General features: G+C 42.2%; 49 protein-coding genes, 1 rRNA gene and 2 pseudogenes (2 of these 52 cut by a window edge). 29 read left to right on the forward strand and 23 right to left on the reverse strand.

Translation table 11 applies throughout. The annotated features are described in order from the left end of the window. A 16S ribosomal RNA gene (locus FO447_RS12050) occupies positions 1–1,151 on the reverse strand (it extends 381 nt beyond the left edge of the window). Between the two features lie 464 nt (positions 1,152–1,615). Next, positions 1,616–3,811: an alpha-galactosidase gene (locus FO447_RS12055; protein WP_200756514.1), complete on the reverse strand. Its 2,196-nt coding sequence runs from the start codon at positions 3,809–3,811 to the stop codon at positions 1,616–1,618. A 327-nt stretch (positions 3,812–4,138) separates the two neighbouring features. Between FO447_RS12055 and trhA the strand changes: the two genes are divergently transcribed. The 8 genes from trhA (at position 4,139) to FO447_RS12095 (ending at position 11,814) form a co-directional block, all read left to right on the forward strand. After that, positions 4,139–4,795, forward strand: coding sequence for a PAQR family membrane homeostasis protein TrhA (trhA, locus tag FO447_RS12060; RefSeq protein WP_117695654.1), 657 nt, complete (start codon positions 4,139–4,141; stop codon positions 4,793–4,795). A 242-nt stretch (positions 4,796–5,037) separates the two neighbouring features. Next, positions 5,038–5,862, forward strand: coding sequence for an ABC transporter ATP-binding protein (locus FO447_RS12065; RefSeq protein ID WP_200756515.1), 825 nt, complete (start codon positions 5,038–5,040; stop codon positions 5,860–5,862). A 14-nt stretch (positions 5,863–5,876) separates the two neighbouring features. After that, positions 5,877–6,722, forward strand: a complete 846-nt coding sequence (locus FO447_RS12070) for a hypothetical protein (RefSeq protein WP_200756516.1) — start codon at positions 5,877–5,879, stop codon at positions 6,720–6,722. Between the two features lie 19 nt (positions 6,723–6,741). After that, entirely contained in the window at positions 6,742–7,113 is a 372-nt protein-coding gene (locus FO447_RS12075) for a GntR family transcriptional regulator (RefSeq protein ID WP_200756517.1), read from the forward strand. Positions 7,114–7,274: 161 nt separating this feature from the next. Next, positions 7,275–7,991: an ABC transporter ATP-binding protein gene (locus FO447_RS12080; protein WP_006848206.1), complete on the forward strand. Its 717-nt coding sequence runs from the start codon at positions 7,275–7,277 to the stop codon at positions 7,989–7,991. A gap of 96 nt (positions 7,992–8,087) precedes the next feature. Then, the gene (locus FO447_RS12085; RefSeq protein WP_200756518.1) at positions 8,088–9,347 is read left to right on the forward strand and encodes an ABC transporter permease; all 1,260 of its coding nucleotides are present in this window, start codon (positions 8,088–8,090) and stop codon (positions 9,345–9,347) included. Between the two features lie 76 nt (positions 9,348–9,423). Continuing rightward, on the forward strand, positions 9,424–10,671 hold the full coding sequence (locus FO447_RS12090) for an ABC transporter permease (RefSeq protein WP_118065455.1): 1,248 nt from the start codon (positions 9,424–9,426) through the stop codon (positions 10,669–10,671). Positions 10,672–10,695: 24 nt separating this feature from the next. Next, positions 10,696–11,814: an efflux RND transporter periplasmic adaptor subunit gene (locus FO447_RS12095; protein WP_006848209.1), complete on the forward strand. Its 1,119-nt coding sequence runs from the start codon at positions 10,696–10,698 to the stop codon at positions 11,812–11,814. Between the two features lie 37 nt (positions 11,815–11,851). Here FO447_RS12095 and nagB read toward each other — a convergent pair whose 3' ends face one another. The 3 genes from nagB to FO447_RS12110 form a co-directional block, all read right to left on the reverse strand. Further along, positions 11,852–12,643, reverse strand: a complete 792-nt coding sequence (gene nagB, locus FO447_RS12100; RefSeq protein ID WP_200756520.1) for a glucosamine-6-phosphate deaminase — start codon at positions 12,641–12,643, stop codon at positions 11,852–11,854. 85 nt (positions 12,644–12,728) lie between these two features. Next, positions 12,729–13,181, reverse strand: coding sequence for a DUF6078 family protein (locus FO447_RS12105; RefSeq protein WP_200756522.1), 453 nt, complete (start codon positions 13,179–13,181; stop codon positions 12,729–12,731). Positions 13,182–13,491: 310 nt separating this feature from the next. Then, a complete protein-coding gene (locus FO447_RS12110) occupies positions 13,492–14,757 on the reverse strand; it encodes a VapE domain-containing protein (protein WP_200756524.1) in 1,266 nt (421 codons plus the stop codon). Between the two features lie 406 nt (positions 14,758–15,163). On the opposite strand from FO447_RS12110, the gene FO447_RS12115 reads away from it, so the two are divergent. Together FO447_RS12115 and FO447_RS12120 are read left to right on the forward strand one after the other, a co-directional pair. Then, positions 15,164–16,546 (forward strand): hypothetical protein, encoded by a 1,383-nt coding sequence (locus tag FO447_RS12115; RefSeq protein ID WP_200756526.1) that lies wholly within the window; start codon positions 15,164–15,166, stop codon positions 16,544–16,546. Between the two features lie 143 nt (positions 16,547–16,689). Continuing rightward, positions 16,690–16,851 carry a hypothetical protein gene (locus FO447_RS12120; protein WP_181993618.1) on the forward strand — a complete coding sequence of 54 codons (162 nt, stop codon included), beginning with the start codon at positions 16,690–16,692 and terminating at the stop codon, positions 16,849–16,851. 33 nt (positions 16,852–16,884) lie between these two features. Here the strand turns inward: FO447_RS12120 and FO447_RS16285 are convergent. From FO447_RS16285 to FO447_RS16290, 4 genes and pseudogenes are all read right to left on the reverse strand, one after another. Continuing rightward, positions 16,885–17,262: pseudogene (locus FO447_RS16285) on the reverse strand (leucine-rich repeat domain-containing protein); the annotation flags it as partial. Between the two features lie 27 nt (positions 17,263–17,289). Next, complete coding sequence (locus FO447_RS12130; protein WP_200756527.1) at positions 17,290–18,084, reverse strand: class I SAM-dependent methyltransferase; 795 nt, start codon at positions 18,082–18,084, stop codon at positions 17,290–17,292. Positions 18,085–18,159: 75 nt separating this feature from the next. Beyond that, complete coding sequence (locus FO447_RS12135) at positions 18,160–19,851, reverse strand: sigma-70 family RNA polymerase sigma factor (RefSeq protein WP_200756529.1); 1,692 nt, start codon at positions 19,849–19,851, stop codon at positions 18,160–18,162. Positions 19,852–19,946: 95 nt separating this feature from the next. After that, positions 19,947–20,075, reverse strand: a complete 129-nt coding sequence (locus FO447_RS16290) for a winged helix-turn-helix transcriptional regulator (protein WP_118065469.1) — start codon at positions 20,073–20,075, stop codon at positions 19,947–19,949. A gap of 212 nt (positions 20,076–20,287) precedes the next feature. On the opposite strand from FO447_RS16290, the pseudogene FO447_RS12145 reads away from it, so the two are divergent. The 3 genes and pseudogenes from FO447_RS12145 to FO447_RS12155 form a co-directional block, all read left to right on the forward strand. Beyond that, positions 20,288–20,608, forward strand: a pseudogene (locus FO447_RS12145) (ORF6N domain-containing protein); the annotation flags it as partial. 137 nt (positions 20,609–20,745) lie between these two features. Continuing rightward, on the forward strand, positions 20,746–21,228 hold the full coding sequence (locus tag FO447_RS12150; RefSeq protein ID WP_117586055.1) for an energy transducer TonB: 483 nt from the start codon (positions 20,746–20,748) through the stop codon (positions 21,226–21,228). Between the two features lie 344 nt (positions 21,229–21,572). Next, positions 21,573–23,021 carry an AAA family ATPase gene (locus FO447_RS12155; protein WP_200756531.1) on the forward strand — a complete coding sequence of 483 codons (1,449 nt, stop codon included), beginning with the start codon at positions 21,573–21,575 and terminating at the stop codon, positions 23,019–23,021. A 110-nt stretch (positions 23,022–23,131) separates the two neighbouring features. Here the strand turns inward: FO447_RS12155 and FO447_RS12160 are convergent, their stop codons facing one another. The 3 genes from FO447_RS12160 to FO447_RS12170 form a co-directional block, all read right to left on the reverse strand. After that, complete coding sequence (locus FO447_RS12160) at positions 23,132–24,424, reverse strand: ATP-binding protein (protein WP_118065475.1); 1,293 nt, start codon at positions 24,422–24,424, stop codon at positions 23,132–23,134. Positions 24,425–24,864: 440 nt separating this feature from the next. Continuing rightward, entirely contained in the window at positions 24,865–25,767 is a 903-nt protein-coding gene (locus FO447_RS12165) for an IS3 family transposase (RefSeq protein ID WP_153083943.1), read from the reverse strand. A 2-nt stretch (positions 25,768–25,769) separates the two neighbouring features. Beyond that, entirely contained in the window at positions 25,770–26,207 is a 438-nt protein-coding gene (locus FO447_RS12170; RefSeq protein WP_089543290.1) for a transposase, read from the reverse strand. A gap of 171 nt (positions 26,208–26,378) precedes the next feature. Here FO447_RS12170 and FO447_RS16115 point away from each other — a divergent pair, with 171 nt between their 5' ends. From FO447_RS16115 to FO447_RS12210, 9 genes are all read left to right on the forward strand, one after another. Next, positions 26,379–26,519 (forward strand): hypothetical protein, encoded by a 141-nt coding sequence (locus tag FO447_RS16115; RefSeq protein ID WP_182429238.1) that lies wholly within the window; start codon positions 26,379–26,381, stop codon positions 26,517–26,519. Next, a complete protein-coding gene (locus FO447_RS12175; RefSeq protein WP_117695501.1) occupies positions 26,519–27,493 on the forward strand; it encodes an aldo/keto reductase in 975 nt (324 codons plus the stop codon). Before FO447_RS16115 ends, FO447_RS12175 begins: the two co-directional genes overlap by 1 nt. Before the next feature lie 110 nt (positions 27,494–27,603). Further along, the gene (gene leuS, locus FO447_RS12180; RefSeq protein WP_200756533.1) at positions 27,604–30,465 is read left to right on the forward strand and encodes a leucine--tRNA ligase; all 2,862 of its coding nucleotides are present in this window, start codon (positions 27,604–27,606) and stop codon (positions 30,463–30,465) included. Between the two features lie 78 nt (positions 30,466–30,543). Beyond that, on the forward strand, positions 30,544–31,500 hold the full coding sequence (locus FO447_RS12185; protein ID WP_117695498.1) for a YitT family protein: 957 nt from the start codon (positions 30,544–30,546) through the stop codon (positions 31,498–31,500). 82 nt (positions 31,501–31,582) lie between these two features. Continuing rightward, complete coding sequence (locus FO447_RS12190) at positions 31,583–32,197, forward strand: non-canonical purine NTP diphosphatase (protein WP_234699002.1); 615 nt, start codon at positions 31,583–31,585, stop codon at positions 32,195–32,197. A gap of 55 nt (positions 32,198–32,252) precedes the next feature. Further along, entirely contained in the window at positions 32,253–33,317 is a 1,065-nt protein-coding gene (locus tag FO447_RS12195; RefSeq protein ID WP_200756537.1) for an acyltransferase family protein, read from the forward strand. 109 nt (positions 33,318–33,426) lie between these two features. Further along, positions 33,427–35,514 carry a Por secretion system protein gene (locus FO447_RS12200; RefSeq protein ID WP_200756539.1) on the forward strand — a complete coding sequence of 696 codons (2,088 nt, stop codon included), beginning with the start codon at positions 33,427–33,429 and terminating at the stop codon, positions 35,512–35,514. Further along, complete coding sequence (locus tag FO447_RS12205) at positions 35,511–36,236, forward strand: glycosyltransferase family 2 protein (RefSeq protein ID WP_200756541.1); 726 nt, start codon at positions 35,511–35,513, stop codon at positions 36,234–36,236. Before FO447_RS12200 ends, FO447_RS12205 begins: the two co-directional genes overlap by 4 nt. A 2-nt stretch (positions 36,237–36,238) precedes the next feature. Next, positions 36,239–37,321, forward strand: a complete 1,083-nt coding sequence (locus FO447_RS12210; RefSeq protein ID WP_200756543.1) for a glycosyltransferase family 4 protein — start codon at positions 36,239–36,241, stop codon at positions 37,319–37,321. Here the strand turns inward: FO447_RS12210 and FO447_RS12215 are convergent. The 4 genes from FO447_RS12215 to FO447_RS12230 are packed head-to-tail and all read right to left on the reverse strand — an operon-like array spanning position 37,318 to position 42,478. Then, positions 37,318–39,075 carry a phosphoethanolamine transferase gene (locus tag FO447_RS12215; protein WP_200756545.1) on the reverse strand — a complete coding sequence of 586 codons (1,758 nt, stop codon included), beginning with the start codon at positions 39,073–39,075 and terminating at the stop codon, positions 37,318–37,320. The genes FO447_RS12210 and FO447_RS12215 overlap by 4 nt on opposite strands. Positions 39,076–39,100: 25 nt before the next feature. After that, positions 39,101–40,318 carry a hypothetical protein gene (locus FO447_RS12220; RefSeq protein WP_200756547.1) on the reverse strand — a complete coding sequence of 406 codons (1,218 nt, stop codon included), beginning with the start codon at positions 40,316–40,318 and terminating at the stop codon, positions 39,101–39,103. A gap of 39 nt (positions 40,319–40,357) precedes the next feature. Then, positions 40,358–41,473 (reverse strand): glycosyltransferase, encoded by a 1,116-nt coding sequence (locus tag FO447_RS12225; protein WP_200756549.1) that lies wholly within the window; start codon positions 41,471–41,473, stop codon positions 40,358–40,360. A gap of 45 nt (positions 41,474–41,518) precedes the next feature. Then, positions 41,519–42,478 carry a glycosyltransferase family 8 protein gene (locus FO447_RS12230; protein WP_182384244.1) on the reverse strand — a complete coding sequence of 320 codons (960 nt, stop codon included), beginning with the start codon at positions 42,476–42,478 and terminating at the stop codon, positions 41,519–41,521. A gap of 78 nt (positions 42,479–42,556) precedes the next feature. Here FO447_RS12230 and FO447_RS12235 point away from each other — a divergent pair, with 78 nt between their 5' ends. Further along, positions 42,557–43,528, forward strand: coding sequence for a glycosyltransferase family 2 protein (locus FO447_RS12235; RefSeq protein WP_118065495.1), 972 nt, complete (start codon positions 42,557–42,559; stop codon positions 43,526–43,528). A gap of 321 nt (positions 43,529–43,849) precedes the next feature. Here FO447_RS12235 and nadA read toward each other — a convergent pair whose 3' ends face one another. The 3 genes from nadA to FO447_RS12250 form a co-directional block, all read right to left on the reverse strand. Continuing rightward, the gene (gene nadA, locus FO447_RS12240; RefSeq protein WP_200756551.1) at positions 43,850–44,842 is read right to left on the reverse strand and encodes a quinolinate synthase NadA; all 993 of its coding nucleotides are present in this window, start codon (positions 44,840–44,842) and stop codon (positions 43,850–43,852) included. A gap of 550 nt (positions 44,843–45,392) precedes the next feature. Next, the gene (locus FO447_RS12245; RefSeq protein ID WP_118254459.1) at positions 45,393–46,478 is read right to left on the reverse strand and encodes a glycosyltransferase family 9 protein; all 1,086 of its coding nucleotides are present in this window, start codon (positions 46,476–46,478) and stop codon (positions 45,393–45,395) included. A gap of 93 nt (positions 46,479–46,571) precedes the next feature. Further along, on the reverse strand, positions 46,572–47,174 hold the full coding sequence (locus tag FO447_RS12250; protein ID WP_006848239.1) for a DUF4254 domain-containing protein: 603 nt from the start codon (positions 47,172–47,174) through the stop codon (positions 46,572–46,574). 225 nt (positions 47,175–47,399) lie between these two features. Between FO447_RS12250 and FO447_RS12255 the strand changes: the two genes are divergently transcribed. From FO447_RS12255 to FO447_RS12280, 6 genes are all read left to right on the forward strand, one after another. Then, complete coding sequence (locus FO447_RS12255; RefSeq protein WP_006848240.1) at positions 47,400–47,636, forward strand: acyl carrier protein; 237 nt, start codon at positions 47,400–47,402, stop codon at positions 47,634–47,636. Between the two features lie 22 nt (positions 47,637–47,658). Further along, positions 47,659–48,921, forward strand: a complete 1,263-nt coding sequence (fabF, locus tag FO447_RS12260; protein WP_006848241.1) for a beta-ketoacyl-ACP synthase II — start codon at positions 47,659–47,661, stop codon at positions 48,919–48,921. Further along, the gene (rnc, locus tag FO447_RS12265) at positions 48,911–49,993 is read left to right on the forward strand and encodes a ribonuclease III (protein WP_118065500.1); all 1,083 of its coding nucleotides are present in this window, start codon (positions 48,911–48,913) and stop codon (positions 49,991–49,993) included. The genes fabF and rnc overlap by 11 nt, the downstream gene beginning before the upstream one ends. A gap of 207 nt (positions 49,994–50,200) precedes the next feature. Next, positions 50,201–51,709 (forward strand): GH3 auxin-responsive promoter family protein, encoded by a 1,509-nt coding sequence (locus FO447_RS12270; protein WP_117695485.1) that lies wholly within the window; start codon positions 50,201–50,203, stop codon positions 51,707–51,709. A 65-nt stretch (positions 51,710–51,774) separates the two neighbouring features. Beyond that, positions 51,775–53,742, forward strand: a complete 1,968-nt coding sequence (locus FO447_RS12275) for an Ig-like domain-containing domain (RefSeq protein ID WP_118416261.1) — start codon at positions 51,775–51,777, stop codon at positions 53,740–53,742. A 6-nt stretch (positions 53,743–53,748) separates the two neighbouring features. Continuing rightward, the gene (locus FO447_RS12280) at positions 53,749–54,561 is read left to right on the forward strand and encodes a DUF3108 domain-containing protein (RefSeq protein ID WP_117728219.1); all 813 of its coding nucleotides are present in this window, start codon (positions 53,749–53,751) and stop codon (positions 54,559–54,561) included. Positions 54,562–54,628: 67 nt separating this feature from the next. On the opposite strand, the gene FO447_RS12285 is transcribed toward FO447_RS12280, so the two are convergent. From FO447_RS12285 to FO447_RS12300, 4 genes are all read right to left on the reverse strand, one after another. Further along, positions 54,629–55,585, reverse strand: coding sequence for a sensor histidine kinase (locus FO447_RS12285; protein ID WP_200756553.1), 957 nt, complete (start codon positions 55,583–55,585; stop codon positions 54,629–54,631). A gap of 12 nt (positions 55,586–55,597) precedes the next feature. Then, entirely contained in the window at positions 55,598–56,410 is an 813-nt protein-coding gene (locus FO447_RS12290) for a hypothetical protein (protein ID WP_200756555.1), read from the reverse strand. Positions 56,411–56,499: 89 nt separating this feature from the next. Further along, positions 56,500–57,207, reverse strand: a complete 708-nt coding sequence (locus tag FO447_RS12295; RefSeq protein ID WP_022120513.1) for a response regulator transcription factor — start codon at positions 57,205–57,207, stop codon at positions 56,500–56,502. Between the two features lie 267 nt (positions 57,208–57,474). Then, on the reverse strand, positions 57,475–57,671 hold the 3' portion of the coding sequence (locus FO447_RS12300) for a 4-hydroxy-3-methylbut-2-en-1-yl diphosphate synthase (protein WP_200756557.1). The gene runs 1,672 nt beyond the window's last position; only the last 197 of its 1,869 coding nucleotides appear in the window; its start codon lies beyond the right edge, outside the window; the stop codon is at positions 57,475–57,477.

The raw sequence follows: 57,671 nt of genomic DNA on the forward strand, positions 1-57,671 counted from the left end.
CCAGAGTGCCCAGCTTAACCTGATGGCAACTAAGGAGAGGGGTTGCGCTCGTTATGGCACTTAAGCCGACACCTCACGGCACGAGCTGACGACAACCATGCAGCACCTTCACAGAGACCCCGAAGGGCGTCATTGTCTCCAAATCCTTCCTCTGCAATTCAAGCCCGGGTAAGGTTCCTCGCGTATCATCGAATTAAACCACATGCTCCTCCGCTTGTGCGGGCCCCCGTCAATTCCTTTGAGTTTCACCGTTGCCGGCGTACTCCCCAGGTGGGATGCTTAATGCTTTCGCTTGGCCGCTGACCTATTCAGACCAACAGCGGGCATCCATCGTTTACCGTGCGGACTACCAGGGTATCTAATCCTGTTCGATACCCGCACTTTCGAGCTTCAGCGTCAGTTGCGCTCCAGTGAGCTGCCTTCGCAATCGGAGTTCTTCGTGATATCTAAGCATTTCACCGCTACACCACGAATTCCGCCCACTTTGTGCGTACTCAAGGAAACCAGTTCGCGCTGCAGTGCAGACGTTGAGCGTCTACATTTCACAACACGCTTAATCTCCGGCCTACGCTCCCTTTAAACCCAATAAATCCGGATAACGCCCGGACCTTCCGTATTACCGCGGCTGCTGGCACGGAATTAGCCGGTCCTTATTCATAAGGTACATGCAAAAAGAGTCACGACTCTCACTTTATTCCCTTATAAAAGCAGTTTACAACCCATAGGGCCGTCATCCTGCACGCTACTTGGCTGGTTCAGGCTCTCGCCCATTGACCAATATTCCTCACTGCTGCCTCCCGTAGGAGTTTGGACCGTGTCTCAGTTCCAATGTGGGGGACCTTCCTCTCAGAACCCCTACTGATCGTCGCCTTGGTGGGCCGTTACCCCGCCAACAAGCTAATCAGACGCATCCCCATCCATCACCGATAAATCTTTAATCTCCTTCAGATGTCTTCTAGAGACGTCATTGGGTATTAGTCTTACTTTCGCAAGGTTATCCCCAAGTGGTGGGCAGGTTGGATACGCGTTACTCACCCGTGCGCCGGTCGACGCCCATCAAAAGCAAGCTTTCGATGTCGTTTCCCCTCGACTTGCATGTGTTAAGCCTGTAGCTAGCGTTCATCCTGAGCCAGGATCAAACTCTCCATTGTAAAATATCATTTTTACTTCTTGCCTCATTGCTGAAGCAATCGGTGTTTGTTATCTGTACTTAGGACGAATATCCTTTTCGTTTATTGAAGCTTAGTAAACCTGACTTGTCAATTGCTTGACGGTTCGTTTCTTTTACCCAGTTTCTTTATACTCCCTATATAATATAAGGTGTAATCCAAAACCGCTTCTTGTACTACTTGTCTGTTTATGTAAAATCTTTCAAAGAACTCTTTCTTTAATCGCTAAGAGAAAGCGTATTTCTCAAAAGCGAGTGCAAAAGTACAAACATTTTCCGAAACCGCCAAACATTTTCCGGAAAAAGTTTAGAAATTAACAGTATTTTAACACTTTCATCTTATTTTGCACTAATTTTGATACCAATCACTTTATTATATACATACACGCGCTCATATCTGCGTGTGGGCACACAAGCATGCGCATATACATAAATGGTACCAGAAAACTATTCTGCCTCCAAATAGAGAACACGAGACGACCAGTCGTTCTTCTTTCCCCAGTCTACCTCATGAACATACGGCATTTCCAAGCCATGTTCCATAAGATACTTACCAGAGTAAGATTTTCCCTCGCAATCAAGAGGCTTGTTATCAATTACATCTAACTCTTTTACCTTATATATTTTATTCTCATCCAAACCAGCCATCTTAACTCTTGGCAAATGAACATTATAGAAGTTTGCCAATTTCCACCAATAGAAGACAGCCTTGTCTTTTGCTTCACTAACATACATAATAGAAGACAAGCCCTGATTATCGTACGGAGAAACCAAACGATAAAGGTCGCCAAGCTGAACAACAGGACGGATCTCTTTGTATTCAGAGATAGCCTTTCGGCAGAGAGCCTTTTCCTCATCCGTCATATTCTTTGGCTGGATTTCCATTCCAAGACGTCCGCTCATAGCTACATCAATACGATACTTCAAAGAAGTAGTGCGGAATACGGTATGGTTTGGCACTGCAGAGATATGACTTGCCATGGCGATGGCTGGGAAGAAATAGCTGGTTCCATACTGCATATAAATACGCTGCATGGCATCCGTATTATCACTTACCCAAAACTCATCAAAACCACGGAGCATGCCCCAATTGGCACGGCCACCGCCACTTGCGCAACATTGAATCACCACATCCTTATACTTAGCACGAATACGGTCGATAACCTTCGCAAATCCCTGATGATAAGCAATGTAGAGATGACTCTGATCGGCTGCAGACAAGTATTGGCTACCATGATTCATAATAGCCATATTGGCATCCCACTTGATGTAGGCTATATCTGGATATTTAGTAAGTAAATTGTCTACTACACCGAAAACAAAGTCCTGTACTTTTGGATTTGAGAGATCGAGCACCAACTGAGTACCGCCACGGCCCAGAACAGCATCTCGCTTAGGAGCCTTGATAACCCAATCAGGATGCTTCTCATAGAGCATACTGGTAGTATTGGTCATTTCCGGTTCGATCCAGATACCAAACTTTACCTGGTTTTTTCTGGCATCGCTCAGCAAGCCTTCAATGCCATTAGGAAGTTTCTTGGTATCAACCACCCAGTCGCCGAGTGCACAGTTATCAGTAACACGAGGATATTTGGTTCCGAACCATCCATCATCCATCACGAAGAGTTCACCACCCATACTATGGATATCAGCCATCATCTGGTCCATTCCCTTCTGGTTGATGTCGAAATAAACACCTTCCCAAGAGTTGAGCAAGATATCACGCTCCTTATCTCCATGTGCCAAGATATATTTGCGTCCCCATTTATGGAAGTTTCTACTTGCACCGCTCAAGCCCTGTGTTGAATAGGTCAAAGCGAGTGCAGGAGTTTTGAAAGTCTCACCTTTCTTAAGATGATATTCAGAGTTCTGTTCATTAATACCGGCAAAGAAATAATGATATTCGGTATCATCGGTAACCGTCTTCAGCTTATAGTTACCGCTATAAACCAAGGCTGCACCAATAACATTACCCGCATTTTCCTGTCCTTTACCATCGAGCGAGAACATGACTTCTGCATGATCGGTATGCGAATTGCGGGTACCATCATTGTTTCGGATTACAAATTCTCCTGGCTGCAGTTTTTCATGACTCAATTGTCCCTCTGCTGCCCAAGTACCGGAAAGATGACTCATCCAGACATCTCCACGACGGATAGGAAGCATAGCCGATGCGAAGGTAGTCAGGGTAACAGTACCCTTTTCACCATTCAGAATCTCGGTCCATGCCTCAATCATATCAACATCATTGTATGCACGATACTTCAAATCTACCTTTATATTATATACAGGATCTTTCAGATGAACGGTCGTAACAGAAGCATTTCCTTCGTTCTTCACATCACAGCCCGTAGCCACGAGTGCAGTTGAAAGATTGCCATCACTATGACGCATGGCAAGCGCCGCTTCAGCTGGAGTATTCAGTCCGTAAGCCGGATAAGCATCCATACGGCCATCAGTAGCGACCTTCAGATTCTGCAAATCGTTAGGATTCAACTTAGTACCGAAATAGAGATACTGGGCAGGTTTTCCATTCTCAACATCGAGAATGAGCGACATACCCTTTGTATTTACAGATACTTTTTCTGCCATCGCCGGAAGTGCGACAGTCATCAATATAAGTGCAATTGATTTTAACTTCATATTACCTTTCTAAGTTATTAGTTGCGTTTATAGTTTCAATTTTGTGAGAGATGATTTCTCATTTTCACATCGCAAAATTATAAAAAAATCCAATACATTCCAATACTTTTTTGATTTATTTTTCGAAGAAAGCAGAAAAGGACAAACAATCAGCAAATAAAGCAAAGAAAACACTTTAGAAATCGAAAGAATTCCTAAAAGATAGTCCACTTTAAGAAATTCTTAGTATCTTTGCAATGTTATAGCTGATAACGATTTAGGTATAGTGGCTTGAATGCCCTATTTCTCAAAATCAGCAGAATGTGTAACGAAAAGATATATAGAGATATGAAACTAAAGATACATTTCAGTCATAAAGAAGAACTTTGGAACTCATGGTCGCATGCAGGAGGTATCCTGATGGGCTTTGTCGTGGGAGCCATCTTCTTATATTGGTGTTTTACGATGCATAACGGATGGGCTACGGCGGGAGTTATCCTCTATCTGTTCGGTATGCTGATGTCTTACATCGCCTCAACGGTTTACCATGCCGTTTCTGCCTGGAGCAAATGGAAGGAGCGACTGCGCAAATGGGACCATGCCGCCATCTACTGGCATATTGCCGGTTCTTACTCGCCAATCACGCTCATTGCGATGCGAGACCAGGGATATTGGGGATGGAGCCTCTTTATCTTTATCTGGGCTTGCGCCATTGCCGGAACCATCATGAGTTTTGCCAGACTCAAGGATCACAGCAACCTGGAGACCATCTGCTTTGTAGGCATGGGATTGTCGGTACTGGTTGCCTTTAAACCTTTGATAGACTCCGTATCCACCGCCACAGTCTGGTGGATTATTGCCGAAGGCGTCTGCTACATTACGGGCGCCGTATTCTACAGTATCAACAAGAAGAAATACATGCATTCCGTGTTCCATTTCTTCGTTTTAGCTGGTAGTATCTGCCACATCATTGCAGTTTGGGACATTCTCATGAAATATATCTAAACGACTTAAGAATAAGGATCAAGGCATCGGGAAGTTTTTGCTTTCCGATGCCTTTGTTTTTTTATAAAGTTCTATATTACAAGACATTCATCCATATCATACTCTTCTTATAATATAATAAGGTGGAATTGTTAACAATACGTTAAAGTATGAAAATAATTGCCCAAAAGTTTGGAACTTATCGCAGAAAAGCATACCTTTGCAGTGTTCTATTGAAGTAGTACACTAAAACATCAAAGATTATGATACAGATTAAAGACATTGATTTCAGATACCCAGGTAGCAAGCACCTTGTATTTAGAGATTTCTCTTTGGAACTCAAGGAGAACAACATTTATGGCTTGCTCGGCAAGAACGGTACAGGCAAGAGCACCCTGCTCTACCTCATCAGCGGATTGCTCCGCCAGCAACAAGGTACCATTCTCGTGGATGGCATTTCGGCACAAGATCGCAAAGCCGAGATGCTGAAGGACATCTTCATGGTGCCCGAAGAGTTTGAACTGCCCAACGTTTCCCTCGCCACCTACGTGAAGATGAACCAGGGGTTCTATCCTAACTTCTCGCAGGAAGTGCTGGACCGTTGCCTCAAGGATTTTGATTTACCACTCTCTCTCAAGTTGAACGAACTCTCGATGGGACAGAAGAAGAAGGTATTCATGAGTTTCGCACTCGCCACGGGTACCCGCTTTCTTCTGATGGACGAGCCAACCAATGGTCTCGACATCCCATCGAAGAGCCAGTTCCGTAAGGTCATCGCCAATAACATGACGGAAGACCGCACCCTCATCATCTCTACTCATCAGGTGCACGATGTAGAGTCGTTGCTCGACCACATCATCATCATGAACCAGAGCCAGCTTCTGCTCGACGCTTCGGTTTCAGACATCTGCGAGAAATACACCTTCGAATACCGCAACCCACAGGAGATGGACGACACCGTGCTCTACGCCGAGCCAACCCTGCAGGGCAATGCCGCCATCTGCAAGCAACAGGAGGGTGAGCAGGAAACACAGATGAACCTGGAGTTGCTCTTCAATGCAGTAATTAATGGAAAATTAAACGATTAAATGATTAGACGATTATGAAAAAGAATTTCGATTTAAATAGATTAGGAATGGTTATCCGTTGGGATGTATTAAACAACTGGACCTATAATTTGGGAATCATTGCAGGACTCGCTATCTGTTTTTCAATTGCAAACATCATCCGGCTTTACAGAATTAGTGGCTTTATTGCAGCATCCCATGAACTAGATGCCATGACCGACAGTTATAAGGAATCCGCATATATGTTCTTTGGATTCATTTCTTTTATGGTCATTTACGTATTGGCATCTTGCATCTTCAGAAACATGAAGACCAAGTTACAGCGCGAAAGTTTCCTGATGCTTCCTGCCACTAACCTGGAAAAATATGTGGCTCGATTTCTGGTTGTTACCGTTGGTGGTCTTGTGACTTTGCTAGGAGCCTTGGTCATTTCAGATATTATCCAGCTCATCTTTAGCTTTTTCATCACTCCAGGCTTCCATATCAGCCTTACATGGCCAGTACTCAGCCACACCATTTTTGCCCTTTCACCAATAGACAATTCTTGGCAAACAATTCTGGCAGTCTACTCCTTCCTGATATTTGCCCATTCCTTCGCAACCCTGGGAGGAGCCTTCTACCGTAAGTTTCCTGTGCTTCTGACAGCATGTACGGGATTAGCACTTTGTCTGATTTTGGGTTATATTATCAACGAACTGGGTGAAGCCGGATGGCTTGATTTCATAGGAACCTTGCACATCGAAGAGTGTTCTTCTGCTCAATATTGTACTGTATTCACCTCGTCTGCAGTATTTCTTGCTTTGGCTGCCTTCAACTATTGGGCATCCTACAAGCTCTTCACCCGTATGCAGGTTATCTGCAACAAGTGGATCAACATCTAAGAATTAAAATTTGAAGATTATGAATTTCAGTAACGATAAAGCAATATACGTACAGATAGCCGAGCGATTGAGCGATGAGATTCTGGCGGGCAAGTACAAGGAAGACGAACGAATACCGAGCGTCAGGGAATACGCCGTGCTGCTGGAGGTAAATGCCAACACAACCGTGAAGGCATACGACCTGCTTGCCAACGATGAGATCATCTACAACAAGCGAGGCCTGGGCTACTTTGTTTCCGCTGGAGCCAAGAAGCAGATTAAGAAAACCCGCAAAAAGGAGTTTATGAAAGAAAGACTCCCGGAACTCGCTCGACAAATGCAGCTTCTCGACATCTCCATCGATGAAGTGAAGGAAGAGTTGGAGAAGAATCTCAAAAAGATAAAGATATGATGACACTATTCATCCTCAAATATATATTTATAGCTTCTGTCTTTGCCTTATATATAATAAGGTGTATGTAATAACGTTTTTAAAAAAGAGTTACGCTTGCAACTTTCAGAAAGTTGCAAGCGTCTAATGGTTTAAATTGATATCCATAAAACGAAAGTAATATGTCATTAATTCATCTAAAAGACGTCAACAAGACCTACCAGGGTGCTCAGCCACTCCATGTGCTGAAGGGCATCGACCTCGACATCGAACGTGGCGAGTTCGTCAGCATCATGGGTGCTTCCGGCTCGGGAAAATCCACCTTATTAAATATACTGGGTATTCTCGACAACTACGATACGGGCGAATACCGACTCAACGATGTGCTCATCAAAGACCTCTCGGAAACCCGTGCTGCCGAATACCGCAACAAGATGATCGGCTTCATCTTCCAGTCGTTCAACCTCATCTCGTTCAAGACGGCGGTGGAAAACGTAGAGCTTCCACTCTTCTACCAGGGCGTGAGCCGCAAGAAGCGCCACGAACTGGCGATGGAATATCTAGAAAAACTGGGCTTGAAGCAATGGGCCAACCATTATCCTAACGAGATGTCGGGAGGACAGAAGCAGCGTGTAGCCATCGCCCGTGCCCTCATCACCAAACCGGAAATCATCCTAGCCGATGAGCCTACCGGAGCCCTCGACTCCAAAACGAGCGTGGAAGTGATGGACCTGTTGAAGGAACTGCACCAGAAAGAGGGAATGACCATCGTGGTGGTAACCCACGAAAGCGGTGTTGCCAACGAGACCGATAAGGTTATCCATATCAAGGACGGACTCATCGGAAGCATCGAAGACAACAGAGACCATCATCTCGTATCGAAAGACTACGTGAAGTAAGAAGTTTATAGTTTAAAGTTTATAGTTAATAGGGCAGAACTGCTGATGGCGCCAGCCCTCTATAAACTATCAACTATTAATTATTAACTAAAAATAATGAGAGAATTAATCAAGGAAATATGGAGTACGTCGAAGCGCAACAAGCTCCGCACTTCGCTTACGGGATTTGCCGTTGCCTGGGGAATCTTCATGCTGATATTCCTACTGGGCGCCGGCAACGGACTGATTAATGCCCAGTTGCAGCAAAGCACCCGATTCCTTGCCAACTCCATGCGAGTATTCCCGGGCGAAACCTCCAAGGCTTACAAGGGACTGAAGGAAGGCAGAAGCATCACGCTCAACGACAAGGATATCCTCATCAGCAACAAGACCTACGGTCAATACATAGATGATGTGGGCGGAAGACTGGAACAGTATAACGTGAACATCAACTATGGCGATAATTATGTGGCAAGCCAGTCATTGGTGGGTGTGGCTCCTACGCATCCCAAAATCGACAAGACGGAGCTGATTGCCGGACGATTCATCAACGAAATCGATATGAAGGAGCAGCGCAAGAATGTGGTACTGAGCCGAAGCCAGGCCAAGGAACTCTGCAAAGACTATCGTTCGCTGGTGGGCAAGAACGTAAAGATCAGCAATCTCAACTTCCAGGTGGTGGGAATCTACAAGGATGATGAATCGCGCAACAATACCGAAGCCTTCATCGCCTACTCCACCATAAAGACCATCTACGCCAAGGGCGATGATGCGGGAAGTCTGGAGTTTACCATCAAGAACCTGAAGACCAGGGAGGACAATAAGCAGTTTGAAAAGAACTATCGTGCCAGCATCAACAACAACCATCAGGCAGCACCTGATGACGAGCGAACCATCTGGCTCTGGAACCGATACATGGACAATATCCAGATGAACCAGGGAATCGCCATCATGCAGACGGCACTCTGGATAGTAGGTCTGTTCACCCTGCTGAGCGGAATCGTGGGCGTAAGCAACATCATGCTCATCACCGTGAAGGAGCGAACCCGAGAGTTTGGCGTAAGAAAAGCCATCGGAGCCAAGCCTTGGTCGATACTGAAGCTCATCATCACCGAGAGCATCATCATCACCTCGTTCTTCGGCTACATCGGAATGGTATGTGGCGTGGCGGCAAACGAAATCATGGACGCAACCATCGGCCACACCACCGTAGATACCGGACTGTTTAAAGCCGCCATGTTTGTGAATCCTACGGTGGGCATCGGCACCTGCATCGGTGCCACCATCACCATCGTCATCGCAGGCACCATCGCCGGACTCATCCCAGCCATCAAGGCTGCAAGAATCCGACCGATAGAGGCGCTGAGAGCAGAGTAATGCAAAATGTTGAATGCTAAGTGTTGAATGTTGAATTCATTCTTGCTTACACCTTATTATATATATAGAATAGGCTATGCGATTAGATTTAGATACATATAAAGAGATTCTCGACACCATCACGAGGAACAAGAGCCGCAGTCTGCTTACGGGCTTCGGCGTGTTCTGGGGCGTGTTTATGCTCATCGCCCTGATGGGTGGCGGACAGGGACTGAAGGAGATGCTGCAAAACAACTTCACAGGCTTTGCCACCAACACCGCCATCATCTGGGCGCAGAACACCACCAAACCCTACAAGGGATTCAACAAGGGGCGCTCCTGGCAGATGGAAGAGAAAGACCTGGACAGATTGCGCCACCAGGTGCCCGAACTCGATGTCATTACCCCGCTGCTCTTCGGCGGCAACAAGTCGGTGGTGTTTGGAGACAAAAAATTCAGCGGCAGCACCCAGGGCGTAAATCCTGACTACGCCAAAGTTTCTGCGCCACAGATGTTTTACGGCAGATACATCAACGAGATGGATGTGCGCCAGCAGCGCAAGGTTTGCGTCATCGGTAAACAGATTTACAAGAATCTCTTTCCTGGCGGCGGTGATCCGTGCGGCAAGAGCGTAAGAGTAGACTCTACCTATTATATGGTGATAGGCGTAGATTACCGCTCGGGCAACGGCGTGAACTTCGGCGGTCGTGCCGATGAAACCATCACCCTGCCCCAATCGGTTTTGCGCAGCGCTTATAACCGGGGTAAGGCAGTAGACATCATAGCCACCACCGGCAAACCGGGCGTAGTGATGAGCAGCATTGCCCAGCGGATGAGAGAAACCGTGGCAAGAGCCCACAGCATCGACCCTACCGACGAAAAGGGCATTATGGTGTTCAATACCGAAGTTCTCTTCCAGATGCTCGACAACCTGTTCAAGGGCGTCAACTTCCTCATCTGGCTGGTAGGCATCGGTACCCTTCTCGCCGGCGCCATCGGAGTTTCCAATATCATGATGGTAACGGTAAAGGAGCGAACCACCGAGATAGGCATCCGCCGAGCCATCGGAGCCACGCCTAAGATGATTCTCTCGCAAATCATCTCCGAGAGTATTCTCCTCACCCTGGTAGCCGGCATGAGCGGCATTCTCTTCGGTGTTGCCATCCTGCAGATGCTAGAAGTAGGAAGTACCACGGATGGCATTCTTACCGCCCACTTCCAGGTAGATTTCTGGACGGCCATCTCTTCTGCCATCCTCATCTGCATTCTCGGCGGTCTAGCCGGACTCGCCCCTGCATGGCGAGCCATGAGCATCAAACCGGTAGATGCGATGAGAGACGAATAAAAGAAAAAATAAGATATAAAAGATATGAAAAAGTATTCAAAGTTGATTGTTGCGGCGATTGTCGCCTTGATCTTCATCGGAACCTTCGTGTTCCTTTATGAGAAATCGCAGCCTAAGCCTGTGGAGTATACTGAGTTTACTCCTAAGATGGCTGATGTTTTGAAAACTACCGTCATCACAGGCAAGATTGAGCCTCGCAACGAGGTGAGCGTAAAGCCTCAGATTAGCGGTATCATCACCGAGATTTGCAAAGAAGCGGGTGATTATGTTCAGGCGGGCGAGGTTATCGCCAAGGTAAAGGTGATTCCGGATATGGGACAGCTCAGTTCGGCTCAGGCTCGCGTGCGCCTTGCAGAAATCAACCTGAAACAGGCACAGGTGGATTATGGTCGCGAAGAACAGCTCTTCAAGAAACAGCTGGTCAGCGCCGATGAGTTTGATAAGGTAAAGCAGGCGATGAAACAGGCACGCGAGGAAGTTACCGCTGCCGAAGATGCTCTCCAGGTGGTGCGTGATGGTGTAAGCAAGAGCAATGCCAGCGCTTCTTCCACCCTCATCCGTTCTACCATCTCGGGCATTATCCTCGATATTCCGGTCAAGGTGGGTAACTCGGTGATTCTTGCCAACACTTTCAACGATGGTACTACCATCGCCAGTGTGGCCAACATGAACGACCTCATCTTCCGTGGCAATATCGATGAAACCGAAGTGGGAAGTCTCGTTACAGGAATGCCGATGAAGATTACCATCGGAGCCTTGCAGAACCTCAACTTCGAGGCTAACCTGGAGTATATCTCTCCTAAGGCTGTAGAAAACAATGGTGCCAACCAGTTTGAGGTAAAGGCAGCCATCCGTTCTACCAAGGGCGGCAAGATCCGTTCAGGCTACAGCGCCAATGCCGAGATTGTACTGGCAAAGGCTACCCATGTACTCACCGTTCCGGAGAGTGCCATCGAGTTTAGCGGCGATTCTACCTTTGTATATATCATAAAAGGTAGCGACAAGAAGAAGACTTATGAGCGCAAACAGGTAACTACCGGTTTGAGCGATGGAGTAAATATTGAAATCAAGAAAGGTCTGGGACTCAAGGACAAGGTTCGCGGTCCTCAGGTAATAGCAGAAAATAAGGATGATGACGAATAGTCATCATCCTTATTCTTTTTTATAGGCATCAGATAACTTAGATGTTATCCTTTTCGATATCCTTGAAGTAGCGGTAAGTACCCACCTTCAGTTCATCGCAGGCAATCTCATCACAAACGATGATGCCATGCTGGTGCTGCTGCAGAGCGCTGATGGTCCAAGCCTGGGTAACAGGGCCTTCGATGGCAGCCTGCAGGGCGCGCGCCTTGCTATGACCGTTGCAGAGAATCATTACCTCTCGGGCAGCCATCACGGTACCCACACCTACGGTCAGAGCCAGACTAGGTACCTTCTCAGGATCATTATCGAAGAAACGGGAGTTGGCAATCTTTGTATCTGTAGTGAGCGTCTTTACTCGTGTGCGTGAGGTTAGAGAAGAGAATGGCTCGTTGAAAGCGATATGGCCATCAGGACCGATACCACCGATAAAGAGGTCGATGCCACCCGCTTCTTCTATCATCTGCTCATAATGACGGCACTCCTCTTCCAGATTCTCGGCATTACCGTTCAGGATATGAATATTCTCCTTAGGACAGTCGATATGATTGAAGAGATTGGCAGCCATGAAAGAGTGATAGCTCTCAGGATGAGATTCCGGCAAACCTACATATTCATCCATATTGAAGGTGATGACATGCTTGAACGAAACCTTGCCTTCTTTTACCGCCTTTACCAGGTTGGCATACATGCCCTGAGGTGAAGAACCGGTTGGCAAACCCAGAACAAAAGGACGTTCAGCAGTTGGTTGAAATCTGTTAATTGTTTCAACTACATAATCAGCTGCCCACTTTGACAGCTTCTCATAATCTTTTTCGATAATAACACGCATAATCTATTTCTTATTGTTTAGTTGTAAAATTCAGAAAACAAAAATAATAAAAATCTGTTTCATTACCGCTAAAAGATGGAAAAAATTATATTTTTTTACAGCTTGAGGTATCTACTTCTTCATAGCCCTCCTGCTCTACATATTCATCAAAACCGATGCTGATATCGGCGCCATTCTGCTCGAAGAGACGCAGTAATTTCTGCTGCATATCGGGTGCGATGAGGATGGCGCCGCGCTTCGCCTTGCAATAGGTGCTTTCGCTGATATAGGGTGAAAAGTGCCAGAAATGAGGCGTATTGGCAGAAGGTATCGTACCGAACATGCGGCGGAATCCGCGTGCCATGCGTATGATCTTCTTCTGAAGACGATAGGCGCAGCCCTGCTCGCTGCAGGCTATATGGTCCGGGTTCAGAATGCTGAATACCTTCTCCGACTTACGCAACTTCTGATAACGCTCAAAACGAGCACAAAGGTGATGTACCGGGCACGCCTCCTTGAGACATACCGTATCAATGGAATGGATTGAAATATTGTTCATGTTCTTTATTTTTTAAGTTGGATAAATAATTTTTTCTTCGAAAGATTGAGAGGCTGTTATCGGCAAACAGCCAACTGGCGAACCACAGACAGCCAACTAGCCGCTATGAGAACAGTGGGCTGTTCTAGACGGACAGCTATCGGAAAAGCCTGAGAAAGAATTTTAAGAAAGGAACTGCGAAAAACTCTTCACTCTTCACCTAACCCTCGGAAACACCGATAAACAGAGGGGATTCGAGGGGTGAAGAGTTGTTTCTCACTCTTCACCCACTCTTCACCACTCTTCACCCATCTGCCGCTTAGCTATACTTTCAGATTCTTACAAGCAGATAGGCCTGACCCTTCTTGGTATGTTTCATCTTGCACCCCAGGAGTTTGAGCGACTGGCCTATGCGAATCTTGGTACTCAGATTACTGATCAGCATCGGAAATCTTTCGTGCAGAACCTCGAAAACATCCGAACAGATGAGCCATTCGCCCGTTTCATTATCCTCAGGAACACGGAAACAGCTCTTCAGCATCGATTCAAAATCATCTACCTTGAAGAAAGGAAGATTGCACTTCTGGATGCGGTCCACCTCGGCATTGGTAAACCAGTAAGGCGTCTTCTTATGGCAAAGCTCATACATAACTTGTGCATAGAGCTGGTCATAAATGATGGGTGAACCGTTGTCGATATATTCACCTGCCGGAATGTGCAGACAGACGAAGCGGCGGCTACCCGTAGGGTCGCAGAGCGGATGCTCATCATTGGTAGTTGCCAGGAAGGAAGCGTAACGCGGACGGTCATCCTGACACTTGCCGAAGATAGGGCGCCCGTTCACCTTCACCTTCGAAAGCATCTGCTTCAGCTTACCCTGCTGCGATGGTCCCATATTCGCAAACTCATCTATGTTGACATAGAGATTATGAGTGAGCGCCATCTCGGAGTCAAACTTATTGGCAAAGTTGATGTGGTCGAGGAAATACTGTCGCAGATGATCCGGCAGCAGGCGATAGGCAAAGGTACTCTTGCCGCAACCCTGCTTGCCGATAAGCACAGGAGTGGTTTCGTTGCCATGAAACATATCCATCTGCAACCAGTGGGCGACAGCTGAACGGAGCCAGGTGGCGCACCATCCCAACTGTTCACTTGTAAGCCCCGGAATCCTGCCAAAGAGTTCAGCCACATGATTCTTACCATCCCATTCCGGCAGGTTTTCGAGATATTCCCTGATAGGGTCAAACTCCGGAACCTCTTCAGAACGTACGAACTCCTCAATATCCTGTCGGGGCGACTTCTTGCCTCCCACACCCAACCGCTTGGCGTGACGGACGATAGAATTGAAAGCCTCCGGAGTCAGCACCTTCCAGGTTGAGTCAGAAGATTCCTCCTCTTCCCCACCGGTTTCCGGTTCCTCTTCTACGGGCTCCTCGGCTTCGTCCTCATTCTTTGAGAGAGTGAAATACTCGGTTTTACCACTTAGCACATTTCTACGGAAGAGATAATACTCATCGAGAAAACTCTCAACAAGAGAGAGTGCTGAAATTTCGTTTGTCATCTTATCTGATGACGATAAAGCTGTAACTTTGTTCATATATTAATTTTTTTAGTTAATAATAATCATCTTTTTGCCCTTATATATAATAAGGTGAAGAGTGGTGAAGAGTGGGTGAAGAGTTGTCTCTATCTCTTCACCCCCCGAAACCCCTCTGTTTATGGGCATTTCCGGGTTTCAGGTGAAGAGTGAAGAGTTTCAGCTCATTCATGGCTCAGCATTTCGCCGCTCTTTCGTTTTCGATTGCAAAGTTAATACTTCCCTTCACCGATTCCAAATTTTCCCCGCCACCTTCCCGCTACTTTTCTGAAATCAGGGAAGAAACAAGGGGGCTACGGGGAAAAGTATGGGGAAAAAAGAGGAAAAACAGATGCATATCCTTGCATAATCCGAAAATAAATCTTACCTTTGTGGCGAAACTTATTTTCTTAAAAACAGACTGACAATGAATGAAGAAAAAGATGAAATAGAATTCAGCTACGAAGTCTTCGACCGACAGCTCGACAACTTCTGCCGAATGCTCAGCATTCTGGTAGATGCATGGGAAGATTACAGTCCGCAGGAACTTACCTTCGATATCCGTTCGCTCTGCACCAAAGCCACCCGGCTCTGCTATATGGCAGAGAAAGATATGGTGCTGCAACACAACGACATAGCGAAACAGCGAAAGGAGCAGAACGAAACCCATGAAGTAAGCATCAGCATCATCGTAATGCAGAAGTTTACACCCCTGATGGCGCATATCATGGAAGACATGAAAAAGGGAAAACAGATAGAAGGAAAACGGATGAAAGTGGCGCCGCTGGATATGACCCGCATCCTGCCGAAACTCAACGATTTTTTCGAAACCGATGAACTGGGCAAAGGAAGTACTATCGACGTAAACGAAGTAACCAAACTCCAGAAAGAACTGTTACGCCAGGTAAAACCCACTCATATCCCCGGCGTAAAACCCGTAGAGCGCCTCTGGAATCTCTTCCAGCTATACAGCATGGCATGTTATCTGATGCTCCACTTCCGCCAGCTGAGCCATTTCACCAACCTCGCCATGAGCGAAGAGCAGACCACCCGCCTCTTCGAAATGTCGCTACAGGAATATCAGGAAGAACCAAAGGGCATCAGCGACATAGACCGATACTTTACAACCCTGGAATATGATAACAACGGAAAGCAGCTCTCCGTCAGCCAATTGCTGGAAGTAAGAAAAACGCTAAAAGACGAGGTACCGGAAAATCTGCGCCTCGACTTTATGAAATATATAAGAGACACCCAACTGCTGGGCGCCCAGCTTGCCCACGTCAATTTTACAGCACAAGAATATCTCAAGCTGGTATCAGCCACCGTAAAATGGCACATCATCGAGCAGGAAATCTACGATTTGGAACATCCCGAAGGCATTCCGGAAACCCTTCCCAACGAGGTTTTCTACAAAGTAAAAGACGGCAAATACATCGACATGCAGAATCTGAAGGCTCAGATAGCCAATATGTTGAAATTTGTTACCCGCAAGAACCATTGGTTCTGCGTATGGTGTGTATTGAATCACAACTGTATGCTTCAGGACAACCAGAACTTCGAAGCCTTTGCCACCCAGATGATGACTCCCGAATGGTTTGGCGACATCGACGATTATCTCCATTTTTCGGGCGACAATCTCCGCGACTACCGCCGTTATTTCTCAGAGATAGATTATCCGCAATGGGAGGAAAAGAAGTTTAAGGAAATCAAGGACCTTTACAACATGACGAAATGGTCAGATAAACTCCTCAGCAAGTTCCAGCATCTCTGCATCACGATGAATGGTGTGTTTGATAAGAAAAGCCTCTGATTACGGCTTGTTTTATGCATAAAAACGTCATTTAAATACCTGATTTACAAAATAATATTAAAAGTTCACAAATTTGTGGTCCACAACCTTGTGAACTTTCATTTTTTTACTTATCTTTGCATCCGTAATCAAGCAAAAAAACAATGGAAAAGGCATTCGTATATGGTATGTCGGTTGCCGGAAACAACTTCATCGACCGCATCAAGAAAGCCCTCATCGACAAAGAATTGATCACCCTGGAAAAGGACGGCATCTTCATTGCCGACTGCGTGTTCGAGCTTTGGTTTAAGAAGGAAATGATGTAAAATAGTACAGAATATAATCCCACATGGCACCCAAAGGGTAGTAGCCTTGAAATTGGTAAACGTATTCTGGTCAATGTTGATAGGGAGAACGGTATAAGTATATACGTTGTTCAAATTGTTGCAATTGTTGAAAGCCATATCACCGATACGCTCCAATGTGCTAGGAACTCTTACTTCCTGTAGTTTACTACAACCATCGAAAGTGCTCTCTGCGATGGTGGTTAAGCCTGGGAGACTGATACTCTCAAGATTTGAGCAAGACTGGAATGTATGATTACCAATTGTTCTCAATGATGGAGGGAACTGAATAGACTTCAGATTAAAGCAAGACTGAAAACAGATTCCAATACTGTTTTTTGGAGTCTGCTTTTCCGAAATGGTTAAGTATATCTTATTTATTGTTTCATAGATTTAATGGTTGCCTAAAGAACGTAAGTTCTATTTATGGCTTATGGACAATATATACCAGCATGAAGTGGTGAAGAAATTTCTGATATACTTCATCTTCCAGACCCAATGTGGCAAGAGTCGTGGGGTAAGGTGGAACTTCTGCTTGTAATGAGGATTGATGAACCAAAGTTTTTGATCTGTTACCGAGAAGCCACATTGATGTATGAGTCTTTCAAACAACTCTATACTTGTTCGGCATTCTTTTATGCTCATAAGCTCATTCATAGTTCCTTTCTTTTCATTGCATGTTTTTAGCAACAACCGGTATAAAGGGTTTGGCAGCAAGTGAATGAATGGCAGATGTGAGCAAAGTTTGCTTCTGCAAATCTGTTGATGTCCTCCAAAAGGCATTTGCCATGCGGGGAATCCGACAAACAGCACGCCTTTTGTTTTCATAAACTTTCTTAGGTGTGCAAGAAATGGCTCTTTTGTCGGAACGTGTTCTATCACATCATGTAATAGTATTACGTCATATTTATCCTCTTCATTACATGGAACAGGATATTGCATGAAATCACAGCATACAAATGTAGCATGATTGCTGATTTCGGAAAAGTATGCTTTGGCATCTTTAATTCTGCATTCGGCAATATCTATACCTGTCACTTTGCAGCCCAACTGTGCAAAGGGAACTAAGTTTCCTCCTTCACCACAGCCTACCTCCAAGATTCTACTCTTTGGTGTCAGTTCCGTAAAATCTGACAAGTAGCTGATGTAAAACTCCTTAGATGTTATCTCCAAGTCACGGAAATACATCTTTCTGTCTGTATGTCTTTTTTGCATGTATCTTATTTTTTGACTTTTCTGTATATATAGATACAGATCATTCATAAAGACTGCATGCAAAATGATACTTTCTTACCAAGAGAGCCTAATACCGAAAGGCACAGTCAATGTAAATGGACGTTCTGTCCAAGTATTCTTGACTTCGCTTCCATTCGGAAGGTACCAATTCAGCGTTGGCTCAACAAACAATGTCAACTTTGGTGCAAATTGATATTGTATTCCGATATTAGTGTTTACAGTCCACTGTATAGAAGGTGTTGTCTTCCAATCCGTTGTATAGCCAGACTTTCCTCCTACTACATAGTCTGCATATGTCTTTCCAGACAATGGTATCTGAATGCTTGCTCCTGCAGAACCGTAAGCCGACAGTTTCTTGTACGCCATGAATTGGTACGAGAGCTTGACAGGGATACCGATGTAATGCAACTTTTGTTCCTTATCAACACGGTAATTGCCAGTACCCAAAGTAAAATATGACTTCAAGTAAGAGTATTGGAGTCCTGTTTCTAAACTCCAATGCTTTCCTATGCTCTTGTTCACAGCCAATCCTAATATTATAGGTTTGTCATGATGTTCTACCTCTTCAATTTTGCCCTTGTTATTATCGGCAATATCCATCATTGCAACATTTTCCGCCGTTGGGGCAGTTGGTGTTAAGCGATGTAGATATTTAGAATACTCTTCCCATGTAGTAAAAATCTTTTTTGAAGGTTGTTCACTCGTAATATCATCACCGCTACTTGTTATAATCTTACAAACATTTTGCGCAAGAGTAGTACCCAAAGAACCAGCTGCGAGCAATTGCCATTTACTTTTCTTGTGCGTCTTTGTATCATCCGCAATCCATCTTTCCTCGTTTGGAATAGGTGTATATACAGTATCTTTTGTGATGATACTATCTCGCTTGTTATCAGCCCAAATATGTTGGTTATCCTGCAAAGAATCGGATATTTCGACTATTACATTTTGACTTGCCTTAATCGAATCGCCAACAGTTATTACAGTGTTCTTTCCCTGTTGAACACTTCGATAATTAGAACACAAAATAGCGTTTTGTATTCTAATAACAGAAACATTAGGCTTCTTTTGTATAGGTGTAATGCCTTCATTAGGTTTTCGAGTTCGAACTATATTTACATCATTTTCAGAAACGAGTTTCTTCTTTGCTGTAAAATACCTATATACAGGGATGACTATCAACGCCAATACGATGATAAGCATAGCTCTTGGGGACAATATGTTTCGCAACATTGCCTTTGCCCTTGATAATTGCGAGGAAGAACTATGTGAAGCAATATTAAGTAATTCGCTGATTTCTTGATGAGACAAGCCATCCAAAACAGACATGTTGAATATTTTCTTATACCCTTCAGGCAAACTGTCTATTGCTGCCATAATTTCCTCATACGGAATTGATTGCTTGGAAGTGTTGCCATCTTCCAATACGGAACTAAATTCATCCTCTATATCAGACAAGGAAATGAAATCGTATCTCTTACCTTTCTCCTGATATTTCAATACAAGGTTAGTAGTGATACTTGTAAGCCATTGACTAAACCTATGAGTATTCTTCAAGTCTTTCAATGAAACAAACGCAAGTATAAAAGCATCTTGGACAAGGTCGTCAACGACAGCCTTGTCCTCTCTAAGAATATTGATGCATATCCCTTTCATCTTAGGATAATACATTTGGTATAATGTGCTGAAAGCGTCAGCGTCACCTTGTTTTGCTTTTTCTACTAATGTTGTTATATTTGAAGCCATGAGCGGATTGTTTCGTACTATCTATTTTGATATAGATACATCAAAGGCTTGATGACTGCACAAAGTTTAGTTAAAGAATATAAATATATATATGATTATTTTCTACCCTTCACTATCTGCTCAAAATGCAGCTGCCCCCATTCTATGACGTAACTGATTTCTCGCAAGAAGTCCTTGGCTATTGGTGTGAGAGAATATTCCACCCTTGGAGGAACTTCTTCAATTTTGTTCTTTAGCGATTACAAAGATACAACTTTTTATCGAGAAACTGTTATTTTTACCCTATTATTTTGGGGTGGAAAACTTTAGTTAATAAAAGTACAATCACAGCAATAAAACTATTAATTTTACGTTCTTTTCAAAAAAAGAGGTTGTACAATAGTGGCTTAAAGGCTAAAAGCACTACCTTTGAATGCAATAATAAGTAACAACACGTTTGAGGTCACAAATTGTGATCTCAAATGGAAGAGGCGGCAACCGCTATTCAACTTATGCTTTTACAGAGCAAAGCGTGGCAATACTTAGTAGCGTTCTTCGTTCACAAACAGCTATTGAGGTTAATATTCAGATCATGCGAGCATTTGTTTCCATGCGTCACTTTATGGTAAACAATGTTTCTGTTTTTAGTCGTTTGGAAACGATGGAATATCATCAGTTGGAAATCCTGCAACATCAACAAGATACCGATAAGCACATTGAAGCAACCAATAAGCGCATAGACGAGGTGTTTCGCAGATTGGACGAGGGCAATGCATAGCCGAAACAAGGTGTGTTCTACGTTGTCAGAGTTAGTTAACGCCGAGGATTGCATAAAGGCTTTCCAAGGCATATGTTTAATTCAAATTTAACCCACTTTTTAAAGTGGAGTCATAGATAAAATCATATAGAATAAAGATGAAGGAATTAGTGGGTATTATATTATTGACAGTTTTGGTAGTATTTGGTTCATGCAACTCCAATACTAATGTGTCTCTTGTGGGAACATCTCCGCAACTATTTGATGTATGCCAAGTAAGCACAGGTAATCCTGACTATAGAAATAAAGAGTTGTTTATAAACGAATTGAAAAGAAAATGTAAATATCCTATTGAGTTTCAAAAAAATAATTTGGAGGCATACGTTGCTATTGAGTACAAGACAGACCAACAAGGATATATTGTAAAAAAAAGAGTGGTTATTTGCGACAATAAAAAATTCAAAAAGATAACATTGGAAATATTCAATCAAGTTAAAACTCTCAAAATAGCCACAACAGAGAAAATAGATACAATCTACTTCCAATACAAGATACAAGGTTCACCAACTTTAATCCATTCAAAAGTAGATGTCAAGATTATCGGCTATGGCTACAATAATAAATCAATTTTAATGAAGTAACCTCTTCATAACTATCTGATTATTTGATGTTTCTGAATGCAAAGATACATTTTTCACTTCAAATAGCACTAAAAGTCGTCCTTGAAAGTGTGGAAAACCACAAAAAGTCGTCCTTTAAAGTGTATTTTATATTAGCCATCTAACAAATCAATGGGGCCAAACAGAAGAAACTATAGCCCCTTTTTATCCCTTCTTGCCGATGATTCTGTATTAAATAAAAAGACCAAAACACGCAGATAATCTGCGCTAACGTGCTTTTTTCATATCATTAGCGCAGATTATTCGCGAATAATTTGCGCTAATGGGTATTTTTTTATATCTTTGCGCAGAAAATAACGAAAGATATGGAACAGAGACTGATAGGAAGAGAAGCAGAACTCAAACTGCTCAATGAATATATAAACTCCAATAGATCAGAGTTTATCGCCGTCTATGGAAGACGACGTGTAGGAAAGACTTTTCTCATCAGAAAAGCCGTAGAGGACCATTTTGCCTTCTTCATGACAGGAATGAACGGAGTTGCCAAAGGCGAACAGCTTGTCAACTTCAGCATTTCCCTGCAAAAATATACCCACTCCACCACTCTGCAGACATTCAAGAGCTGGCTGCTGGCATTCTATGCCCTGTCACAATACATAGAAACACTTCCGGAAGGCAAGAAAGTAATATTCATCGATGAATTGCCATGGATGGATACCGCCAAATCGGGATTCATACCAGCACTGGAAAACTTTTGGAACAGCTGGGCAGTACTGCGCAACGACATCAAACTCATCGTTTGCGGATCCGCCACCTCCTGGATGATCAACAACCTGATTCGCAACCGTGGTGGCTTGCACAACCGACTGACCCATCATCTGATTGTAAAACCATTCACCCTGCACGAATGTGAAGAATACTTCAAGGCTTACCACTTCGGCTACAGCCGAAAACAGATAGCAGAATGCTATATGGTTATGGGAGGAATACCTTATTATCTGTCTATGATGGATAAATCGAAAAGTCTGGCACAGAACATCGACCAACTGTTTTTCGCAGACAATGCAGAATTGAAAGATGAGTTCAACGACTTATACAGAGCTTTGTTTAAGAAATCAGCCGACCATATCGCCGTGGTTACTGCCCTTGCTACCAAAGGAATGGGTATGACCCGACAGGAACTGGTCAAGGCATCGGGAGGAAAAGATAATGGAGCCTTCTCTACTGTACTGGAAGAATTGGAACAATGCGGATTCATCCGTCTGTATGAACCATTCAGTACAGTCAATAAGATGACTTCCGACATTCGCCAAAAGCGAAATACCTTATTCCAATTAGTAGATTTCTATACGCTCTTCTACTTCCGTTTCATCAAGCACAACAAGTATCAGGATTCCAGTTTCTGGTCATCCTCCCAAAACAGTCAGCTATACCATACTTGGGCTGGCTTGTCTTTCGAGATGCTTTGTCTAAACCATATAGACAAAATCAAGCATGCCCTGGGAATTTCGGGAGTACAGACCTTGGTTTGCTCATGGCGAAGCAGCAATACAGAAAAGGGAACTCAAATAGATTTGCTGATAGACCGGAAAGATGAAACCATCAATATCTGTGAGATGAAATTCTACAAGAGCGAATTCGAAATCAGCAAGGAATATGAGGAGAAGTTGCTGGAGAAACTGCGTATCTTCACAGAAGAGACGAAAACATCCAAATCGCTTCTCCTCACATTGATTACTTCTTTCGGATTGAAGCAGAACAAACATAGCGACATCGTACAGAAACAGATTACGATGGATGAATTGTTTATTTAAAAGAAAGTCTTTCGCCAGGAGTCAAAAAAAAGACACATTTAAATACCTGATTTACAAAATAATATTAAAAGTTCACAAGTTTGTGGTCCACAACCTTGTGAACTTTATTTTTATCCGAATATTGCAGATACGGAATATAATGGATAATTGGCAAGCCAATCCTGCTCTCTATAAGGTGACATGGATAGGCGCATACCTTTCAATCCCTGATTGCGCTCTACAAACACCCTCAAACTCTTAGCCTGCAAATTCTCCTCAGCCTTTACTTCTATCGGAATGATTCTTTCTTCATCCTGCACTAGAAAATCTATTTCACCACGTGAATTTTCTGCCGACCAATAATAGATAGACAAGGAAGATTTCTCCTTAAGCTGCTGCAGGACATACTGCTCTGTCAGCGCCCCCTTAAAATCTGAAAACAGCACATTTCCTTCCAGCAAGCTTTGGGCAGGAATATTGCTCATGGCACCCATCAGTCCGACATCAGACAGGAATAACTTGAAAGCAGAAAAATCCTCGTATGCAGCCAATGGCAACAGGGCTTTCTTACAACGGTTTACCTTATAGATCAACCCTGCATCTTTCAGCCATTCGATAGCGAGTTCAAAATCCTTTGCTCTGGCTCCTTCCTTTACGGCACCATAGATGAATTTCTTGTTTTCCTTGGCAAGCTGGGATGGGATGGATTTCCATACCATTCGGATACGTGGAACTTCTATGGCCGGAGCATGTTTGGAAAAATCACGCTCATACGCTTCAAGGATTCCTTTTTGAATGCTTCTGACTTCAGACAGATTTCCCTCGCTGGCAAAAGACTGTACTACAGCCGGCATTCCCCCGACCAGATAATACTGTCGCAGGCATTCCTCAAATTTATTCCGGAACATGGTTATCATATTCCAATCCTTTGACATCAGCAGTTCTACCATACGGCTTTCACCGATTGCATCTAGAAATTCAAAGAATGTGAGGGGATATAAATGCATGAAATCTACCTTACCTACAGGAAAAGAGTCATTCTGATGCATCGCAATTCCGAGCAATGAACCTGCAGCTACGACATGATATTGAGGTGCTTTTTCTGCAAAATACTTTAATGCGGTGATACCCCTGGGTGCTTCTTGTATCTCATCAAGGATAATAAGCGTATTTTCATCAATAGAAACTCCTGTACTCCATTGTATGCTATTGATAATACGGGGAATATCAAAGTCATGTGCAAAAACTTCCCGGAGCATTTCATTGTCTTCGAAGTTTACATACGCACTACGGGTATAGGCCTCTTTGGCAAATTCCTGCATCAGCCAGGTTTTGCCAACCTGGCGGGCTCCAAGCATAATTAACGGCTTTCGGTCGTTGCTTGCTTTCCATTGATATAGGTATTTGATGGCATTTCTCTTCATAACTATCTGATTATTTGATATTTCTGAATGCAAAGATACATTTTTTATTTCAAAGAGTACAAAAAGTCGTCCTTAAAAATGTATAAAACTACAAAAAGTCGTCCTTAAAAGTGTGGAAAATCACAAAAAGTCGTCCTTAAAAGTGTATTTTGATAAAGTATATCAAACATATAACAGAATGTTTTTTCCATAACCAATCGACCTTTACTACATCCCCCTGTCTTATACGTGAAAAAGTTGTCACCTTTAGGATGGTTAAACTAAATTTGTTACTATCTATTTTTCTTATCACTAAATGGGTTACGCATTTTTAATTTTATCACTATATGGGTTGTCAGCGAATACCCATTATACCTAACTAGGTTACTCTTTTTAAGGAGCTATCCCTAGAAAGGTTACGGTGATGATATTCTTTCAAATGCAAAGATACACATTTTCAACTAATTAGAAGAATTTTCCCAAGGATTTTTCCACATTTTCTGCTGTGGCCCCACTTGAGTATGTGCAACTGATGGTGTTTGATTACCGATACTCATATGCGGTCTTTCGTCGTTATAAAACGCAATAATCCTGGTCAGTTCCTTCTTACATACTTTACGAGTAGGAATTGTCATTCTATAAAGCCATTCTGTTTTTAAAATGCCGTTTGCACGTTCTGCTATAGCATTCTCCAAAGGATCTCCTGTTTGAGTCATACTTATTTGTGAGCCATGACTTTTTAGGATAGATACATAATTCTGACTGCAATACTGGCTTCCTCTGTCAGAGTGATGAATGAGTCCTTTTGCAGTTTCTTCATCAATGCTTTTATATGCCATTTTAAGCGCTTCTAATGGATATACTGTTTCTAATGTTGGACCAACAGCCCATCCAACGATTTTATGGGAATACAGGTCTGTTATAAGCGAGAGATAGCACACACCTTCATTGGTTTCAACATAGGTGATGTCACTTGCCCAAATCTGGTTCGGATGGGTAGGAACTACTCCCTTAATCAGGTTTGGGTATTTGCGATAATTATGGTCGGAATCTGTTGTCTTATAGCGCCTACGGCGCTTTATACGTACCATGAGTCCATGCTTACGCAGCATCTCAATAAATGCGTCACGACCAGGGAAGCAGCCTGTATCCTCAAACATCTGTTTCAATATGGCATGCAACTTTGCAGCTCCTAAGCCAGGATTCGACTTACGATACTCACGTGCCTTTTCAATGATGATAGACTCAATGGCCTCTTCAGCAAAGCCGTCAGAGACATTGCGCTTATTATATGCTTGCCGGGTGAAACCAAACAGCCCGCATAGAGTGCCTAAACCTTGGCTCTGGCACTCTGTGCGGAGCAAGCTTACTGTTTGGTACCAGATTTTTTTCTCACAGGAATATTGAAGGTTTCTTCTGCGAGATCAATCATGGTGGAGAATGCCTTAGAGCGAAGCTTCTCTAACTCCAAAGCCTTGCGGAGACGCTTAATCTCAGCATCTTTCTCTTTCAACTGTTCATTTGTTGTCTTTGCCATATCGTCACGGTTTTGGTCTTCTGGCGGCAAAGATAACAAATCTTTTTCATTTAAGAACTTATCCATCCAAGAAAATAGCACTGTACGACTGCTTATATAGTATTTCTTGATGATTTCTTCTGCTGGGAGCCCACTCTCCATATACTCTCGAACTATCATGATACGATCATCATCTGTAAAAGAGTAGCTATTCAACTCTACCTCACGGGTCTCAAACCAACCTGTGTCCTCATTATACACACGTTCAATTCTTGTCTTACGTTTCATTGTCACTTCTGTTTGTTCCTAAGTGACAACCTTTTTCAGGGAAGTACACCCACTTACTCTTTCATATCGAAAAAAATATAATTTTTATTCAATACAACGATTATATTGAATATTTTTATTACCTTTGCGATGTAGAAAAGGAAGAGCCGGCAGGCTCCTAACCACATACCGGTGAAGAGTGGTGAAGAGTGGGTGAAGAGTGATCAAAAACTCTTCACCACGCCAAATGCCTTGTTTATAGGCATTTACAAAGGAAAGGTGAAGAGTGAAGAGTTTCTGGCTCTTCGCCGTAATAAAAAATATAAGGAATAATGGACATTAAAGGTATTTATCATGCTGACGCCAATCGCTATAGCGATGCAGAAGCGCTCTACAAGAGATGCGGCAAGAGTGGTATCTTGCTGCCTAAAATAAGTTTGGGATTCTGGCACAACTTCGGAGAGGTAGATCCTTACGAAAGAAGCCGTGCCATCACTCACTATGCCTTCGACCATGGTATCACCCACTTCGACCTGGCTAACAACTATGGACCTCCATACGGAAGTGCAGAGGAAACGATGGGCAGACTGATGAAAGATGATTTCAAACCCTATCGCGATGAACTCTTTATCTCAACCAAAGCAGGTTATGATATGTGGGAAGGTCCTTACGGCAACTGGGGTTCCCGTAAGTATCTGATGGCCAGTCTGAATCAGAGTCTCAAGAGAATGAATCTCGAGTATGTTGACCTCTTCTACAGCCACCGCTACGATCCGAACACACCGCTCGAAGAAACCCTTCAAGCCATGGTAGACATCGTGAAGCAAGGCAAAGCTCTTTATCTCGGCATCAGCCGCTGGCCACTGGAAGCCCTGAAGTTTGCTGACCAATATCTGAAGGAGCGCGACTGTCCGCTGCTCATTTTTCAGGACAGACTCAACATGCTCGACCATGCGCCACAAGAGAATGGAACCTTAGATTATTGCGCAGAAAACGGCATCGGTTTCATCTCGTTCTCACCTCTGGCACAGGGACTTCTCACCGACCGATATCTCAACGGAATACCGGCAGACAGCCGTATGGCAAAAGAGCATTTTCTGAAACACTCTGCTCTAACTCCAGAACTGCTGGAACAGCTCAAGAAATGGAACGCAGAAGCAGGAGAAAGAGACGAAACACTCGCCGAAATGGCACTTGCCTGGATATTGCAGCAGAAAGGTGTAACCAGCGTATTGGTAGGAGCCAGCTCTACCGCCCAACTGGAAAAGAATATGAAGTGTGTGCATGCTAAGACATTAAATTCATAAAAAACTTGCATTTTATTTTGTTATGTGCCAAAATAAATGTAATTTTGCACCTTGAATAGGGTTATACCTTATTATATTTAAGAAAAGAAACATAATTATTAGATAAAACAATGGAATACAACTTCAGAGAAATCGAGAAGAAATGGCACCAGAAATGGGTCGAGAACAAGACCTACAAGGTGACAGAGGATGAAAACAAGAAGAAATTCTATGTGCTCAACATGTTCCCTTATCCATCAGGAGCTGGTTTGCACGTAGGTCACCCACTTGGTTATATCGCTAGCGATATCTATGCACGCTACAAGCGTTTGAACGGATTTAACGTACTGAACCCTATGGGTTACGATGCTTACGGATTGCCTGCTGAGCAGTATGCTATCCAGACAGGTCAGCACCCAGAGGTTACTACCGTAGCCAACATCAACCGCTATCGTGAGCAGCTCGACAAAATCGGCTTCTCTTTCGACTGGGACCGCGAGGTTCGTACCTGCGACCCTAAGTATTACCATTGGACTCAGTGGGCTTTCCAGAAGATGTTCAACTCATTCTTCTGCAACAGCTGCCAGAAGGCTCAGCCTATCGAGAAGCTCATCAAGCGCTTCGAGGAGAAGGGTTCTGCTGACTTGAACGTGGCTCAGAACGAGCAGATTGACTTCACAGCCGAGGAGTGGAACAGCTACGACGACGTGAAGAAGCAGCAGATCCTGATGAACTACCGCATCGCTTACCTCGGCGAAACCATGGTTAACTGGTGCCCAGGTCTGGGTACTGTGCTTGCCAACGACGAGGTAGTAAACGGCGTAAGTGAGCGTGGCGGTTATCCTGTCATCCAGAAGAAGATGCAGCAGTGGTGCTTGAGAACATCTGCTTACTCTCAGCGTCTGCTCGACGGATTGGAGACCATCCAGTGGAGCGACAGTATCAAGGAAACACAGAAGAACTGGATTGGCCGTTCTGAGGGTACAGAGGTAGTATTCTCTGTAAAGGACAGCGACGTGAAGTTCACCATCTTCACCACACGTGCCGATACTATGTTTGGTGTAACCTTCATGGTTCTGGCTCCAGAGAGCGAATATGTTCAGCAGGTAACTACTGCCGAGCAGAAGGAAGAGGTGGAGAAATATCTCGACTACGTGAAGAAGCGTACCGAGTTGGACCGTATGGCTAACCACAGTGTAACCGGTGTATTCTCAGGAAGTTATGCCATCAACCCATTCACCGGCGAGGCAATCCCTGTATGGATTTCAGAATATGTATTGGCTGGATATGGTACAGGTGCCATCATGGCTGTGCCAGCTCACGATAGCCGTGACTACGCCTTTGCCAAGCACTTCAACCTGCCTATCATTCCTCTTATCGAGGGTGCTGATGTTTCAGAGGAGAGCTTCGATGCCAAGGAAGGTATCGTAACCAACTCACCTGTAGCAGGCAAGAGCAGCATGGACGATTTCTCTCTGAACGGACTCACCGTGAAGGAGGCTATCGCAGCTACCAAGAAGTTTGTTACCGAGAAGGGCATCGGCCGAGTAAAGGTAAACTATCGTCTCCGCGACGCTATCTTCTCCCGTCAGCGCTACTGGGGTGAGCCATTCCCTGTATATTACAAGGACGGAATGCCACAGATGGTTCCAGAGGAGTGCCTGCCACTCGAATTGCCAGAGATTGAGACCTATAAGCCAACAGAAACTGGCGAGCCACCATTGGGCAGAGCTAAGAAGTGGGCTTGGGATGCCGAGAAGAAAGAGGTGGTTGACAAGAGCCTCGTAGATAACAAGACCGTATTCCCACTGGAGCTCAACACCATGCCAGGTTTCGCAGGTTCTTCTGCTTACTATCTGCGCTACATGGATCCTCACAACGATGAGGCACTTGTAGGCAAGAAGGCTGATGAGTACTGGCAGAACGTGGACCTCTACGTAGGTGGTTGCGAGCATGCTACCGGTCACTTGATTTACTCCCGTTTCTGGAACAAGTTCCTCTTCGACCTCGGCGTAAGCTGCAAGGAAGAGCCATTCCAGAAACTGGTGAACCAGGGTATGATTCAGGGCCGCTCTAACTTCGTTTACCGCATCAACAGCGATGACCACGACAAGGCTCCTGTATTCGTAAGTTTGAATCTGAAGAAGGATTACGACGTAACTCCTATCCACGTAGATGTAAACATCGTAAGCAACGATGTTTTGGATATCGAGGCATTCAAGGCTTGGCGCCCTGAGTATCAGAACGCTGAGTTCATCCTGGAAGATGGCAAGTACATCTGCGGATGGGCTATCGAGAAGATGTCTAAGAGTATGTTCAACGTGGTAAATCCAGATATGATTGTCGAGAAGTATGGTGCTGATACCCTGCGTCTCTACGAAATGTTCCTGGGTCCTGTAGAGGCAAGCAAGCCTTGGGATACCAACGGTATTGATGGTTGCCACCGCTTCCTGAAGAAGTTCTGGGGTCTGTTCTACGAGAACCGCACCGACAACTTCCTTCCTTCAGCCGACGAGGCAGCGAAGCCAGAGAGCCTGAAGAGCGTTCACAAACTCATCAAGAAGGTTAGTGAGGATATCGAGAAGTTCTCTTACAACACATCTATCTCAGCCTTCATGATTGCCGTGAACGAACTCGGTCAGCAGAAGTGCCGCAACAAGGAACTCCTGACAGATCTCGTCATCCTCATCGCTCCATTCGCTCCACACATCGCAGAAGAGTTGTGGGCAGCACTTGGCGAGCAGGGCAGCGTTTGCGATGCAGCATGGCCAAAGTATGATGAGCAGTATCTGAAGGAGAACGATATGCAGCTCACCATTTCCTTCAACGGTAAAGCTCGTTTCCAGATGACTTTCCCTGTGGATACTCCTAACGAGGAAATCCAGAAGCAGGTATTGGCAGACGAGAAGAGCCAGAAGTACTTGGAAGGATTCAACGTGTTGAAGGTGATCATCGTACCAAAGAAGATCGTCAACGTTGTGTTGAAAAAGTAATTTATTGATAATATACAGAAGGTCGTCTCATCTAAAAATGGGCGACCTTCTGTGCTTTAAAAATACGAGGAAAATATTATGCAAATAGCAATCAGTCAAACAATTAAGAATGAGTGCAAGGATTATTTCTACATTACCCTTGGACTCTTGCTTTACACATTTGGATGGACCATTTTTCTGCTTCCATACCAGATAGTAACGGGTGGCGTAACGGGTATCGCAGCCGTGATTTACTACGGCACGGGGATACCTATCTATTTGTCTTATTTTCTCATTAATGCCGCCTTGCTGCTTGCCGCGCTGAAGATTCTGGGATTCAAATTCATGGTGAAGACCATCTACGCTATCATCATGCTCTCCGTGTTCCTGGCGCTGGCGCAAGACTGGATGATAGGTGAAGATGGCAAGATGGTACAGATATTGGGAGAGGGACAGGACTTCATGTCGCTCATCATCGGCTGTCTGTTTACGGGTTTATCACTCGCCATCGTCTTTCTGCATAATGGAAGTACAGGTGGAACGGATATCATTGCTGCCATCGTCAACAAATATCACAACATCTCGCTGGGCCGTGTGCTTATCTTCGTGGATCTCCTCATCGTGGGCAGTTCATTCTTCGTCTTCAATGCAAAACCAGAGTTTACCGCGATAGACGCTGTTAGAAAGGTAGTATTCGGTCTCTGTACGATGGTGATAGAAAACCTGGTACTCGACTATGTGATGAATGCCAAGCGAGAAAGTGTGCAGTTTATGATATTCAGCAAGAAATATCAGGAGATAGCCAATGCCATCGGTATGCAGATGGATCATGGCGTAACCATTCTCGATGGCCATGGCTGGTACACGGGCAACGAGATGAAGGTGCTCTGTATCCTAGCAAAGAAGAACGAGAGCGTCACCATCTTCCGTATCGTCAAAATCATCGACCCAAATGCCTTTGTTAGTCAGAGTTCCGTAATCGGTGTGTATGGCGAGGGATTTGATGAGATGAAGGTGAAAATCAAAGATAAAGACATTAAAACAATTAAAAGTTAAAAGTTTATAGCGGCTTCGCCGTATAGCAAGAAGCACTATTACAAGAATGCCCTATAAACTATTAACTATAAATTATAAACTTATGAAAAGGATAGTTTTTGCAACAAATAACCAGCATAAACTCCAGGAGATTCGCGACATCCTGGGCAGCAGTTACGAGGTAGTATCGCTGAAGGAGATAGGATGCGACGTAGATATTCCTGAAACAGGCAACACATTGGAAGAGAATGCCTTACAGAAGGCACAGTATGTTTATGACCATTACCACGTAAGTTGCTTTGCCGATGATACCGGTCTGGAGGTAGAGGCACTTGATGGTGCCCCTGGCGTTCACAGTGCCCGCTATGCCGAGGGTACCGACCACGACAGTGAGGCAAACATGGCTAAGCTATTGAGAGAACTGAACGGCAAGGAAAACCGCCAGGCCCGCTTCCGCACCGTCATCTGCTACATCGAAAAGCAGGATGTATGTCCTTGCGGCTGCACCAGCATCAAGAAAATTCACCAGTTCGAGGGTATCGTAAACGGCCATATCGCAACCGAGAAACATGGTACCGAAGGCTTCGGCTACGACCCAATCTTCGTTCCGGAAGGCTATGACCAGAGTTTTGCTGAGCTGGGTGAGGAAATCAAGAACGGCATCAGTCACAGAGCAAGAGCCGTGGCTAAATTGGTAGAGTATTTGAAAAAGAAATAAGATTTATTCTTGTTCAATACAGAATAGAATAACATTATAACAAAGAAAAGGCATCATGATCAGGACACTCAATTCCCTGCGATTCATTCTTATCCTAATGATTGTGATTTCGCATTCCACCCTACCCATATCCCAAGATTTAATCAATTACTTGGGCGAGTTTCCTGTTGCCATTTTCTTTGTTATCAGTGGTTTTGTACTCTCTTTAAGCAAAGGAGAAAAACTACAGAAAGAAGTATTGGGAAACAGCCAGTTTTTCCTTTCCCGTATCATCAAACTCTATCCTCTGCATATTCTGATTCTCGCCATTCTCATATTAATGGATTGGCGATTAGGGCGTATATTACCATGGTATCAGATTCTATCCCATTCGCTGTTGATACAAACCTGGTATCCGGCACATGACTTTACGGCTCATCTCAATGAAGCTACATGGTTTATTTCTGATCTTATCTTCTTCTATCTTATATTTAAGTATTTATACGCTTGGATTATGCGACATTCCTGGTTATACTTATTAGTAACAATAAGTATATATATGGCAGTTTATATCAGTATCTCGCTCTGTGCACAAGCAGATTATTCAGCCGGCTACATTTATGCCCACCCATTATTCAGAATGATAGATTTCATGATAGGTATCCTTTTATATAAAGTATGCAGATCAGAAAAAGGTAAAAAAATAGCAGATAAGATAACAAACTCAACTTCTTTCTGGCAAGTAAACCTATCGGATATGGGAGTGGTATTGCTGTTTATCGCAATGTATTTCCTATCAATCCATTGCAATCCGAACATTCGCTGTGCCATTATTTATTGGATACCATCAGCCATAACCGTGTTCTATTTTACAGCAAGAGATCAAGGTAAAGGTTGTTTTATTAGGATATTCCATAATAAACTCTTGCTATGGCTAGGCAGCATCAGTTTTGAAATATTTCTCTGTCATAATCTCTGCTTTCGCATCATACAGAGTATATTTCTTAAACGATATGGAGAAGGAAATCCACATCAAGAATTCCAATTCATCCTATCCCTCGCTTTTATTATCCTCACAGCATGGATAGCAAAGAAAGCCATCGTTTTACCCATCCAACATCAACTTCAAAAATATCTATAAGTATCTGTTTATAAAAACAATAAATAGTTATATTTGCAGTTAATATAGTATTAGGCTTTAAAATAATAGCCAATGAAGACTATAACAATATTATTATATTCAGAACTTTATGAAGAAAACTTGTATACTTATCATAGTATTCCTATTTTCATACCTATCGAAGTTATCTGCTCAGATAGGTACATGGACTATGTATCGCAGTTATTATAATATTACAGAAATAGCTCCTGCTAAAGAAACTGCTTTTGCATTGGCATCAGGTAGTTTATTTTCATATAATTTCAAAGATGGTAATATAAAAACATATGACAAATCAAACTATTTATCAGACGTAGATATCAGTCATATCAGATATAATCCTACATGCAAAAAGCTAATTATCACATACAGCAATTCTAATATAGATTTGCTTGGGTTAGATTGTAATGTTGACAATATCTCTGACTTCTATCAGTATTCTACGACAGGTAATAAAAATATCAACCATATATACTGTTATGGACAATATGCCTATCTTTCTACAGGTATAGGAATTATCAAAATAAATGTAAAAGATGGAAGTATCAGCAATAGTTATCTTTTAGGTTTCGAAGTTAACTATTCATATATAGACGGCGATTATCTCTATGCAGCATCAGCAAGTGCAGGATTATTTCGTGGAAAACTGACAGATAATCTGCTAGACAAAAGAAATTGGATCAGAACAGGGGATTATATAAAGGTTACGGAAGATTATCTAAACGTATACGACTCAAACTCTAAATACTGGTGGACAACAACATCAGATGGTAAACTGACCTATTATACTGTAGATACAAACCAGGAACGCCAATATAAAACAGAAGGCGTACGTCCTGACGGACCTACATCAAACAGGTTCCACAAATTATATTTAAATAATGGTACTATATATGCAGTACCAGGAAGTTGGTCACAAGAAGGTAATTATAACAATCCTGGTGAAGTACATGTATGGAATGGTGATACCTGGAGTGAATTCGAACAGCCTACAAGTCAAATGATAGGTCATAATTACATAGACCTTCTCTGTCTGGATTTTGATCCTAAAAAAGAAGGTCATGTTATGGTTGGTGCAAAAAGTGGACTATATGAATTTCAAGATCAGAAGTTTGTAAAGAGTTACAATCGTAACAATTCTCCATTACAGTCTTGCGTAAATAGCGACGATTATCTACTGATAACAGGTATAAAATATGACAAAGAAGGTAACCTGTGGGTACTGAACAGTTCTTCAGATATAAATATCGATTATCCAATATGGAAATATACACAGAATAGTGATGAATGGACAGCATTCACTCATAATGAAATAACTGATGTATATAATGGAAATATGATTAACTTCTTTGATGTAAGTTATGACAATAGACTATGGTTTATCAACAACTGGTGGGAAAGTTGTAAACTCTATGCATTTGATCCAACTACGGATCAAATCACTCAGTATGGTCCCAACTTCATTAACGAGGATAAAACTGCCCTCAATCCAAGATTTGTACTTTGTGCCACAGAAGATAAAGTTGGTAATATCTGGTTAGGAACAACATTAGGCCCTATCTATCTTTCAAAAATGAACGTAGAAAATGAATCCAGTGAATTTACCCAGCATAAAATACCACGTAATGATGGTACAAATTATGCCGACTATCTACTCTCTAATGTAGAAGTAAGATGTATAGCCGTAGATGCAGGTAACAGAAAATGGATGGGTACCACTAATAATGGAGTATATGTTATCAGCAATGACTGTAATACAGAAGTGAAACACTTTACTACTGAGAATTCTCCATTACCATCTAATTTAATAAAAGACATCATCATCATGCCTAATGGTTTGGTTTATTTTGCAACAGATCAGGGGTTATGCTCATATATGAGTGATGTTACAGCAACAAACGAAGAAATGACAAAGGATAATGTCTACGCTTATCCTAACCCTGTAAAACCTGATTATACAGGCAGTATTAATATTGTAGGACTAAGCTTTCATGCAGATATTAAGATAGTATCTGTTAATGGTACGCTCGTAAACCAAGGTAAAAGTACCGGTGGAAGTTATAGCTGGGATGGTTGCGACCTGAAGGGTAGAAAAGTAGCAAGTGGAATATATATGGTAGAAACTGCTACAGAAGAAGGAGAGAAAGGAACAGTTTGTAAAATAGCCATCATACGATGATAACAGTTTGTATAGCCACCTTTAATGGTGAGAAATATATCAGAGAGCAGTTGAATTCTATCTTATTTCAGCTGTCTCTCCAAGATGAAGTCATCGTTTCTGACGATGGCTCCACAGATAATACGATTTCTATTATCAAGAGTTTTAACGATAACAGAATAAAAATCATAGATGGTGTCCATCGTCACTCACCAACTCTCAATTTTGAAAATGCATTGAAGGAAGCCAAAGGTGACTATATATTTCTAGCAGATCAAGACGATGTTTGGAAAGATGATAAAGTGAAAAACTGTCTGAAATGGCTACAACATTACGACTGCATCATCAACGATGCAGAAGTAACAGATGAAAATCTGAATATTACATCACCATCGCTCTATCAATTAATGAACATAAAAAGTGGAAGAGTATATAATATCCTCTATAAAAACGGATATACAGGGTGTTGCATGGCATTTACAAGACGAGTAAAAGATGCAGCATTACCTTTTCCTAAAGATATTCCCATGCATGATATCTGGATAGGAAATGTGGCAGCCTTTCTATATAAGGTAAAATTCATAGATGATAAACTTATCTATTTCCGCCGTCATTCCTTAACCATCTCTTGTAATGGAAAAGGAAGTAGATATTCATTATACAAACGATTGATGTTCAGAGTATCTATAGTAAAGAACATTATTTTACTTATACACAAAATAAAAGGATTAACAACTCATTAAACATGAATATAGTATACATCATAGAAGACTATTCTGAGAATGGAGGCGTAGAAAAAATCGTTTCTATGAAAGCTAATACATTCTATCAAGAATATCATCATCAGGTTACTGTTATTTCTGTATATGAAGATAAACGGAAACAACAGTATATATTAGACGAAGGTATCCGGCTGATTCATCTTCATGTTCCTTTTGCCAAGAAGACAAGAAATAAAGTATATAAGTTATTAAGCAGAATTATTACACTATTATTAGCAGCTTATAGATTAAATAAAACAATTAAACAGGTTAATCCCGACGTAGTATTCTTTACAACTACATTGGGAGCATTGTTATTACCTCTTTGTCATACCAAGGCTAGAAGAATATACGAATCACATTTGGCACGTTCATTCAATCCTTTTCACTCACTATTCGGATTAATGGAAAGAAAAGCTGATGCTATAGTTTGTCTGACTCATGACGATGCTAAAGAATTTCAATCGACAAAGAATGTATACGTTATCCCCAACTTTATCAACATACCACACCAAAAGGTAAAAGACTACAGTTGCAAAAAAGCTATTGCTGTAGGAAGATTAGAACAACAGAAAGGTTTTGACAGATTGATTAGCTGTTGGAAAGATGTAGCCAAACAATATCCCGACTGGCAACTCGATATTTATGGAACCGGCTCACTTTACCATATATTACAAGAGCAAATTACAAGTTTAGGATTGGAAAAACAGGTAAAATTGTGTGGCAGAGGAAAAAATATGATGGAAATATATCCTAACTATAGTTTACACGTAATGTCTTCACATTATGAAGGTCAAGGTATTGTAATGTTAGAAGCTCAAGCATGTGGTTTACCTTCTGTTACTTTTGACTTTAAATATGGAGCTAACGAAATTATTAGAGACGAAATAAATGGTATTATCGTAAGACAAAATGATAATGAAGCTTTTATCACAGCCATTTGCAAGATGATAAATTCAGAATCACTACGCCATAATCTGGGTATGAAAGCTCAAACCATGGCTATTCAATATTCTAAATTTAACATCTTTCAAAAATGGCTAGAACTATTGAGATGTTATACTTAATTGTACATCGATTGTGAAACAGAATCTAATGGTACGAAAGAAGGACTCAATAGATCATATTTGTCCCGATAATAAGGTGTATTAAGTTGGGATATGTGAAATACTACATTACAGATTTCATCAGTACGGAAAGAACGATGAAGTGCTTTTTTGATATTATTTATAATCGCGGGATATTTCTGTTTATACTTATCAGAACACCATATCATAAAAGGTACTTCATACTGATACTTATATCCTAAATTCTTCATATTATCATCAAAAACAACTCGTCCATACGAATCTCTATAATCATATATTTCTTCACCATGATCAGAAAAATAGAGGACTACCGTATTTTTATCTCTAAATAAATCAATAATATTTTTCAATACATAGTCATTATATAGAGTAGCATTATCATATTCTGCTATCATCTGTTTCTTTTCATCATTCAAATAAGGCTGTTTGCTACGAATATTTCTATAAGAAAATATATTAAACTGTGATATATGAGGATAGCGTTTTGTTGCCATAACATGCTGTCCCATCAGATGAAAGATAACAAGATTATGCTTACCAATACCCTTAGCTTCCTTGGAAAAATCTACTACTGCCTGATTATCATATTCGAAAACATTCTTACTTATTTGCGTATAGGATTCCTTCATTAGTAATTGATTATAAACAAAAGAATTCATAGAGAATACAAACGGAGCCTGTAATTCATCATCCTTCTGAACATCCCAGTAATAAACCTGATAACCAGCTTTTTTAAATAGAGCTGGAAAATAAGGACTATCAGACCATTTTTCATGGTTACGCAGACTGTTACAACACAACGTATTTTTCATCGTTAAAGTAGTACGATTAAAAGGACTAACTACATTGTCAAATACAAATAAGTTACCTTTTTTCTTTTCTTGATACAGATTCGGAGTTGTTGGCAAATAATATCCATACAACTGAGAATGGCATTTTATATAAGATTCTCCGATTACATAAACTACATTCAGAGAATCACTATCAACTGAAATATGAGACTGTTTAGCACAGCATGTTACATCTACAGCATGTTTCATCTCTAAATTAACTAAATAAATATTATATAAAGAATAAAATAAGGTTGTTATCGAATCACGACAACCATATTCTTCAGGCATATCATCTATTGTACTCACAGAAACAATTTCTTTATAAAAACCAAACTGTAGAAATCCACAAAAAATAAAAGCTGATAACAGTAAATTGATTATCTTCTCATGTTTCAGACTTTTCAAGAAAAGAGTGATTTTATTTTTTTTTCTCTCACATAAAACAACTAATACAACATAAAATATCAAGAAAATCAAAGTAAGTATTCCTCCCTTAGATAAAAGAAAAGAATACAAAAACTCTGATGCTTCTCTTTTATTTGTTTCAACTATCAGAGTAATAATATCTGGCTGTAAAGTTTTATTAAACACCAAATGCAAAAACAAGCATACAGCAAATAATAATAACGCAAAAGTGTAAAGACTTATCTTAATAAATCTGTTTCGGATATAAAAAACAAATAAGGTAAAAAGATAAGAGATCGCTCCAGCTCTAGGAAAATCAATAAAAAAGAAATCGAACACACGATTCATAAAAAAATAATGAACGTGCGAAGGAATAAATCTTATCGGCATAATCGTAATTGCCAATAAGAATAAAAGAAAGAAAGGAAACTCCTTAACAATAGGAGTTTGCAATATCTTTAACCATTTTATAATATATTTTTTCAGACTTACCATAATCTTATTTTTTATGAACATATCACTATAGAAAACTTATTATCTTTAATGAAACTTTATATATAACCAACAAAGCATTTCCTATCTCAGAGTTTCTTAACAGACCAAATGTACCCTGACCTGTCCATTCTACAGTACCCACACATAGTAACAGTAACCATATCTTAGTATAAGATGGCGGTAAAATTCGATTGATCCATTTCAAAAAGTGAGCTACGTATCCCGTCAAAAGACTTGATAACAATTCATTAAAATCTTCCTCCTTTAGAGTAAATAACACGATGTAAGAAGATAAAGAAGCATACATGATGATACGAGTATAGTCTGTTGACAATATAGTAAACATAGGAATTAAACATACCATAATCCCTAAAAATAAAGTACTATAACACAGGTTTTCTTGCCGATTCTTATCACTAGAAGAACAATACACAGTATTTATCATCGTATTCATATAGATAGCCAAAACTATACTAACCACACTACCTATTATATTAGGAATATGGAATACCTTATCCAAGAAATTATAATGAAGATGAAATAACATAACATATCCTTTATCATATGAAAGAAAATCCATCACATTTGGAAATTCCAAGAAAGGTTCAGTACTTTTACGTATCAAAAGATATTGTTCCATACTTCCTGAAAAATGAAGACAGAGTAAAAATACTAGCATAGATGGTATCCAACAACAGATAGTTTTCCACAAATAACGAACTTTTAAACGAGTTATCAACAACAGGAGTGGAAAAGCCCAAAAAGCAAAGGGTTCGTGGCATAACACAGCTAAGATTGCCAATATATTACCACACAACACCCACCAACGAAAAGGTAAAGACTTCCAAAGTTTTACGATTAGAAGAAATATACACATTATGATAAAATCTCTTCTAAAGAAAGCCAAACCAAAAATACCTACCCCACCCAATAAGAAGGAAACTGGTAAAAACTCTAAAGCATAACCATGCTTACGAAAGTTGCGTATCATATACACAACTATAACAATATATGATAGTAAACTGATTATATAAGCTAAATAGACAGGATTTATTCCCTTGAGATAAAACTGATAGAATATTTCTCCGAGCAACCCTCTACGGATAAATCCACCCTGATAATTGATAAATAAATCGGAAAAATCAAAAAACTGGAAAGTATAGATACTATTATAGATTACCGAAACTATCAGTAATCCCACATAAAAGACTGTCCAACGAGACAAAGCCTTCTTCGTATTCATATATCTCAGAAAGTATTTAAAAATCTGCATTTCAATTTATTATAAATGTTGTAAATACATTTGTTCATACTCTTTTGCCACCTTCCGATAATCATGGTATTTCATAACGAAAGCTATGCTTTGACGCGAGAGATATGATAAATGTCCAGAAGTAAAGAAAGCCTGCTCGATGATTGCCACATTCTGAGATTCTGAATACTCAGGACTCACATTGATAATAGGACGTAATTCTGTTTCGCCAATGAACTCATAATATTCTTCCTCTCCTCCACCGATAACCACAGTACCACGTGCCATGGCTGCCAACGAATTCATGGATGGAGTATAACTGTAAAACTGATCTACCAGAACATCTGCTTCATCCAGCATCCGGCAATATTCATCATAAGCTACTCCTTCTACATATTTGAGTTCTATCTTACCAGGATATTTCTTTGCCAGAATTTCCACAAAATGAGCTATCTTTAAAGCACCTTTCAGATACTCGCGCTTGGGTTGTAAACCTACAAGCACTTTGATAACCTCACCATTCCCTTTCTGACGTTTTTTATCCACTACAGGAATTATCATCGGAAGAGGAATATAGTAGAGTTTTTTATGAAATTCAGAAACATCGTAACAGAGGTAATATTCATAAAGACAGGCTATCAAAGCATCAGAATGATAAGATACAGTATGCCAGCACTTATCAAACTGAGGCATGAAATGAAAAGCCATACGCTCTTTATTCTCCTCGATATTCTGTAATTTACCATTCCAAAAAGTATCAGAATAAGCTGGAATACCCTGGGCCTGTTGTCTGAACAGATGTGGGTCATCGGCAAAACAGCCTTTAATGATTCGCTTATTGGTAAACTTGAGAAACCAGAATACCAGCATGTTCCACCAACCCATCAAAGGCACAAACTGATAGTTATGCACCTGAACAATATCATTTCCACATATCTTATGAAGATTGCAGACTATTTTCCACAACACCATAAGCCCGCTCCATCTTCCATAACGCTCCATATTACGGCGCAAGTCGATGTCACGAGGAGAGTTGTGCCAATCATTGCCGTCGGACATCAGCGTTACCTGATGTCCAAGTTCTACTAATCCCTTTTTGAGAGTATTATGTAGCAAACTAGACTCACCTACCAACAGAATCTTCATAACTTTATATGATACTTATTTATAAGATACTTGAATATAAGAAACTTAAGACAATTCAATATACCTATTTTCTACAATATAATCAGATTTGCGCAGTCCCATGCTTACCACCAGTTTTATGGCCATTTTCTCCAGGCAGAACTTCAATGGCATCCAGCGCTTTTCTTTTTCATCACGCCAAGGACTCATCGCTTTATACTTATCAAATTCCTTTTTCCATGGATGCTTGCAGTTCTTATACCATGGTTTAGGAATACCCGTAAAATGGATGATGGCCGGATGAGCCTGAGCTTCCAATATCTGTTCATCAAATTCCCAGGAGATAAGAGAATAACGCAAATCAAACCAATACTCATTCAGTACATTATATCTGATAGGTAATACCAACTTAGAATTCTTAAACAGATAGTTCAGTACATCCTGATCATGACATCTCAACCTTTCCGTATTAGATTTCACATAATCAAAGAATTTGAGAAGCACCTGCTTTTCACGCCAATATTTCAGATTGACAACTAACATACCTGCATTAAAATATCCCAAAGTTTGGGGATAACGCAAGCGATTATAGTGTTCTATCTTATTATTATAACTATCTGGAACAGCGGCAATTGCATAGTTTTCAACAGAAGTATTCCACAATTTAACAAGTTTATCCACAACCAGAATATCGCCATCTAGATAGATAACCTTATCAATATCAGCAGGCAGAATTTCCGTAAGATATAAACGATAATAAGTAGCAAACGAAGTTCCTACATGATCTACTTGAAAATCCAGACCAACTGGAAAATGTTTGAAAATCTCATCGCTGATAAGATAGAAATGAATTGTTTGCTGATAACGGGCAGCTATGGTTCTGATAGGATTCAATAATGCAGCAGAATTCTGATCATGCAAGAGATGTACATTGACAACTTCTCCTCTGTTGCTCTCAAACAAAGAGGTCAACATGATACCGGTCGGCATGATATATTTACTATCAGTAGAACAAACTATTTCCATTTTTATGTTTTTTGTACTACTATTAATACGTAAATTAAATCTTTTTATTATCTTTGCAGTCATAAAAAAGAATAACTTATGCAGAAAGAATTAATATCAGAGATATCTTCACCATTGGTGAGTTTCATCATTACTACAAGCAACCATCAGAAGGAACATCTTGTAGAATGCATCAATAGTATCCTTCAGCTTTCGCTCAATGCCAAAGAGAGGGAAATAATTCTCGTTGATGATGGTAGCGAAGAATTGGTAGCCAGCCAGATAAAAGAGTTGCTGGATAACCTGCTCTATTTAAGATTACCAGGCTTAGGCAGCAGTATGGCACGCAACTATGGCATATACTTAGCCAAAGGAAAATACATCCAGTTTATAGAAGGAGATGATTATCTTCTTCAGCCAACCTATGAACATTGCCTTGACATCGTGAGATTCCACGAACCAGATATCGTTACATTCTGTTTCAGCAAGGATGAAACAGGAGAACCATCTTACGAACTCCCTACCCCAATCAGCGGCACAGAATACCTCAACAACAATACCCTTTTAGGCTCAGCCTGTTCCTATATATTCCGCCGCGCCATTGTGGGTAGCCTGTTATTCTCACCAAACATCAGTTTCGGCGAGGACGAGGAATTCACACCACAACTCTTCTTACGGGCAGAACGAATATTCAAGACTCAGACCTCACCTTATTATAATAGAGTGGACAAATACGCACCTGGTGAATTAGAAAATAAGGATAAGATAGATATCCACATGGACAATAAACTGGAGGTGATTCTACATCTTCAGAAGTTGCTCGATACGGTTCCTGTAGCAGAGCGCCAGGCACTCAACCGCCGTATAGCCCAGCTCTCGATGGATTATCTGGTTAACAATATCCGCTTGAAACATTCGTTGATATCCTTGAATCATGCCATCAGAAAATTAAGGAAACATGGGTTATATCCTCTTCCGAACAAAGAATATACCAAGAAATATATGATGTTCAGAAAGATGATAGGTACATACGTAGGACGAATTGCACTTCTCTTTCTTATCAAGAAATAAATGAATGAAAGCATAAAGATTTCTCCCATCCGGATTAGCATACAGAGGAATAAGAGAAAATCCTATATAAACAAAAATAGAGCATTCAAATCACTTGAACGCTCTATCTTTATAATTAGATTAAATTTTCTAATATTATTTGTATAAGTAAAAGATGATGAAATGACGTTTCACAACGTCCGTTTGTTTTAACTGATGCAAAGATACGACGATTTTTGTCTATAAAGTCGTAAATTATACATTTTATGGTAGCGAAATATGATTTTTTCACCCATAAAAAACAAATTTTACCACCAATCTTATAATTTTCACCACATTATTCTACGATAGTGACAACATCTTTTCTATTGGTTTGACCGCTTTCTTCGCTATTTCAGGAGCCACTTCAACTGTTGGCCAACCAAATTTCAATGCATTGTATATCTTCTTGAGCGTATTCATCTTCATATACTCACACTCGTTGCAGCTGCAACCTACTCCACCCTCGCTTACCTCTGGAGGTACGGGATAGAAAATTACGTTAGGACAATTACGTACCAGCTCATGCAGGATACCAGCCTCTGTAGCGATAATATACTCCTTGATTTCAGGATGCTCTTGGGCATAATGTAACATGGTGGCTGTAGAGCCCTTTACATCGGCTACAGCAAGTACTGGTGCCTTACACTCCAAGTGAGCCATCACAACAGCCTCAGGATGCTTCTGCTTCAGTTTAACTATAGCCTCTACAGAGAATTTCTCATGTACATGGCAACCACCGTTCCAAAGCAACATATTGCGGCCTGTAACGCTGTTTATATAGTTACCGAGATTATAGTCTGGACCAAAGATGATTTTTTCGTCCTGTGGAAAACTGTCAATCACCTTCTTAGCATTACCGCTTGTCACTACACAATCTGTCAGCGCCTTCACTGCAGCCGTGGTGTTTACATAACTCACAACCTTATATCCTGGATGCTCTTCCTTGTACTTTTTCAAATCCTCAGCCTTACAGCTGTCAGCAAGCGAGCAACCAGCATTCAAGTCAGGACAGATCACGGTTTTGTCAGGACTCAAGAGTTTGCATGTCTCAGCCATGAAGTGCACGCCACACATAACCATTACCTGGGCATCGGTTTCAGCTGCTTTACGAGCCAAAGCCAGAGAGTCGCCAACAAAGTCGGCGATGTCCTGAATCTCACCTACCGTATAGTAGTGGGCGAGGATAATAGCATCTTTCTCCTTGCAAAGCTTTCTGATTTCAGCTTTCAAGTCCAAGGCTTCGTCAACGGGTTCGTCAACGTATCCTTTCTCAATCCATTCTTTTTTCACCATAACATTCATATTATATTTCTTATTTTTTATTTTTTAAAAAGAGAATATAGAGATGATGATATGCCGTGGATAAGTGGATAACATTCTGCATAAAAACTTGCGTATTTCGTTATCCAAGTCTTATTCCAGTTTATCCGCAGAGGCCTTTGAAATCTTTTTCTTGTCTCTTAATGCATTAACCGGTTTATCAACATTTCCCCAATTCGGTGCAAAGTTAATAAGTTTATATCTTTTTTCGGTCAAAAACTGCGAAAAAGTTTCTAAAAACTTAATAATATCTATGTGGATATCCTCTTTTCGTTGGTTTGAGATAGGTATGTGTGGATATTTACAAACTTATTAAAAAGTTATTATTGGGGTTTTCCGTACACTTATCCACGCTTTTGTGGAAAACAAAAAAGAGCAGAAATCCATCAGGATATTCTGCTCTCTGGTCTGAGTTATTTATATGGTAGTTTTTGGTTATAGGATTTCCATCTGTTTCTTTCTATTCTATACCTATTTATATATAGGTTTCTGATATAATATTATATATAGAAGTTCTGATTCCCTATCTTTTGTTCAAAACAGAATCAATTTTTTCTGTTACCAGTTCAGGAGAGATATTCTTCATACATGCGAAGTCTCCCCTAGCGCAAGGCTTGTTACCATAGATACTGCAAGGGCGGCAAGGTAAGTCAAGCTGTACGGCATTGGCAGGATCCTGATGCCAGCCCATGAAACCTGCGTATGGATGGGTAGCTCCCCAGATGCTTACTACAGGAGTGTTAACAAGCGATGCCAAGTGCATATTGGCACTATCCATGCTCACCATAACGTGCAGATGACTAATCAGGATGAGTTCCTGTTTCAATCCGTTAAGATGAGAAGAAGCGTTAATGAGCTGTGGATACTTCTCAGCCCAGTCGTTCATCACTGGTGTTTCGTCTTTACCTCCACCGAAAAGGAAGATATGAGCGTGTGGATGATTGTGGATAAGTCGCTGGATAACTTTTTCCATCAGTTGTATAGGATATATTTTTCCCTCGTGTGCAGCGAAGGGAGCAATACCAATCCACGGCTCTGTTATATGCTTGTCTTCTAGTGAGATAGCATTCTCTCCTACTCCGAATACCTCCTGTGGTAAGATACTTAAATCTCCTTGTTTTCCATCCCCATAGATAGATGTGAAATCCATGTGGATAGGATATCCAAGTTGTGCAAAAACATCAGCATAGTTTTGGAATGATGTAGGTTGCTGCACAAGTTTTTTACCATTAGAAGCTACCAGCTTGCGTTTTCCCTTGCGATGTTTGTCAATATGTGCAACCTTGAAGTTATCCAGGTTGAAGCGCATACGCAGATAATCGGAACGCAGCACGCTATGTAAATCGGCAATTGCTGTAAACTGTTTGGCTATCAATCGGCGATAGAGTGCGTTGAGTCCTTTCACCCCTTTGTATTCCTCCTTGATATCAGCTTCCATAAAGCCAACGTTAGGAGCCAAGTCTTCAAAGAAAGGACGGGCAAAGGGACGACTGAGCACAGTAATTCTTACTTTCGGGTATTGTTTGGCCAAAGATTGAATTACAGGTACGGTCATGGCTACATCGCCCATGGCTGAAAATCTAATTACCAGGATATGCTCAGTTTTCATCGTTTTTTCTTCTATATATAATATAAGGTGAAAAAAGAGAGCCATACCTCTTATTATATAATAAGGTATATGCGCTCTCCTATTCTGTTTTTTTTATTTCTTGTAGAGTACAGGATTGGTTGAAGGATCGTTGTACATCTTCATCTGTCGGTAAACCTTCATGTATTTGCGTCCAGCCTCGATATCTTCCAAGAGTTGGTCGATAGCTGTAGAAAGGTCTACCTGCTGTTCCAGGAGGACATCCAGTTTGGCTTGGCATTTCGCTTTGTGCTCAGCCGAAGCTTCTGGGCGTTCCACCTGCTCCTTCATGTGATAAATCTTGAGGGCAAGAATACTCAAGCGGTCAACAGCCCATGCAGGACTCTCAGTGTTGATGCGTGCATCATCCTGAACCTTCACGTCTTTGTATGTTTCGCGGAAGTAAGTATCGATTTGCTCAACGAGGTCTGTTCTGTCCTGGTTGCTCTTGTCGATTCTGCGCTTCAATACGAGTGCTTCAGCCGGGTCTATCTGAGGATCACGGATAATATCCTCGAAATGCCACTGTACAGTGTCAATCCAGCACTTCAGATAAAGGCAGTTCTCGATGCTACCTTCCTGATATGGATTATTGATTGGTGTATCAATGTTGTCTTTGATATGATAATCGGCTATCGCCTGATTAAATATCTTATTGGCTTTTTCTGTAAATGTCATAATGGATTTAAATGTTTAATTAATACCGTACAAAAGTAACAAAATAATCTGAAACGACCAACAAAAAAGGAAAAAAATGCCAAAAATATGCACAATTAGGGGGTGTTTGTGCACAATAATGCACTTTTTTCGCCAAAATATTTGTTTATCTCAAAAAAAAAGTGTTCCTTTGCACCCAGATTTTTAATTAGAAATTGATTTATAAACATTTTAAAAGTTACAATTATGTCAGAAATTGAAAGCAAAGTAAAGGCAATTATCGTTGATAAACTCGGTGTTGATGAGGCTGAAGTTAAGCCAGAGGCAAGCTTCACAAATGATCTTGGTGCAGATTCTTTGGATACTGTAGAGTTGATCATGGAGTTCGAGAAGGAGTTCTCTATCTCTATCCCAGACGATAAGGCTGAGAAGATTGCTACTGTAGGTGACGCTATCTCTTACATTGAGGAGAACGCTAAGTAATTTAGCAGCTAAATTATACTAAATGGAATTAAAGAGAGTTGTTGTAACAGGTCTCGGTGCTGTGACTCCAGTTGGTAATACTCCTGAGGAAACTTGGGAGAGCCTCCTTGCTGGTAAGAGCGGTGCTGCGCCTATTACTCATTTCGATACAACCCTTTTCAAGACCAAGTTCGCTTGCGAGGTTAAAGGCCTGAACATCAATGATTGGATTGATCGTAAGGAAGCTCGCAAGCTTGACCGTTATACCCAGTTGGCTATGATTGCTGCCATGCAGGGTGTAAAGGATGCTAATATCGATCTTGAGAAGGAAGACTTGAACAACGTTGGCGTTGTATTCGGTGTAGGTATCGGTGGTATCAAGACTTTCGAGGATGAGGTGAAGTACTATGGTACTCACGAGGAGAATGGTCCTAAGTTTAACCCATTCTTCATCCCTAAGATGATTGCAGATATCGCTTCAGGTCAGATTTCCATCCACTTTGGATTCCACGGACCAAACTACACTACTACATCTGCATGTGCTTCTTCAAGCAATGCATTGGCTGATGCCTTCAACCTGATTCGTTTGGGTAAGGCAAACATCATCGTTAGCGGTGGTGCAGAGGCTGCTATCTGCGCTTGTGGCGTAGGTGGTTTCAATGCTATGCATGCATTGTCAACACGTAATGATGACCCAGAGCATGCTTCACGTCCGTTCAGCGCAAGCCGTGATGGATTTATCATGGGCGAGGGTGCAGGTTGCTTGATTCTCGAGGAACTTGAGCACGCTAAGGCTCGTGGTGCGAAGATTTATGCTGAGATGGTAGGTGAGGGCGAGAGTGCCGATGCTTATCACATCACAGCATCTCATCCTGAGGGTCTTGGTGCTAAGCTCGTTATGGAGCGTGCACTTGCTGATGCCAATCTGAAGCCAGAGGACATTGACTATATCAATGTTCACGGTACATCTACCCACGTAGGTGATATCTCAGAGGCTAAGGCTATCAAGGCTGTCTTCGGTGATGCAGCTTACAAGCTCAACATCAGTTCTACCAAGTCAATGACTGGTCACCTCCTTGGTGCTGCTGGTGCAGTAGAGGCTATGGCTTGTGTTCTTAGTGTGAAGAACGATATTGTTCCTCCTACTATCAACCACGAAGAGGGTGATGATGATCCAGAGCTCGATTACAACTTGAACTTTACCTTCAACAAAGCTCAGAAGCGTGAGGTTCGTGCTGCATTGAGTAATACTTTCGGATTCGGCGGTCACAACTGCTGTGTAGTATTCAAGAAGTATGCTGAATAATTTTATAGATAGGATAAAGCTCTCTTTCCGCAAGGATAAAGAGCTTTATTTGTCTTTATATGAAATCCTCGGTTTTTATCCTCACGACATCAGCTACTACAAGATGGCGCTGTTGCACAAGAGCATCATGCACCGCAATTCTAAGGGAAAACCAGTGAACAACGAGCGGTTGGAGTTCTTGGGTGATGCGGTTTTGGATGCTGTAGTAGGAGATATCGTGTACCAGCATTTCCCTGGCAAGCGTGAGGGATTCCTTACCAATACCCGAAGCAAGTTAGTGCAGCGTGATACGCTGAATAAACTGGCACAGGAAATGGGCATCAACCAGCTGATTCTTTCTAATGGCCACAGTTCTTCTCATAACAGTTATATGGGAGGAAATGCGTTCGAAGCTTTGGTAGGTGCCATTTATCTGGACCGTGGTTACGATGCCTGCATGTATTTTATGCAGAAACGTATTCTGGCACAAATGATAAACATCGATAAGGTGGCTTATAAGGAGGTTAACTTCAAGAGCAAACTCATCGAATGGAGCCAGAAAAACCGCGTGAAGCTGGATTTCGTTATGCTAGACCAGCAAAAAGACAAGAATGGTAGCCCGATTTTCACCTATCAGGTTGTACTCGAAGGTGTTGAAGGTGGAGTAGGAAAGGGCTATTCCAAGAAGGAAAGCCAGCAGGTGGCTTCTAAGACTAGCTTGGAAAAACTGCGCAAAGAACCACAGTATATTGATGCTGTGTTCACAGCTAAGGCTAACCGCACCAAGATGGAAGAGGAACCTGTTGAAAACGTGCCTAACACAGAAGTGAAAGACGATTTCATCATCTCGCAGGATGCTGATGCACAAAACGCACCGGTAGAGGAGAAGCACATCAATGTTTTCAAAGAGGAGGTTTTCACAGAGAAATCTGCCGAAACTGCCCAGAAAACTGAAGTGCAGGTCGAGGTGAAGGATGAAAAGAAGGAGAGTGATGAGTTCGATTTGAGCGACATCACGGCTCAGCCTAAGGAATTATCAAGAGAAGAGATTATTGCCGCTGCCGAAGCGGCTGCTTTCGGTAACGATGAGTAAACTGTATCTCTTTCCGGATAGGAAATACGATTTTACAGAAGACTCCCATAAGATGGTAAATATCGCCACTTATGGGAGTCTTTTGTGTTGTATATTTCCTTTTTGTATACTTTATCTTACCCTTTTGTATTAAAAAATAGTAAAAACTTTCTCTATATCAAAAGTTTGATTTACTTTTGCATCTACTTAAATGATATATATCTAGATATGAGTTTAACAACGATAGTAAGTAACGTCTTCAAACCTCGGCAGAAGGAGTTGGAGAAGTATGTCTATGATGCAGAACATTTGCAGCATAAAGTGCTTATGCACCTTATAAATAAAGGAAAAAATACTGAATATGGTGTCAAGCATTTATTAAATACCACCAACAGTTATGATAAATTTGCACAGAATATTCCTGTCAATACCTACGAGGAGTTGAAGGGGGATATCGACCGTATGCGTCATGGCGAAAAGGATATTCTATGGCCGGGACTGGTAAAATGGTACGCCAAGTCATCTGGCACCACCAACGATAAGAGTAAGTTTATCCCGGTTTCTCATGATGGCTTGCATGGCATTCATTATGCCGGAGGCTTTGATGCCGTAGCCTATTATCTGCGCAATAATCCGAAGAGCAGACTCTTTGATGGCAAGAGCCTTATCTTAGGTGGAAGCCATTCGCCTAACTATAATGTGTCGGATAGTCTGGTGGGTGACCTGAGCGCTATCCTCATCGAAAATATCAATCCGCTTGCCAATCTGGTGCGTGTTCCTAAGAAGTCAACTGCTCTCCTGAGCGATTTCGAAGTGAAACGCGACCTTATTGCCCGCGAAACGATGAATAAGAACGTAACCAATATCTCGGGTGTTCCAAGCTGGATGCTTAGTGTGCTGGTGCGTGTCATGGAACTTTCCGGCAAGAAGCATCTGGAAGAGGTATGGCCTAATCTGGAGGTATTCTTCCATGGCGGTATTGCCTTTACTCCTTACCGCAAGCAGTATGAACAGCTCATCACTTCGCCGAACATGCATTATATGGAGACTTATAATGCCAGCGAGGGATTCTTCGGACTGCAGGATGATCCGGCAGACCCAGCCATGTCGCTTATGATAGATTATGATGTATTCTACGAGTTTATCCCTATGGACGAATTCGGCAGCGAGAATCCTACCGTTGTGCCTCTCTGGGGTGTTGAGGTAGGCAAGAACTACGCTATGATCATCACCACTTCCTGTGGTTTGTGGCGCTATCTCATCGGCGATACGGTTCAGTTTACCAGCAAGAATCCTTATAAGTTTGTCATTACCGGCCGTACCAAGTACTTTATTAATGCATTTGGCGAGGAACTGATCATGGATAATGCCGAGAAGGGATTGGCTTATGCCTGCGAGAAGACTGGTGCTCAGGTTTCTGATTATACCGCTGCGCCGGTTTATATGGACAGTAATGCCAAGTGCCGTCACCAGTGGCTCATAGAGTTCTCTCAGGAGCCAGCCAGCCTCGATGAATTTGCCAGTCTGTTAGACCAGAAGCTGCAGGAAATCAACAGCGATTACGAGGCCAAGCGCTTTCACGACGTTACCCTCCAGCATCTGGAGATAGTGAAGGCCAAGCCGGGACTCTTCAATGAATGGCTGAAGAGCAAGGGCAAGTTAGGTGGACAGCATAAGATTCCACGCTTGAGCAACAGCCGCAAGAACATTGATGAGATGCTCATGATGAACAAATAAAACAAGCAGCATGCTTCTTCCGTCTGAAGTTGAAGTGATGCTGCGATATTAAGAAGATATAAAGAATGATTCAATTGAACGACATAAAGAGCAAGTTGAAGGCAAATTCACTGTTTCTGCCTTTCTACGTCTTAGCTTTCCTCATGTTGGCATCCTGTGCCAAGATGGGACAGCCGGATGGTGGTTGGTTCGACGAAACTCCTCCTAAGGTGATTGGAGCTTCGCCAGCCGATAAGGGCGTAAATGTGAAGCAGAAGAAGGTGAATATCTATTTCGACGAATATATCAAGGTAGATAATCCTACCGAGAAAGTGGTTGTTTCGCCTCCGCAGCTCGAAGTGCCTGAAATCAAGGCTTCGGGCAAGCATATTCAGATTTCTCTGGTAGATTCGCTCAAGCCGAATACTACCTATACCATCGACTTTTCCGATGCCATCAGCGATAATAACGAGGGCAATCCGATGGGAAACTATACCTACAGTTTCTCTACCGGCGAGGTCATCGATACGATGGAGGTGTCGGGATATGTGCTCGAATCGGAGAATCTGGAGCCTATTAAGGGTATTCTGGTAGGTCTTTACGCTGATCATGCCGATTCAGCCTTCAAGACCAAGCCTATGCTGCGTGTAAGCCGTACCGACAGCCGTGGTCGCTTCGTCATAAAAGGTGTGGCTCCGGGCTCTTACCGCATCTATGCCCTGCAGGATATGGATGGCAACTATATGTTCAGCCAGAAAAGCGAAAAACTCGCTTTTTCTCATGATATTATCGTGCCGTCAAGCAAGCCGGATGTACGACAGGATACTACATGGATTGATTCCTTGCATATCAAGTCGATAGATCAGGTTAATTATACTCATTTCCTACCGGATAATGTAGTGCTCCGTGCCTTTACCGAACTGGTTTCCGACCGCTTCTTCCTCAAGGCAGAGCGTCAGAAGGCCAACTGTTTCTCGCTCTATTACAGTTATGGTGATTCTATCCTGCCACAGATCAAGGGCTTGAATTTTAATGAGAAAAATGCCTTTATTCTGGAAAAATCGGAGAAGAACGATACGCTTACCTATTGGCTCAAGGATACGGCGCTGGTCAACCAGGATACGCTGAATATAGAGCTTACTTACCGTATGACAGACAGTACGGGCGTGCTCCGCAACCAGACTGATACGCTCGAAATTCTTTCGAAGGAACCTTACGAAAAGCGTATGAAGGCGCAGGCTAAGGAACTGGAGAAATGGACCAAGAAGCAGGAAAAACTGAAGAAGAAGGGTGAACCTTATGATAGCGTGATGGCTGTAAAACCGCTTGATGTTCAGATGAGTGTCTCTTCTCAGCTCGATCCTGACAAGAATGTTATCTTCACCTTCAATACGCCGCTTGCCAAGGCCGATACGGCAGGCATTCATCTCTATGCCAAGCATGATACGCTATGGTATAGGGCGCCGATGGAGTTTAAGCCGCTGGGCAACCGCAAGTATATTCTGAGAGGCGAGTGGCGTCCGGACATAGAATATAGTCTGGAGGTTGATTCTGCCGCGTTCCAGGACATCTACGGACTTGTATCTAAACCTGTAAAACAAGGTTTCAAGGTCAATTCCCTGGATACTTACGGTACGCTGCTCATTAATGTAACGCACGATTTCGGCAATTATCCGCTCCTCGTTCAGCTACTCAATGCGCAGGATCAGGTGGTGAAAGAAGTGAAGGCAGTGAACGGAGTAGCCGAATTCTATTATCTCAAGCCGGAGAAGTATTACATGCGTCTGATAGTAGACCGCAACGGCAACGGCAAGTGGGATACAGGCTGCTATGATAAGGATGAACAGGCAGAAGAGGTGTATTACTATCCAGACGTGATAGAATGCAAGGCTAAATGGGATTTAACCGAGAGTTGGGATCCTACGGTCCGCGAACTCTCTCGTCAGAAGCCTGGTGCCATTACCAAGCAGAAGCCTGATAAAGAAAAGAAAGTTAAGAACCAGAATGCGCAACGTGCCAAGAAACTTGGCATCGAGTACATTCCTAAATTATAAAGAGTTATGAAAACGATTAAATCATTCGGGATTGCATTATTGCTACTTCTGGTCAGCACTACGGTGTCTGCCCAGTGTACCTTCCGTAATACAGCCTTCAAGTCAGGTGAGTTCCTTACTTACAATCTGTATTATAACTGGAAGTTTGTTTGGGTAAAAGCTGGTAATGCCAGTATGTCTATCGTCCAAACCACCCGTCATGGTAAGCCTGCTTATCGCGGTTCTCTTGTTACAAGAGGCAATAAGCGTGTAGATGATATCTTTGTGCTTCGCGACACTCTGCTCTGCTACAGCGGCACCGATTTGGCGCCTATGTATTTCCGTAAGGGAGCTCACGAGGGCAAGCGCTATACGGTAGATGAGGTATTCTACAGCTATTCTGGCGGTAGGTGTCATCTCAAACAGCACCGTCAGCAGCATGATGGTAAGCATGTATGGAAGAATGCCACCTACGATGATTGTGTTTTTGACATGATGAACATCTTCCTGCGTGCCCGCAGTTTCGATCCTGCCAACTGGAAGAAGGGTTATACCGTAAAATTCCCTATTGCTGATGGAAAGAACCGCACTCCAGCTCAGATAAAGTTTGATGGTAAGGTTACCATCAAGGCAGATAATGGTGTGAAGTACCGTTGCCTGCGTCTTGCCTATATGGAGTATGAGAATCGCAAGTATAAGAGAATCGTAGATTTCTATGTAACCGATGATGAGAATCATATTCCTATCCGTTTGGATATGTTCCTCAAGTTTGGTGCTGCCAAGGCATTCCTCGTAGGAATGAAGGGTGTGAGAAATCCGGTTTCTTCAATCGTGAAATAAGATAAAACAAAGCTCTCGGTGCATGATGCATCGGGAGCTTTGTTATTAATATGGCTGTGCAAGCTGATTATTTCGGCAGCGATATGGTGAACTCCGACCATTTGTCTTTTTCGCTCTTTACGCTTACTTTGCCGCCATGGGCATTGATTACCTGCAGCACGTAGTTCAGGCCGATACCGAAGCCGCCACGGGTCTTCCGGGCGTCTCTTTCGTGCTCAGCAGCACGCTCAAAGCGGTTGAAGATTGTTTTCATCTCACTTCTGGCTATGCCGATACCCTCATCGTATATCTTGATATATACATTTCTGTCATTCTCGGAGGTGGAAATCTGAATGTTGATTTCTTCCTTCGAGTATTTGGTGGCGTTATCTACTATATTGCTGATAGCCTCCTTCAGATATTCCTCATCTGCCAGTGCCGAAGTGGCTCCGAATAGGGTTGTGATATGAATCGGTTTCGCCGATTTCGCCTTGTATTTATCCACCACATCCTCTATCATCGCCTCCAGATTTATTTCAGCCTTCTGGATACTCAGTTTACCATGTTCCAGTTTTGAGATGGTAAGCAGGCGGTTGATGAGAGCAAGCAGATGCTGTGCCTCGTCTTCTACGATACAGAAATATTTCTCCTTCATTTCCGGCTTCTTCTCCAGTACGCCGCTGTGCAGATATTTGGTTCCCATGATGATAGAGGTGAGCGGCGACTTCATGTCGTGAACCATCGCATAGGAGAAGTCCTCGCGCAGCAGTCGAACCCTTTCCTGCTCATCGATATAGTTGATTTGGTCGATAAGGCTCAGAATAATGACCACCATGGTGAGTAGAGAAGTGAGCAGGGTGATGCGACTCTGGTAGAGTGCCGAGAAAAAGGCATGCGCCCTCACATCGGCTGCCAGACTCCATGGATTATCGTAGCCCATCTGGTGAACGCTCATTTGGAATGAGTTGTATATCCAGAAAAGTTGCATGCATAGTACGGCTACCAGTGCCATCGTACCGAGCATTTTGGTTCTATTTGCCTTCATAATCAGGTGGTTTTAGTATTCTTTTATTTCCTCATCCTCTTGTATCAGCAATGGTTCTATATTCTTCTTGAGAAGATAGAATCCATAGCCCATCATGCCCAGTCCCAGGATGCATACTAGGATGGTAACCCAGTTGCTGCCCAGGTTGAACGGAACCATATTGGATATGAGATAAACCGCAAATATAACGATGGAACTTCGGGTTTTGCAGTAAAGCCAGAAACCGTATAAGGTGCATGGGAGGGCTGCCAGGACGTAAAATATCCAGAGTGCCATTCCCTCGCCCGAACCTGCTGTCAGCGTAGTTGGCATAATCATGAGCAAATATACAAGCAGAACGATCCATTTCTTCTTTCCGCTTTTCAGAAGTTCTTCCAGAATGGCACCATAGAAAACGTAGGCTGAGATAAATGTGCTTACCAGCATCAGTGGGAGAATCTGGAAAAAGCCGAACTGGCTCATTTCTTTAGGTATAAAATGAATGCCTAAGTAGCTCATCAGGGCATAATAGGCGATGATAAAGCCCAGCATCGGCATAGAGCCGTAGAGCATGAGTTGCCATTTGCTCTCTGGCTTTACCTTGCCAAGCGTAAAACTCGAAAACTTGCCTTTATGAAAGGTAAACCAGATGATGAGTGTAGCTATCAGGGTGAAAGCTATGATGAAAGGAAACGTTTCTGTTGTAGTCATATCTCCCTTGCTGTTGCCTGGCATGTGATCACTACCTATATAGGCATAATACAGGCCAAAGCAGAAACCGCTTATCAGGATAGTGATGAAAAATTCAGCTATCAGGAGAAAGAAGTATAGTATCGCTTTTAACATATATGTTTGTCTTTAATAATCTGTTTTCTTTTCTATCATTCCGTATAGAGATGATTCGTTTTACTGATTTTCTGAGGCTTGAGATGCGTTTATTCTGCGATGAGTTTGAATCCCACACCTCTGATGGTTTTCAGTTCTACGCCCGGTTCGTCTTCCAGCGCTGTGCGGATTTTCTTGATGAATACATCCAAACTTCTGGAAGCAAAATAGTCTTTGTCTTCCACTCCCCAGAACCGGCTCAATACGGCTTCGCGGCGCACCACCTCGTTTTTGTTTACTGCCAGCAGTTCCAGAATCTTTGCCTCTCGTGCGGTGAGCATTTTCTGTTTACCATCCTGCGTATCTTTCAGAGTAGCATGGTCGGCATCTAGAATGTATTTACCCAGTTTTATCTGGTTGCTGGCGTTTTCGCTGCGAGCTCCGGCTTTCAGTTGGAGCAGGCTATGTATATGAGCATCAAGCTCTTCCGGAATAAACGGTTTCTTCACATAGTTGTTGGCCCCGGCGGCATAACCTGCCTTCAGGTCTTTCGGCGAGGTGAGTCCGGTGGTAAACAGAATTATGGTTTTTCCGTCAACCTCGCGTATTTTCTTTACCATTTCTATTCCGTCCATGATGGGCATGTCGATATCAGATACGATAACATCGGGCTGAAAGTCTTGCCACACCTTCAGTCCTTCTTTGCCGTTTACGGCGGTTTTCACCTCATATCCTCCGATGATATCTTCGAAGCAACTTTTCTCCATATAGGCGAGGTTTTCATCATCCTCTACCAGGAGCAGTTTAGTATTTGCCATAATCTTTTCTGTTTTTGATGATTACAGTTGCAAAGATACATTTTTTTTGTGAAAGAGCCATATAAAGAGGTGGAGATTAACTTAAAGATAACATTCATTCCTGAACTTTTGAAGGCACTATGGATTAGGAATGGGGAGTGATTAGGGGCGGGTATAAATTAGGCACGGATTACGCGGATTACACGGATTTATGGCGCAACTGCTAATAAACCATATCATAATCTCTAATAAAGAGTCGTGTAATCTGTGTAATCCGTGCCTAAATCATTATTGCTTGTCCGAGTCGATGAGGGCGAGTAGATGCTCTACTGCCACCTCCTGCGGAATATTCTTTTCTACGCAAACCTGCTTGCGGTAGAGGCTTACTCGGTTAGGACCGGCACCTACGTAGCCGTAATCGGCATCCGCCATTTCGCCTGGACCATTCACGATACAGCCCATGATACCTATCTTCAGACCCTTGA

Origin of the sequence: Segatella copri (assembly GCF_015074785.1) — a bacterium.
GTDB lineage: Bacteria > Bacteroidota > Bacteroidia > Bacteroidales > Bacteroidaceae > Prevotella.

What these genes read in the sequence shown, in the direction of transcription:
- FO447_RS12055 (WP_200756514.1), bottom strand. Translation starts at nt 3,811, where the DNA reads ATGAAGTTAAAATCAATTGCACTTATATTGATGACTGTCGCACTTCCG.
- trhA (WP_117695654.1), top strand. Translation starts at nt 4,139, where the DNA reads ATGAAACTAAAGATACATTTCAGTCATAAAGAAGAACTTTGGAACTCA.
- FO447_RS12065 (WP_200756515.1), top strand. Translation starts at nt 5,038, where the DNA reads ATGATACAGATTAAAGACATTGATTTCAGATACCCAGGTAGCAAGCAC.
- FO447_RS12070 (WP_200756516.1), top strand. Translation starts at nt 5,877, where the DNA reads ATGAAAAAGAATTTCGATTTAAATAGATTAGGAATGGTTATCCGTTGG.
- FO447_RS12075 (WP_200756517.1), top strand. Translation starts at nt 6,742, where the DNA reads ATGAATTTCAGTAACGATAAAGCAATATACGTACAGATAGCCGAGCGA.
- FO447_RS12080 (WP_006848206.1), top strand. Translation starts at nt 7,275, where the DNA reads ATGTCATTAATTCATCTAAAAGACGTCAACAAGACCTACCAGGGTGCT.
- FO447_RS12085 (WP_200756518.1), top strand. Translation starts at nt 8,088, where the DNA reads ATGAGAGAATTAATCAAGGAAATATGGAGTACGTCGAAGCGCAACAAG.
- FO447_RS12090 (WP_118065455.1), top strand. Translation starts at nt 9,424, where the DNA reads ATGCGATTAGATTTAGATACATATAAAGAGATTCTCGACACCATCACG.
- FO447_RS12095 (WP_006848209.1), top strand. Translation starts at nt 10,696, where the DNA reads ATGAAAAAGTATTCAAAGTTGATTGTTGCGGCGATTGTCGCCTTGATC.
- nagB (WP_200756520.1), bottom strand. Translation starts at nt 12,643, where the DNA reads ATGCGTGTTATTATCGAAAAAGATTATGAGAAGCTGTCAAAGTGGGCA.
- FO447_RS12105 (WP_200756522.1), bottom strand. Translation starts at nt 13,181, where the DNA reads ATGAACAATATTTCAATCCATTCCATTGATACGGTATGTCTCAAGGAG.
- FO447_RS12110 (WP_200756524.1), bottom strand. Translation starts at nt 14,757, where the DNA reads ATGAACAAAGTTACAGCTTTATCGTCATCAGATAAGATGACAAACGAA.
- FO447_RS12115 (WP_200756526.1), top strand. Translation starts at nt 15,164, where the DNA reads ATGAATGAAGAAAAAGATGAAATAGAATTCAGCTACGAAGTCTTCGAC.
- FO447_RS12120 (WP_181993618.1), top strand. Translation starts at nt 16,690, where the DNA reads ATGGAAAAGGCATTCGTATATGGTATGTCGGTTGCCGGAAACAACTTC.
- FO447_RS12130 (WP_200756527.1), bottom strand. Translation starts at nt 18,084, where the DNA reads ATGCAAAAAAGACATACAGACAGAAAGATGTATTTCCGTGACTTGGAG.
- FO447_RS12135 (WP_200756529.1), bottom strand. Translation starts at nt 19,851, where the DNA reads ATGGCTTCAAATATAACAACATTAGTAGAAAAAGCAAAACAAGGTGAC.
- FO447_RS12150 (WP_117586055.1), top strand. Translation starts at nt 20,746, where the DNA reads ATGAAGGAATTAGTGGGTATTATATTATTGACAGTTTTGGTAGTATTT.
- FO447_RS12155 (WP_200756531.1), top strand. Translation starts at nt 21,573, where the DNA reads ATGGAACAGAGACTGATAGGAAGAGAAGCAGAACTCAAACTGCTCAAT.
- FO447_RS12160 (WP_118065475.1), bottom strand. Translation starts at nt 24,424, where the DNA reads ATGAAGAGAAATGCCATCAAATACCTATATCAATGGAAAGCAAGCAAC.
- FO447_RS12170 (WP_089543290.1), bottom strand. Translation starts at nt 26,207, where the DNA reads ATGAAACGTAAGACAAGAATTGAACGTGTGTATAATGAGGACACAGGT.
- FO447_RS12175 (WP_117695501.1), top strand. Translation starts at nt 26,519, where the DNA reads ATGGACATTAAAGGTATTTATCATGCTGACGCCAATCGCTATAGCGAT.
- leuS (WP_200756533.1), top strand. Translation starts at nt 27,604, where the DNA reads ATGGAATACAACTTCAGAGAAATCGAGAAGAAATGGCACCAGAAATGG.
- FO447_RS12185 (WP_117695498.1), top strand. Translation starts at nt 30,544, where the DNA reads ATGCAAATAGCAATCAGTCAAACAATTAAGAATGAGTGCAAGGATTAT.
- FO447_RS12190 (WP_234699002.1), top strand. Translation starts at nt 31,583, where the DNA reads ATGAAAAGGATAGTTTTTGCAACAAATAACCAGCATAAACTCCAGGAG.
- FO447_RS12195 (WP_200756537.1), top strand. Translation starts at nt 32,253, where the DNA reads ATGATCAGGACACTCAATTCCCTGCGATTCATTCTTATCCTAATGATT.
- FO447_RS12200 (WP_200756539.1), top strand. Translation starts at nt 33,427, where the DNA reads ATGAAGAAAACTTGTATACTTATCATAGTATTCCTATTTTCATACCTA.
- FO447_RS12205 (WP_200756541.1), top strand. Translation starts at nt 35,511, where the DNA reads ATGATAACAGTTTGTATAGCCACCTTTAATGGTGAGAAATATATCAGA.
- FO447_RS12210 (WP_200756543.1), top strand. Translation starts at nt 36,239, where the DNA reads ATGAATATAGTATACATCATAGAAGACTATTCTGAGAATGGAGGCGTA.
- FO447_RS12215 (WP_200756545.1), bottom strand. Translation starts at nt 39,075, where the DNA reads ATGGTAAGTCTGAAAAAATATATTATAAAATGGTTAAAGATATTGCAA.
- FO447_RS12220 (WP_200756547.1), bottom strand. Translation starts at nt 40,318, where the DNA reads ATGAATACGAAGAAGGCTTTGTCTCGTTGGACAGTCTTTTATGTGGGA.
- FO447_RS12225 (WP_200756549.1), bottom strand. Translation starts at nt 41,473, where the DNA reads ATGAAGATTCTGTTGGTAGGTGAGTCTAGTTTGCTACATAATACTCTC.
- FO447_RS12230 (WP_182384244.1), bottom strand. Translation starts at nt 42,478, where the DNA reads ATGGAAATAGTTTGTTCTACTGATAGTAAATATATCATGCCGACCGGT.
- FO447_RS12235 (WP_118065495.1), top strand. Translation starts at nt 42,557, where the DNA reads ATGCAGAAAGAATTAATATCAGAGATATCTTCACCATTGGTGAGTTTC.
- nadA (WP_200756551.1), bottom strand. Translation starts at nt 44,842, where the DNA reads ATGGTGAAAAAAGAATGGATTGAGAAAGGATACGTTGACGAACCCGTT.
- FO447_RS12245 (WP_118254459.1), bottom strand. Translation starts at nt 46,478, where the DNA reads ATGAAAACTGAGCATATCCTGGTAATTAGATTTTCAGCCATGGGCGAT.
- FO447_RS12250 (WP_006848239.1), bottom strand. Translation starts at nt 47,174, where the DNA reads ATGACATTTACAGAAAAAGCCAATAAGATATTTAATCAGGCGATAGCC.
- FO447_RS12255 (WP_006848240.1), top strand. Translation starts at nt 47,400, where the DNA reads ATGTCAGAAATTGAAAGCAAAGTAAAGGCAATTATCGTTGATAAACTC.
- fabF (WP_006848241.1), top strand. Translation starts at nt 47,659, where the DNA reads ATGGAATTAAAGAGAGTTGTTGTAACAGGTCTCGGTGCTGTGACTCCA.
- rnc (WP_118065500.1), top strand. Translation starts at nt 48,911, where the DNA reads ATGCTGAATAATTTTATAGATAGGATAAAGCTCTCTTTCCGCAAGGAT.
- FO447_RS12270 (WP_117695485.1), top strand. Translation starts at nt 50,201, where the DNA reads ATGAGTTTAACAACGATAGTAAGTAACGTCTTCAAACCTCGGCAGAAG.
- FO447_RS12275 (WP_118416261.1), top strand. Translation starts at nt 51,775, where the DNA reads ATGATTCAATTGAACGACATAAAGAGCAAGTTGAAGGCAAATTCACTG.
- FO447_RS12280 (WP_117728219.1), top strand. Translation starts at nt 53,749, where the DNA reads ATGAAAACGATTAAATCATTCGGGATTGCATTATTGCTACTTCTGGTC.
- FO447_RS12285 (WP_200756553.1), bottom strand. Translation starts at nt 55,585, where the DNA reads ATGAAGGCAAATAGAACCAAAATGCTCGGTACGATGGCACTGGTAGCC.
- FO447_RS12290 (WP_200756555.1), bottom strand. Translation starts at nt 56,410, where the DNA reads ATGTTAAAAGCGATACTATACTTCTTTCTCCTGATAGCTGAATTTTTC.
- FO447_RS12295 (WP_022120513.1), bottom strand. Translation starts at nt 57,207, where the DNA reads ATGGCAAATACTAAACTGCTCCTGGTAGAGGATGATGAAAACCTCGCC.